This is a genomic window from Kitasatospora sp. NPDC059812 (genome assembly GCF_042732075.1).
Taxonomy (GTDB): Bacteria; Actinomycetota; Actinomycetes; order Streptomycetales; family Streptomycetaceae; genus Kitasatospora.
On sequence record NZ_JBHWIO010000011.1, the window covers coordinates 93,531 to 150,613 of the forward strand.

General features: G+C 72.3%; 52 protein-coding genes. 16 read left to right on the top strand and 36 right to left on the bottom strand.

What is annotated here, in order from left to right; translation table 11 throughout:
• Positions 1-219: 219 nt before the first annotated feature.
• Positions 220-1,212 (bottom strand): tetratricopeptide repeat protein, encoded by a 993-nt coding sequence (locus tag ACFV6D_RS08575; protein WP_380379178.1) that lies wholly within the window; start codon positions 1,210-1,212, stop codon positions 220-222.
• A 494-nt stretch (positions 1,213-1,706) separates the two neighbouring features.
• On the opposite strand from ACFV6D_RS08575, the gene ACFV6D_RS08580 reads away from it, so the two are divergent.
• Positions 1,707-2,267 (top strand): TetR/AcrR family transcriptional regulator, encoded by a 561-nt coding sequence (locus ACFV6D_RS08580; protein WP_380336823.1) that lies wholly within the window; start codon positions 1,707-1,709, stop codon positions 2,265-2,267.
• 89 nt (positions 2,268-2,356) lie between these two features.
• On the opposite strand, the gene ACFV6D_RS08585 is transcribed toward ACFV6D_RS08580, so the two are convergent.
• The 3 genes from ACFV6D_RS08585 to ACFV6D_RS08595 form a co-directional block, all read right to left on the bottom strand.
• Positions 2,357-4,042 carry a methylmalonyl-CoA mutase gene (locus ACFV6D_RS08585; protein ID WP_063347770.1) on the bottom strand — a complete coding sequence of 562 codons (1,686 nt, stop codon included), beginning with the start codon at positions 4,040-4,042 and terminating at the stop codon, positions 2,357-2,359.
• A 183-nt stretch (positions 4,043-4,225) separates the two neighbouring features.
• Positions 4,226-4,567, bottom strand: coding sequence for a DUF3817 domain-containing protein (locus ACFV6D_RS08590; protein ID WP_063347771.1), 342 nt, complete (start codon positions 4,565-4,567; stop codon positions 4,226-4,228).
• A 77-nt stretch (positions 4,568-4,644) separates the two neighbouring features.
• Positions 4,645-5,184: a MarR family winged helix-turn-helix transcriptional regulator gene (locus tag ACFV6D_RS08595; RefSeq protein ID WP_063347772.1), complete on the bottom strand. Its 540-nt coding sequence runs from the start codon at positions 5,182-5,184 to the stop codon at positions 4,645-4,647.
• 493 nt (positions 5,185-5,677) lie between these two features.
• Here ACFV6D_RS08595 and ACFV6D_RS08600 point away from each other — a divergent pair, with 493 nt between their 5' ends.
• Both ACFV6D_RS08600 and ACFV6D_RS08605 read left to right on the top strand, forming a co-directional pair.
• Positions 5,678-7,315, top strand: a complete 1,638-nt coding sequence (locus ACFV6D_RS08600; protein ID WP_380558954.1) for a M4 family metallopeptidase — start codon at positions 5,678-5,680, stop codon at positions 7,313-7,315.
• A gap of 416 nt (positions 7,316-7,731) precedes the next feature.
• Positions 7,732-9,360, top strand: coding sequence for a M4 family metallopeptidase (locus ACFV6D_RS08605; protein WP_063347774.1), 1,629 nt, complete (start codon positions 7,732-7,734; stop codon positions 9,358-9,360).
• Positions 9,361-9,464: 104 nt separating this feature from the next.
• Here ACFV6D_RS08605 and ACFV6D_RS08610 read toward each other — a convergent pair whose 3' ends face one another.
• Entirely contained in the window at positions 9,465-9,776 is a 312-nt protein-coding gene (locus ACFV6D_RS08610; protein ID WP_371517107.1) for a DUF3817 domain-containing protein, read from the bottom strand.
• Positions 9,777-10,087: 311 nt separating this feature from the next.
• Between ACFV6D_RS08610 and ACFV6D_RS08615 the strand changes: the two genes are divergently transcribed.
• The 5 genes from ACFV6D_RS08615 (at position 10,088) to ACFV6D_RS08635 (ending at position 13,840) form a co-directional block, all read left to right on the top strand.
• Complete coding sequence (locus ACFV6D_RS08615; RefSeq protein ID WP_380336718.1) at positions 10,088-10,885, top strand: DUF2127 domain-containing protein; 798 nt, start codon at positions 10,088-10,090, stop codon at positions 10,883-10,885.
• An 80-nt stretch (positions 10,886-10,965) separates the two neighbouring features.
• Entirely contained in the window at positions 10,966-11,604 is a 639-nt protein-coding gene (locus tag ACFV6D_RS08620) for an AIM24 family protein (RefSeq protein WP_380483205.1), read from the top strand.
• Entirely contained in the window at positions 11,604-12,254 is a 651-nt protein-coding gene (locus ACFV6D_RS08625; RefSeq protein WP_063347778.1) for an AIM24 family protein, read from the top strand. Before ACFV6D_RS08620 ends, ACFV6D_RS08625 begins: the two co-directional genes overlap by 1 nt.
• 221 nt (positions 12,255-12,475) lie before the next feature.
• Entirely contained in the window at positions 12,476-13,285 is an 810-nt protein-coding gene (locus ACFV6D_RS08630; RefSeq protein WP_063351133.1) for an AIM24 family protein, read from the top strand.
• 39 nt (positions 13,286-13,324) lie between these two features.
• Positions 13,325-13,840, top strand: a complete 516-nt coding sequence (locus ACFV6D_RS08635; protein WP_079135623.1) for a MarR family winged helix-turn-helix transcriptional regulator — start codon at positions 13,325-13,327, stop codon at positions 13,838-13,840.
• A 61-nt stretch (positions 13,841-13,901) separates the two neighbouring features.
• Here ACFV6D_RS08635 and meaB read toward each other — a convergent pair whose 3' ends face one another.
• Both meaB and ACFV6D_RS08645 read right to left on the bottom strand, forming a co-directional pair.
• On the bottom strand, positions 13,902-14,858 hold the full coding sequence (gene meaB, locus ACFV6D_RS08640) for a methylmalonyl Co-A mutase-associated GTPase MeaB (RefSeq protein WP_063347780.1): 957 nt from the start codon (positions 14,856-14,858) through the stop codon (positions 13,902-13,904).
• Positions 14,859-14,937: 79 nt separating this feature from the next.
• Entirely contained in the window at positions 14,938-16,146 is a 1,209-nt protein-coding gene (locus ACFV6D_RS08645; RefSeq protein ID WP_363371928.1) for an acetyl-CoA C-acetyltransferase, read from the bottom strand.
• A gap of 301 nt (positions 16,147-16,447) precedes the next feature.
• Between ACFV6D_RS08645 and mce the strand changes: the two genes are divergently transcribed.
• From mce to ACFV6D_RS08660, 3 genes are all read left to right on the top strand, one after another.
• Complete coding sequence (gene mce, locus ACFV6D_RS08650; protein ID WP_063347782.1) at positions 16,448-16,891, top strand: methylmalonyl-CoA epimerase; 444 nt, start codon at positions 16,448-16,450, stop codon at positions 16,889-16,891.
• Positions 16,892-17,389: 498 nt separating this feature from the next.
• Complete coding sequence (locus tag ACFV6D_RS08655; protein ID WP_380558956.1) at positions 17,390-22,228, top strand: hypothetical protein; 4,839 nt, start codon at positions 17,390-17,392, stop codon at positions 22,226-22,228.
• A gap of 107 nt (positions 22,229-22,335) precedes the next feature.
• A complete protein-coding gene (locus ACFV6D_RS08660; RefSeq protein ID WP_063347784.1) occupies positions 22,336-23,265 on the top strand; it encodes a hypothetical protein in 930 nt (309 codons plus the stop codon).
• A 141-nt stretch (positions 23,266-23,406) separates the two neighbouring features.
• Here ACFV6D_RS08660 and ACFV6D_RS08665 read toward each other — a convergent pair whose 3' ends face one another.
• Both ACFV6D_RS08665 and ACFV6D_RS08670 read right to left on the bottom strand, forming a co-directional pair.
• Complete coding sequence (locus tag ACFV6D_RS08665; RefSeq protein WP_063347785.1) at positions 23,407-23,718, bottom strand: hypothetical protein; 312 nt, start codon at positions 23,716-23,718, stop codon at positions 23,407-23,409.
• On the bottom strand, positions 23,715-24,512 hold the full coding sequence (locus ACFV6D_RS08670; protein WP_107452867.1) for an alpha/beta fold hydrolase: 798 nt from the start codon (positions 24,510-24,512) through the stop codon (positions 23,715-23,717). Before ACFV6D_RS08670 ends, ACFV6D_RS08665 begins: the two co-directional genes overlap by 4 nt.
• Positions 24,513-24,604: 92 nt before the next feature.
• Here ACFV6D_RS08670 and ACFV6D_RS08675 point away from each other — a divergent pair, with 92 nt between their 5' ends.
• Both ACFV6D_RS08675 and ACFV6D_RS08680 read left to right on the top strand, forming a co-directional pair.
• The gene (locus ACFV6D_RS08675; RefSeq protein ID WP_380336731.1) at positions 24,605-25,609 is read left to right on the top strand and encodes an ABC transporter ATP-binding protein; all 1,005 of its coding nucleotides are present in this window, start codon (positions 24,605-24,607) and stop codon (positions 25,607-25,609) included.
• Between the two features lies 1 nt (position 25,610).
• Positions 25,611-26,378 (top strand): ABC transporter permease subunit, encoded by a 768-nt coding sequence (locus ACFV6D_RS08680; protein WP_063347788.1) that lies wholly within the window; start codon positions 25,611-25,613, stop codon positions 26,376-26,378.
• A gap of 16 nt (positions 26,379-26,394) precedes the next feature.
• Here the strand turns inward: ACFV6D_RS08680 and ACFV6D_RS08685 are convergent, their stop codons facing one another.
• A complete protein-coding gene (locus tag ACFV6D_RS08685) occupies positions 26,395-26,718 on the bottom strand; it encodes a hypothetical protein (protein ID WP_063347789.1) in 324 nt (107 codons plus the stop codon).
• Between the two features lie 391 nt (positions 26,719-27,109).
• On the opposite strand from ACFV6D_RS08685, the gene ACFV6D_RS08690 reads away from it, so the two are divergent.
• On the top strand, positions 27,110-28,258 hold the full coding sequence (locus ACFV6D_RS08690) for an LLM class flavin-dependent oxidoreductase (protein WP_063351134.1): 1,149 nt from the start codon (positions 27,110-27,112) through the stop codon (positions 28,256-28,258).
• Positions 28,259-28,395: 137 nt separating this feature from the next.
• Here the strand turns inward: ACFV6D_RS08690 and ACFV6D_RS08695 are convergent, their stop codons facing one another.
• Positions 28,396-28,788, bottom strand: a complete 393-nt coding sequence (locus tag ACFV6D_RS08695) for an SCO5389 family protein (protein WP_063347790.1) — start codon at positions 28,786-28,788, stop codon at positions 28,396-28,398.
• A 480-nt stretch (positions 28,789-29,268) separates the two neighbouring features.
• Between ACFV6D_RS08695 and nucS the strand changes: the two genes are divergently transcribed.
• Positions 29,269-29,928, top strand: coding sequence for an endonuclease NucS (nucS, locus tag ACFV6D_RS08700; protein ID WP_063347791.1), 660 nt, complete (start codon positions 29,269-29,271; stop codon positions 29,926-29,928).
• Between the two features lie 4 nt (positions 29,929-29,932).
• On the opposite strand, the gene ACFV6D_RS08705 is transcribed toward nucS, so the two are convergent.
• From ACFV6D_RS08705 to ACFV6D_RS08725, 5 genes are all read right to left on the bottom strand, one after another.
• Entirely contained in the window at positions 29,933-32,317 is a 2,385-nt protein-coding gene (locus ACFV6D_RS08705) for an ATP-binding protein (RefSeq protein WP_380558958.1), read from the bottom strand.
• A 280-nt stretch (positions 32,318-32,597) separates the two neighbouring features.
• Positions 32,598-32,918, bottom strand: coding sequence for an STAS domain-containing protein (locus ACFV6D_RS08710; protein ID WP_063347793.1), 321 nt, complete (start codon positions 32,916-32,918; stop codon positions 32,598-32,600).
• Positions 32,919-33,305: 387 nt separating this feature from the next.
• Positions 33,306-34,175 carry a 3-hydroxyacyl-CoA dehydrogenase family protein gene (locus ACFV6D_RS08715; protein ID WP_063347794.1) on the bottom strand — a complete coding sequence of 290 codons (870 nt, stop codon included), beginning with the start codon at positions 34,173-34,175 and terminating at the stop codon, positions 33,306-33,308.
• A gap of 253 nt (positions 34,176-34,428) precedes the next feature.
• The gene (locus tag ACFV6D_RS08720) at positions 34,429-35,079 is read right to left on the bottom strand and encodes a response regulator transcription factor (RefSeq protein WP_063347795.1); all 651 of its coding nucleotides are present in this window, start codon (positions 35,077-35,079) and stop codon (positions 34,429-34,431) included.
• Positions 35,076-36,278, bottom strand: coding sequence for a sensor histidine kinase (locus ACFV6D_RS08725; RefSeq protein ID WP_380558960.1), 1,203 nt, complete (start codon positions 36,276-36,278; stop codon positions 35,076-35,078). Before ACFV6D_RS08725 ends, ACFV6D_RS08720 begins: the two co-directional genes overlap by 4 nt.
• Before the next feature lie 156 nt (positions 36,279-36,434).
• Here ACFV6D_RS08725 and ACFV6D_RS08730 point away from each other — a divergent pair, with 156 nt between their 5' ends.
• Positions 36,435-37,037 carry a hypothetical protein gene (locus ACFV6D_RS08730; RefSeq protein WP_363371907.1) on the top strand — a complete coding sequence of 201 codons (603 nt, stop codon included), beginning with the start codon at positions 36,435-36,437 and terminating at the stop codon, positions 37,035-37,037.
• Positions 37,038-37,047: 10 nt separating this feature from the next.
• Here ACFV6D_RS08730 and ACFV6D_RS08735 read toward each other — a convergent pair whose 3' ends face one another.
• The 20 genes from ACFV6D_RS08735 to rho all read right to left on the bottom strand — a co-directional run bounded on the left by ACFV6D_RS08735 (position 37,048) and on the right by rho (position 56,986).
• Positions 37,048-37,620 (bottom strand): cob(I)yrinic acid a,c-diamide adenosyltransferase, encoded by a 573-nt coding sequence (locus ACFV6D_RS08735; protein WP_063347797.1) that lies wholly within the window; start codon positions 37,618-37,620, stop codon positions 37,048-37,050.
• 217 nt (positions 37,621-37,837) lie between these two features.
• Positions 37,838-38,338, bottom strand: a complete 501-nt coding sequence (locus tag ACFV6D_RS08740) for a DUF2550 domain-containing protein (RefSeq protein ID WP_063347798.1) — start codon at positions 38,336-38,338, stop codon at positions 37,838-37,840.
• Positions 38,339-38,487: 149 nt separating this feature from the next.
• Positions 38,488-38,871 (bottom strand): F0F1 ATP synthase subunit epsilon, encoded by a 384-nt coding sequence (locus ACFV6D_RS08745; RefSeq protein ID WP_063347799.1) that lies wholly within the window; start codon positions 38,869-38,871, stop codon positions 38,488-38,490.
• A 182-nt stretch (positions 38,872-39,053) separates the two neighbouring features.
• The gene (gene atpD / locus ACFV6D_RS08750) at positions 39,054-40,499 is read right to left on the bottom strand and encodes a F0F1 ATP synthase subunit beta (RefSeq protein WP_363371902.1); all 1,446 of its coding nucleotides are present in this window, start codon (positions 40,497-40,499) and stop codon (positions 39,054-39,056) included.
• Between the two features lie 2 nt (positions 40,500-40,501).
• Positions 40,502-41,416, bottom strand: a complete 915-nt coding sequence (locus ACFV6D_RS08755; RefSeq protein WP_063347801.1) for a F0F1 ATP synthase subunit gamma — start codon at positions 41,414-41,416, stop codon at positions 40,502-40,504.
• Positions 41,417-41,448: 32 nt separating this feature from the next.
• Positions 41,449-43,023: a F0F1 ATP synthase subunit alpha gene (gene atpA / locus ACFV6D_RS08760; RefSeq protein ID WP_063347802.1), complete on the bottom strand. Its 1,575-nt coding sequence runs from the start codon at positions 43,021-43,023 to the stop codon at positions 41,449-41,451.
• Positions 43,024-43,182: 159 nt separating this feature from the next.
• Positions 43,183-43,998: a F0F1 ATP synthase subunit delta gene (locus tag ACFV6D_RS08765; RefSeq protein ID WP_063347803.1), complete on the bottom strand. Its 816-nt coding sequence runs from the start codon at positions 43,996-43,998 to the stop codon at positions 43,183-43,185.
• Complete coding sequence (locus tag ACFV6D_RS08770; RefSeq protein ID WP_063347804.1) at positions 43,995-44,555, bottom strand: F0F1 ATP synthase subunit B; 561 nt, start codon at positions 44,553-44,555, stop codon at positions 43,995-43,997. The genes ACFV6D_RS08765 and ACFV6D_RS08770 overlap by 4 nt, the downstream gene beginning before the upstream one ends.
• A gap of 34 nt (positions 44,556-44,589) precedes the next feature.
• Positions 44,590-44,832: an ATP synthase F0 subunit C gene (atpE, locus tag ACFV6D_RS08775; protein WP_030302757.1), complete on the bottom strand. Its 243-nt coding sequence runs from the start codon at positions 44,830-44,832 to the stop codon at positions 44,590-44,592.
• Positions 44,833-44,922: 90 nt separating this feature from the next.
• Positions 44,923-45,738: a F0F1 ATP synthase subunit A gene (gene atpB / locus ACFV6D_RS08780; protein WP_063347805.1), complete on the bottom strand. Its 816-nt coding sequence runs from the start codon at positions 45,736-45,738 to the stop codon at positions 44,923-44,925.
• A gap of 285 nt (positions 45,739-46,023) precedes the next feature.
• Positions 46,024-46,467, bottom strand: a complete 444-nt coding sequence (locus ACFV6D_RS08785) for a hypothetical protein (RefSeq protein ID WP_063347806.1) — start codon at positions 46,465-46,467, stop codon at positions 46,024-46,026.
• Positions 46,468-46,769: 302 nt separating this feature from the next.
• Positions 46,770-48,047, bottom strand: a complete 1,278-nt coding sequence (locus tag ACFV6D_RS08790) for an MraY family glycosyltransferase (protein ID WP_063347807.1) — start codon at positions 48,045-48,047, stop codon at positions 46,770-46,772.
• Between the two features lie 174 nt (positions 48,048-48,221).
• A complete protein-coding gene (gene glyA, locus ACFV6D_RS08795; RefSeq protein ID WP_380558962.1) occupies positions 48,222-49,502 on the bottom strand; it encodes a serine hydroxymethyltransferase in 1,281 nt (426 codons plus the stop codon).
• Positions 49,503-49,693: 191 nt separating this feature from the next.
• Entirely contained in the window at positions 49,694-50,335 is a 642-nt protein-coding gene (locus tag ACFV6D_RS08800; RefSeq protein ID WP_063351136.1) for a protein-tyrosine-phosphatase, read from the bottom strand.
• Between the two features lie 32 nt (positions 50,336-50,367).
• On the bottom strand, positions 50,368-51,015 hold the full coding sequence (locus ACFV6D_RS08805) for an L-threonylcarbamoyladenylate synthase (RefSeq protein WP_063347809.1): 648 nt from the start codon (positions 51,013-51,015) through the stop codon (positions 50,368-50,370).
• 94 nt (positions 51,016-51,109) lie between these two features.
• Positions 51,110-51,976, bottom strand: a complete 867-nt coding sequence (prmC, locus tag ACFV6D_RS08810) for a peptide chain release factor N(5)-glutamine methyltransferase (RefSeq protein WP_063347810.1) — start codon at positions 51,974-51,976, stop codon at positions 51,110-51,112.
• Between the two features lie 63 nt (positions 51,977-52,039).
• On the bottom strand, positions 52,040-53,116 hold the full coding sequence (gene prfA / locus ACFV6D_RS08815; RefSeq protein WP_380336750.1) for a peptide chain release factor 1: 1,077 nt from the start codon (positions 53,114-53,116) through the stop codon (positions 52,040-52,042).
• Positions 53,117-53,273: 157 nt separating this feature from the next.
• Positions 53,274-53,495, bottom strand: a complete 222-nt coding sequence (rpmE, locus tag ACFV6D_RS08820) for a 50S ribosomal protein L31 (protein ID WP_063347812.1) — start codon at positions 53,493-53,495, stop codon at positions 53,274-53,276.
• A gap of 137 nt (positions 53,496-53,632) precedes the next feature.
• The gene (locus ACFV6D_RS08825; RefSeq protein WP_380372633.1) at positions 53,633-54,733 is read right to left on the bottom strand and encodes an LCP family protein; all 1,101 of its coding nucleotides are present in this window, start codon (positions 54,731-54,733) and stop codon (positions 53,633-53,635) included.
• A gap of 138 nt (positions 54,734-54,871) precedes the next feature.
• Positions 54,872-56,986, bottom strand: coding sequence for a transcription termination factor Rho (gene rho / locus ACFV6D_RS08830; RefSeq protein ID WP_063347814.1), 2,115 nt, complete (start codon positions 56,984-56,986; stop codon positions 54,872-54,874).
• Positions 56,987-57,083 lie beyond the last annotated feature (97 nt).

Here is a 57,083-nt window from a genome sequence, read left to right on the forward strand (position 1 = left end):
GCGTCCGCCTGTGATTAAATTGTTCATACCAAACCCCCCGAAAAAACCACATAACACCCCCCGTACAGTCACCAAGTGTGACTGTCCGCGGGTGTTGTCAAGATTTGGTAAACCTCTGTCCGGTTGACCGGATTGTCGCCAAATCACCCGGCGACACCGCAGGTCATCCGCCGTGCCAGGATCCGCCCGGGACCGGCCGGGCCCGGACCGGAGGGGGCGTCAGAACAGCACGCGCGCCAGCGCGGTGCGGGCCGCGGTGACCCGCGGGTCCTCCGTGCCGATCACCTCGAACAGCTCCAGCAGGCGCAGCCGGGCGGCGTCCCGGTCCTCACCGGCGGTCCGGCCGACGGTGTCCACCAGCCGGCCGAAGGCGTCCTCGACGTGACCGCCCACCAGGTCCAGGTCGGCCGCCCGCAGCTGGGCCTCGACGTCCTTCGGGTCGGCCGCGGCCGCGGCGCGGACGGCCTGCGGGTCCACGCTCTCGATCCGCTGCAGCAGTTCGGCCTGGGCGAGGCCCAACCTGGCCTCGGTGTTGCCCGGCTGGTCGGCCAGCACGTTGCGGTAGGCCTGGACGGCGCCGCCCAGGTCGCCGCTGTCCAGCGCGTCGTGCGCGGCGGCCAGGGCCGGGTCCTCCGGCCGCTGCGGGGCGGCGTCCGGCGCCTCGCCCGGAGCCCCGGCGCCGCCGACCACGCCGAAGCGCTGCTCGGCGACCAGGATCAGCTGGTCCAGCACCTTGCGGACGTTGGCCGCGCTCTCGGCGCCCTGGAACAGCGGCACCAACTGGCCGGCCACCACGGCCATCACGGCCGGGATGCCCTGGATGCCGAACTGCTGGGAGATCAGCGGGTTGGCGTCCACGTCGATCTTGGCGAGCACGAACCGGCCGGCGTACTCCTCGGCCAGGCCCTCCAGGATCGGGCTGAGCTGCTTGCAGGGGCCGCACCACTCGGCCCAGAAGTCGATGACGACCGGCACTTCGGTGGAGCGCTGGACGACCTCGGACTCGAAGGTGTCCTCGGTGACGTCGATGACGAGCGCGTAGGCGGACTGCTCGGGGGCGACTCCGGCCGCTTCGTCGGCGGCCGCCTGGCGGGCCCGCTCGACCCGGGCCTGCTCGGCCTTCTGGGCAGCCTCGCCGGCTGCCTTCACTGCGGCGAGGTCGACCGCACCGCGCAGGGCGGAGCTGTTGAGACGCGAATTCCGTGGCTGCATGGCACCATCCTCCCCCGTCCGCGCCGCCTGCGGGCAACCAACCTCGGGAAAGTCGCCCCGCGCGGGCCGCGCGGCGCGGATTCCCGGGCGCGGTGGCCCTCCCCCGGTAGCCTGAACCGTTCGGCGCGGATCCCCACCCGCGCCCGCGCCGCCCCGTCCCACGGGTGCGGCGCCTGGTTGTCACTGCTTTCGCTACGAGTCGTAGCGTAACTGGAGCCGGGGTCCCGGCCGCAAGCCCCACCGGCGGTTCCGCGACGTGACCTGCCCCACTTTCCGGGACGGCCCGGCTGCCCGAACGGGCGAACAGCCGCTACCGTTACCAGCCCCACCCATGTTACTCACCAGTAGAGCGCAAGGAGGCCCGGTTGCCGGCCCCCCAGCCCCCCGCGAACCCGGACGTCACGGGCCCGGAGACCGCGGACGGCCCCGCCCCCTCGGCGGGTGCCACGACCAGGGCCAAGGGGCGCCCGCGCAGTGCCGCCGCCGACCGCGCCATCCTCGACGCCACCCGCGAGGCCCTCGCCGAACTCGGCTGGGGCGGGCTGACCATGGGCCACGTCGCGACCCGCGCCAAGGTCGCCAAGACCACCCTCTACCGCCGCTGGCCGTCCAAGAACGAACTCGTGGTGGACGCCGTCGCCAGCCTCTTCGACGACCTGGTGATGCCCGACCTCGGCAGCCTGCGGGCCGACATCGAGGCGGTGGTCGCCCAGTTCGCCGACCTGCTGGCCCGCCCCGAGACCCAGGCCGCGCTGCTCGCGCTGTTCGCCGAGGGCACCCGCGACCCGCACCTGCGCCGCCGGATCCGGGAGGCCATCGTCGACCCGCAGAAGCGCCTGGTCCGGCAGGGCCGGGCGGCCGCCCAGACGCGCGGCGAACTCGCCCCGGACGCCGACCCGCGGACGGCCCGCGAGGAGATCGACATCATCTTCGACACCATCGCCGGGACGGTCGAGCACCGCGTCCTGGTCAGCGGCGAGCCGATCACCGCCGACTGGACCCGCCGCTTCACCAACCTGCTGCTCGGCCCCTTCCCCAGCCTGCTGGGCGACTAGGGCGTGTTTCAAAATTCCCGCCCGGCCGAGGGCACGGCAAAGCCGCCCCGCACGAAGAAGCTCCGTACGGGGCGGCCCACCGGCGCGTCCTAGAAGGACGCGTTCTCCCGGTACGTCCCCCACTCCTCGCGCAGCGCGTTGCAGATCTCGCCCAGGGTCGCCTCGGCGCGCACCGCGTCCAGCATCGGCGGGATCATCGACTCGCCCGAGCGCGCGGCCGCCAGCATGGCGTCCAGCCCGGCCCGCACCGCCGCCTCGTCCCGGGCCTCCTTGCGCTCGCGCAGCACCCGCACCTGCTCGCGTTCGACCTCGTGGCTGACCCGCAGGATCTCCAGTTCGGGGGTGACGCTGCGCGGGTGGCAGTTGACGCCGACCACGCGCTTGTCCCCCTTCTCCACCGACTGCTGGTACTGGAAGGCCGCCTCGGCGATCTCGCCGGTGAACCAGCCCTCCTCGATCCCGCGCAGGATGCCGGAGGTGATCGGGCCGATCCCGTGGTCCTCGCGGCCCTTGTCGAGGATCCGCTGGAAGATCGCCTCGGCCTGCTGCTCGATCCGGTCGGTGAGCGCCTCGACGTACCAGGAACCGCCCAGCGGGTCGGCCACGTTGGCGACGCCGGTCTCCTCCATCAGCACCTGCTGGGTGCGCAGGGCGATCTCGGCGGCCTGCTCGGAGGGCAGCGCCAGGGTCTCGTCCAGGGCGTTGGTGTGCAGCGAGTTGGTGCCGCCGAGCACCGCGGACAGCGCCTCCACGGCGGTGCGGACCACGTTGTTGTACGGCTGCTGCGCGGTCAGCGAGACGCCGGCGGTCTGGGTGTGGAAGCGCAGCCACTGCGCCTTGTCGGTCTTGGCGCCGAAGCGGTCGCGCATCCAGCGGGCCCAGATCCGGCGCGCGGCGCGGAACTTGGCGATCTCCTCGAAGAAGTCCAGGTGCGCGTCGAAGAAGAAGGACAGGCCGGGCGCGAAGACGTCCACGTCCAGGCCCCGGGACAGGCCCAGTTCGACGTAGGCGAAGCCGTCGGCGAGGGTGTACGCGAGCTCCTGCGCGGCCGTCGCCCCGGCCTCGCGGATGTGGTAGCCGGAGACGGACAGCGGCTTGTACGCGGGGATGCCCTGGGCGCAGTACGCCATCAGGTCGCCGATCAGCCGCAGGTGCGGCTCGGGGGCGAAGAGCCACTCCTTCTGGGCGATGTACTCCTTGAAGATGTCCGTCTGCAGGGTGCCGTTGAGCACCGCCGGGTCGACGCCCTGGCGCTCGGCGGCGACCAGGTACATGCAGAAGATCGGGACGGCCGGGCCGCTGATCGTCATCGAGGTGGTGACCTCGCCGAGCGGGATGCCGTTGAACAGCACCTCCATGTCGGCGGCCGAGTCGATGGCGACGCCGCAGTGGCCCACCTCGCCGAGCGACTTGGCGTCGTCGGAGTCGTAGCCCATCAGGGTGGGCATGTCGAAGGCGACCGAGAGGCCGCCGCCGCCCGCCTCCAGGATCATCCGGTAGCGCTCGTTGGTCTGCTGCGCGTTGCCGAAGCCGGCGAACTGGCGGATGGTCCAGGTGCGGCCCCGGTAACCGGTCGGGTGCAGCCCGCGGGTGAAGGGGTACTCGCCCGGCCAGCCGATCCGCTCGAAGCCCTCGACGGCCTGCCCGGGGGCGGGCCCGTACATCGGCTCGACCTCGTCGCCGGACAGGGTGGTGAAGTCCGCGTCCCGCTTGCGGGCGCTGTCGTACCGCTGCTGCCAGCGCTGCCGCCCGCGCTCGATCTCCTCGGCGTCCATGACCCCGAACTCCGCTCCGTACGGCCGCCACGGCACCGGGGCGGCACAGCTATTAGGACGTCCTACTAATTTACTCGGACGTCCTAGTAGCTGTCGATGGATGCCGGGGTCGAAACGCCGGGGGCCGCAAACGCGCAGTGCCCCTTCCCCCGCGGGGGAAGGGGCACTCGCCGGGGCGTCGGATCAGACGCCGGCGGGCTGGCGGGCGTCGCCGCCGGCCGGGAGCCGCTCGGCGGCCTCACGGACCACCTTGCGCTCGAAGACGAAGGAGGCGAACGGGATGCAGCCGGCGGCCAGGGTCAGGATCATCCGGCCGAGCGGCCACTTCAGCTTCTGCCCGAGCAGGAAGGTCACCACGAAGTACCCGATGTACAGGTAGCCGTGCAGCATCGCGACGTACGTGGTCAGGTCCTCGGCCGCGTCGAAGCCGTACTTCGCGACCATGAAGCCGCAGAACACCAGCAGGGCCACACCGGTCGCAATGGCCAGGGCCCGGTACCAGCCCAGCAGGGGGGTCGCCTTCATACTCTTCATCGCCTCGTTCGGCAGGGATCGACCGGTACGCCCGGATCCGCGCACCGCTCACACGAGGGTAGCCGTCCTCACGGCCGCTCCGGCGCAGCCCCCTCGCCCCGGTCGTCGGTGAAGTCGCCGGCGGCGATCCGCAACGGCCTGAGCAGTTCGAACACCTGCCGACACTGCTCGGTGTCGTACTCCTCCAGCCCGAACTCCATCGCCATGAGTTCCCGGGTAGCCTCCTCGACCGTCTCGCGGCCGCGGCCGGTGATCGCGGCGAGCACGCCGCGGCCGTCCAGCGGGTTGGGGCGGCGGGCGACCAGGCCGGCCCGCTCCAGCCGGTCGACGGTGTTGGTGACGCTGGTCGGGTGGACCATGAGCCGCTCGCCGATCTTGGACAGCGAGAGCTCGCCGGTCCGGCTGAAGGTCAGCAGCACCAGCGCCTCGTACCGGGCGAAGGTCAGCCCGTACGGCTTGAGCACCGCGTCGACCCGGGAGAGCAGGATCTGGTGGGCTCGCATGATCGAGGTGATCGCCGCCATCGAGGGGACCCCGCCCCAGCGGCGGGTCCAGAGCTCGTCGGCGCGGGCGATCGGGTCGAAGTCGAGGGCTAGGGGCTTGGGCACCTCCTTACCGTACCGGCGGACGGGACGGGTGCTACCAGCCGTCCTGATGGTGGACAAGCGCGACGCGTGGCGGGAACCCGCCAAAAGGGCGGCCAGGTCCATACCAGGACATTGCGCCGGTGTGAATGCGCGGCAACGGGAGCGGGGCGCAGCGGAGTTGACGGCCGATCGGTCCGCAGCCGCACTATCAGGCCTCGGTTCGGATGGTAACCCGCTGAAAGGCAGGATGATTCGCACCTTTTGTCCGCCCGTTCACAATCCTTCCGGCTGGCGGGACTTGGCCAATTCATGAGCAAGACCTGTCATTTGATTTGCTCGATTGTCATGCTTTCCGCCAACCCCGTCCGGTAGCCACCACCCCCACCCACCGGTGGCTCGCCGCTCGACCGCACGGGGTCCGCACGTCAGCGCCCGTCCCGCCCCTCAGGTGCCGACCCCGGCCCCCGGGACGAGGCGCGACCGCCCACACGCGGTTACCCGGAAGGACTCGTCCGTGAAGCGAAAGCTCGCAGCAGTCGCCGTACTCTCCGCCACCGCCCTGCTCACCGGCGTCGTCCAGGTGAGCACCGCCGCCCAGGCCAGCCCGATCCCCGCGGCGCAGGCGCAGGCCGCCGAGCAGCACGCGGCGGCGCTCGCCCTGGCGGGCGGCCAGTCCGGCCCGCTGGCGAAGGCCCTCGCCCTCGGCGGCCAGGAGCAACTGGTGGCGAAGGACGCCGTGGTGGACCAGGACGGCACCCGGCACCTGCGCTTCGAGCGCACCTACGCCGGACTGCCCGTGCTCGGCGGCGACCTGGTCGTCCACCAGAACGCCCGCGGCGCGGTGCAGTCGGTCGACAAGGCGGTCTCCGCGCAGCTGAGCCTGTCGAGCCTGGCCCCGCAGATCCCGGCCGACAAGGCCGCCGCGCAGGCCACCGGCGCCGTCCAGGCCACCGTCGGCGTCGCCGCGGACAAGGACGAGTCCCCGCTGGCGGCCGTGCACCAGACCGGCAAGGCCGAGCTGGTGGTCTGGGCGAGCGACGGCAACCCGCGCCTGGCGTACCGGACCACCGTCGAGGGCGTGCGCGCCGACGGCACCCCCAGCAGCCAGCTGCTGGTCACCGACGCCGCCACCGGCCAGGTGCTGTCCACCCACGAGCAGGTGCAGACCGCCTCCGGCACCGGCAAGGGCGTCTTCGTCGGCAGCGTCCCGCTGACCACCACCCAGAGCGGCACCTCGTACCAGCTGAAGGACGCCACCCGCGGCGGCCAGTCGACCGTCAACCTGAAGAACAAGACCTCCGGCACCGGCACGCTGGTCGCCAACTCGACCAACGCCTTCGGCAACGGCCTGGCCTCCAGCAGCGAGTCCGCCGCCGTGGACGCCCAGTACGGCGCGGCCGCCACCTGGGACTTCTACAAGAACACCTTCGGCCGCAACGGCATCAAGAACAACGGCGTCGGCGCGACCAGCCGGGTGCACTACGGCTCCAACTACGTGAACGCGTTCTGGAGCGACGCCTGCTTCTGCATGTCCTACGGCGACGGCAGCGGCAACACCCACCCGCTCACCGAGATCGACGTGGCCGGCCACGAGATGAGCCACGGCGTCACCTCCGCCACGGCGAACCTCAACTACTCCGGCGAGTCCGGCGGCCTCAACGAGGCCACCTCCGACATCTTCGGCACGATGGTCGAGTTCTACGCCAACCTGCCCTCCAACCCGCCGAACTACTGGATCGGCGAGCTGATCAACCTGAACGGCGACGGCAGCCCGCTGCGCTACATGGACAAGCCCAGCAAGGACGGCGCCTCGGCGGACTCCTGGTACTCGGGCGTCGGCAACCTCGACGTCCACTACTCCTCGGGCATCGCCAACCACTTCTTCTACCTGCTGTCCGAGGGCAGCGGTGCGAAGAGCATCAACGGCTTCAGCTACAACAGCCCGACCTCCAACGGCTCGGCCGTCACCGGCATCGGCCGGGACAAGGCCGCGCAGATCTGGTACCGCGCGCTGACCGTCTACTTCACCTCCACCACCAACTACGCGAGTGCCCGCACCGGCACCCTGAAGGCCGCCTCCGACCTGTACGGCGCCACCAGCGCCGAGTACAAGGCGGTTGCGGCCGCGTGGAGCGGCGTCAACGTCAACTGACGTACGGCGCACGGTGACAGGACGTCCGGGGCCTCCGCGGAAGGCGGTCCCGGACGTCCGCACACCCCCTTGCGCGCCTACCCTCCCCCGCATGCCCGCTCCGCTCCCCGGGTGGCGAAGTCCCGCCAGCCGGACGAACCGCCCGTAGCGGGCACTGGGCGGCAGCCGAACCATCCGCACCAGCACTGGCGGATCCCGGCCAATTCCTGTCCGTGGTCTGTCATTTCCTGCCATCGATTGTCATGCTTCTGCCCAAGCCCCGTCCGACATCCGTCACCCCCACCCATCGACGGATCGTCAGGTACCGCACGGGAGCAGCACGTCCGCGCCCTACCGCCCCAACGGCGCCAACCCCGGCGCCCCGGTACGCGGCGCAACCGCGCGCACACGCGGTTTCGTGGAAGGAACCCCCGCACGTGAAGCGAAAGCTGACAGCCGGCGCCGTACTCTCCTCCACCGCCCTGCTCGCCGGCGTGATCCAGATCGCCATCGTCCCCGCCGCCCAGGCCGCAGCCCCGTCGCCGGAGCAGCAGCGCGCGGCGCTGCTCGCGGTGGCCGCCGGGCAGAGCAGCCCGGTCGCCCAGGCCCTGGCCCTCGGCGGCCAGGAGCGGCTGGTGGTCAAGGACGTCGTCGCGGACGCCAACGGCGAACGCCACCTGCGCTACGAGCGGACCTACGCCGGCCTGCCGGTGCTCGGCGGCGACCTGGTCGTCCACCAGCGCGCCGACGGCTCGGTGGACTCGGTCGACCGGGCCTTCGACGGCAGCCTGTCGCTGCCGAGCCTGGCCCCGGGCCTCGCCGCCGGGCAGGCGGCCGAGCGGGCCACCGCCGCGGTGCGGGCGACCGTCGGAACGGCCGCCGACGAGGACGAGGCGGCACTCAGCCGGGTCGACGGCGCGGGCGCGGCCGAGCTGGTGGTGTGGGCGGCCGACGGCGCGCCGCGGCTGGCCCACCGCACGGTGGTCCGCGGCGAGCGGGCCGACGGCACCCCGAGCAGCCAGCAGGTCGTCACCGACGCCGCCACCGGCGAGGTGCTGTCCACCCGCGAGCAGGTGCAGACCGCGACCGGCACCGGCAAGGGCGTCAACGTCGGCACCGTCACGCTGACCACCACCCAGAGCGGCTCGACCTACTCGCTGAAGGACGCCACGCGCGGCGGCCAGTCCACCACCGACCTCAAGGGCGCCACCTCGGGCAACGGCACGCTGTTCGCCAAGACCAGCAACTCCTGGGGCAACGGCCTGGCCTCCAACCGCGAGTCCGCCGCCGTGGACGCCCAGTACGGCGCCGCGGCCACCTGGGACTACTACAAGAACACCTTCGGCCGCAACGGCATCAAGAACAACGGCGTCGGCGCCGCCAGCCGCGTCCACTACGGCTCCAACTACGTCAACGCGTTCTGGGACGACTCCTGCTTCTGCATGACGTACGGGGACGGCTCCGGCAACACCAACCCGCTGACCGCGATCGACGTCTCCGGCCACGAGATGACCCACGGCGTCACCTCCGCCACGGCGAACCTCAACTACTCCGGCGAGTCCGGCGGCCTCAACGAGGCCACCTCCGACATCTTCGGCACCATGGTCGAGTGGTCGGCCAACCTGCCCGCGGACCCGCCGGACTACCTGATCGGCGAGAAGCTCAACATCTTTGGCAACGGCAAGCCGCTGCGCTACATGGACAAGCCCTCCAAGGACGGCAACTCCGCGGACTCCTGGTACTCGGGCGTCGGCAACCTCGACGTCCACTACTCCTCGGGCATCGCCAACCACTTCTTCTACCTGCTGTCCGAGGGCAGCGGCGCCAAGGTGGTCAACGGGGTCAGCTACAACAGCCCGACCTCCAACGGCTCGACGGTCACCGGCATCGGCCGGACCAAGGCGGCCGCGATCTGGTACCGCGCGCTGACCGTCTACATGACCTCCACCACCAACTACAAGGCCGCCCGCACGGCGACCCTGAAGGCCGCGACCGACCTGTACGGCGCCACCAGCACCGAGTACAAGACCGTGGCGGCCGCGTGGAGCGGCGTCAACGTCAACTAGCCACCCCTAGCCACCCCCGGTAAGAAACGGCGACAGGCTGCCGCGGCCCTTTGGGAGAGGAGGCCGCGGCAGCCTGTCGACCGTCGCGCAGTGGGGGTTCGTCCCTACGCGGTGGCCGGCTTCAGCTCGCCGCGCTCCTCCTTGGCGAGCATCCGCTCGGCGAAGAAGCCGCCGGTGGGCAGCACCGAGAGGACGAACAGCAGCACGCCGCGCTTGGCGTCCCACTTCTGCGCCTGCCAGGCCTGGATCCAGAAGACGACGTACAGGATGAACAGGATCCCGTGGACCATGCCCATCACCGGGACGCCGTCGAAGGACGTGGTCCGCTTCAGCACGGAGCAGATCAGCAGCAGGATGAACGAGACCCCTTCGGGGCCGGAGACCAGGCGCAGGCGGTGGACGGCGCTGCTGTTCACGATGGGTACCTCAATACGGGGGTCGGCGGCGGACCTGCTTGTGAAGCGACTCACAAGCCTTCCGGCCATTATCACCGAGCACCTGTCCGAAGCCCCGGCCGGGGTGGGCACCGTGCCCGACGTCACAACCGCCGTGTCCGGCCCCGGCGCCACGGCCGTCGCGCCCGACCCCACGGCCGTCGTGTCCGTGTCACAGCTGTGCGCCAGAACCCGGCGGGTCGCGCCGGCCCGTCACCCGCTGCCCCTATCCTGCTGCCCGCGCCCGACGCACCGGGCGCCGTAGACATCGGACGACCGGGGGTAGCGACCACATGTTCAAGCGGGACTGGGACCGAAGGACCTGCGCCAAGCGCGGCCACACCACCTACGCACCGACCGAGCCCGAGCTGGCCGCCCGGCTGCACGCCGCGACCGCCCTCGGCGACGCCTGGCGCTGCCTGCGCTGCGGCGACTTCGCGCTCGGCGCCCCGCACGGCTCCGGCCCGGCGCAGGACGCCCCGCTGGTGCCGCGCGGCAAGGCGCTGCGGGACCTCTTCATCCTGCGCTTCCTCGCCGTCGAGCGGGTGCTGCGCGGCCTGCTGATCATCATCGTGGCCTGGGCCGTCTGGAAGTTCTCCAACAGCCAGGACGCCGTGCACCGGGTGTTCGACGAGAACCTGTCGGTCTTCCGGCCGGTCACCGACCACTTCCACTGGGACCTCGAACACTCCCCGATCGTCGACACCATCCGCAAGACCTTCGACTACAGGAAGAGCACCCTGCTGATCGTCGCGGGCGCGCTGGTGGCCTACGCGCTGATCGAGATCGTCGAGGCGGTCGGCCTCTGGCTGGGCAGGCGCTGGGCCGAGTACCTCACCGTCGTGGCCACCGCCGCCTTCCTGCCGCTGGAGGGCTACGAGCTGAGCGAACACGTCAGCGCCGTGAAGATCGGCACGCTGGTGCTGAACATCGCCGCGGTGCTCTGGATCATGCTGTCCAAGCGGCTGTTCGGGCTACGCGGCGGTGTGGTGGCCTTCGAGGCGGAGCGCCACTCGGCCTCGCTGCTGGAGGTCGAGGAGGCGGCCGGCGCCGTCCCGCACGCCGCTCGGGGGGCGCACGCGCGGGCGTGACCGGCGCGTTTGTCGCAGACCGGTACCAGTTCCGCCCCCGCCCCTCCCCCTGCACCGGCCGCGCCCGCTAGATTGCGGCCGTGGCACAGTTCAGACTCCAGGGATCCCGGGTACTCGCCGTCGAGTTGGCCGGCGAGGCCGTCAAGGCCAGACACGGCTCGATGGTCGCCTACACCGGCCAGATGAGCTTCAAGAAGCTGACCGGCGGCGGGGACGGCCTGCGCGGCATGGTCGCCCGCCGGCTCACCGGCGAGCAGATGACCGTCATGGAGGTGAAGGGCCAGGGCACCTGCTACTTCGCCGACAAGGCCACCGAGATCAACCTGGTCCGGCTGAACGGCGAGACGCTGTTCGTCGAGGCGGACAACCTGCTCTGCACGGAGGGCTCGCTGCGCACCGGCACCACCTTCACCGGACTCAACGGCATGTCCTCCGGCAACGGCCTCTTCACCACCAAGGTGGAGGGCCGCGGCTGGGCCGCCGTCACCTCGAACGGGCCCGCGATCATCCTGCGGGTCGGCCAGGGCCAGCCGCTGCGGGTGGACCCGGGCGCCTACGTGGCGCACACCGGCAGCCTGCACCGCAGCCTGAAGTCGGGCGCGGGCTGGACCACGGTGATCGGCGAGGGCGGCGGCGAGGCCGTCCAGGTGGAGTTCACCGGAGAGGGCCTGGTGTACGTGCAGCCGTCGGAGAAGGTCACCATCGGGGGCGACGTCTGATGGGCTTCACGAAGATCAACGGCAAGATGGTCGAGGCCGTGGTGCTGCCCGGGCAGCGGCTGTTCAGCCAGCGCGGCGCGATGCTCGCGTACACCGGGGACGTCCGCTTCACGCCGAACATCACCGGCGGGCAGGGCGGCGTGATGTCGATGATCGGCCGCCGGGTGGCCAACGAGGACACCCCGCTGATGACCGTCGAGGGCCAGGGCCGGGTGATGTTCGGCCACGGCGGCCACCACGTGCACGTGATCGACCTGGCCGGCGACACCCTGTACGTCGAGGCGGACCGGCTGCTGGCCTTCGAGGGCACGCTGCGCCAGTCCACCATGTTCATGGGCTCGCAGGGCGGGGTGATGGGCATGGTCCGCGGCCAGGTCACCGGCCAGGGCCTGTTCACCACCCAGCTGGACGGCAAGGGCTCGGTCGCGGTGATGGCGCACGGCGGCGTCTTCGAGCTGCCGATCGTCCCGGGCCAGCCGGTGCACGTCGACCCGCAGGCGTACGTGGCGCACCGCGGCCAGGTGCAGAACAAGCTGTCCACGGCGCTGGGCTGGCGCGACATGATCGGCCGCGGCTCCGGCGAGGCCTTCCAGCTGGAGCTGTCCGGACAGGGCGCGGTGTACGTCCAGGCGAGCGAGGAGAAGCTCTGATGTCCTACCCGCCGCAGCCGCCGTACGGGCAGTCGCCGTACGACCAGCCGACCCAGCCCGGCTTCGCCGCCCCTCCCCCGCCGGGCTACGCGCCGCCGCCCGGCCAGGGCCACCCGCCCGCGCAGGGCTACCCCCAGCAGGGCGGCTACCCGCCGCCGCCTCCCCCGCAGCAGCCCCAACAGGCCTACGCCCAGGAGCAGTTCGGCGGCCCACAGGCCCCGCTGCCGAACGCGCACGGCGGCTCCGGCCCGGTGGTGCACGACGCGTACAGCCTGCCGGTGAACGACAACGTCAACCCGTACGCCTACTCGGTCGACCTGAACGGCTCGTACTTCCTGCAGAAGGGCAAGATGGTCGCCTACTACGGCGACATCACCTTCAAGGGCGTCGGCGCCGGCATGCTGGACCGGGTGATCGGCCAGCACTTCAACTCGCCGATGCACGCGGCGGACTGGGTCGTCGCCCAGGGCCGCGGCAAGCTGCTGCTGGCCGACCGGGCCTTCGACCTCAACTCCTACGACCTGGACGACGGCAACCTGACCGTCCGCTCGGGCAACCTGCTGGCCTTCGACCCGTCGCTGCGGCTCAAGCAGTCGATCATCCCGGGCTTCCTGACCCTGATCGGCACCGGGAAGTTCGTCGCCGCCTCCAACGGGCCGGTGCACTTCGTCGAGCCGCCGATCCGGGTGGACCCGCAGGCGCTGGTCGGCTGGGCGGACTGCCCGGCGCCGTGCCACCACTACGACCACGACTACATGCACGGGCTGATCGGCGGCATCCGGCGGCTGACCGGGCTGGGCGGGGCCTCCGGCGAGGAGCACCAGTTCGAGTTCATCGGCGCCGGCCAGGTGCTGCTGCAGTCCAGCGAGAAGCTGATGGCCGAGCGGTCGGTGGGCCAGGTGGACGCCGAGGCGGGCGTGCCGGTGGGCGGGGTGCCGTCCCAGCCGGCGGCGTCGGGCCACGGCGGGGGCAACCTCAACGTGCCAGGCCTCGGCAATCTGGGCGATCTGGGGCGACGTTTCGGCCTGTAAACTTGTACAATATTGAACTAAATAGGGTATGCTGAGCCCATGGATACGCACACGATCAACACTGCGGACACCCCTCCGTCGCAGCCCGAGGAGGAGACTCCCTGGCTGACCGCCAGGGAGCAGCGGATGTGGCGCGCCCATCTGGAGGTCGCCAAGCTGCTGGAGTACCAGCTCAGCCGCGAACTCCAGCCGCACAACCTGGCGATCAACGACTACGAGATCCTGGTCGTGCTCTCCGAGGCCCCCGACCGCCGGATGCGGATGACCGACCTCGCCACCGCCACCCTCCAGTCCAAGAGCCGGCTCTCGCACCAGATCACCCGGATGGAGAACGCCGGCCTGGTGCTGCGCCAGGAGTGTCCCGGCGACCGCCGCGGCCTCTACGCCCACCTCACCGAGCACGGCTGGGACACCATGCAGCGGGTCGCCCCCGACCACGTGCGCAGCGTCCGGGCCCACTTCATCGACCGCTTCACCCAGGAGCAGCTCGACGCCATGTACGAGGCACTCGCCCCGGTCGCCGAACACCTGCGCGGCCTCCGCGGCCGCGCCTGACGCACCGCCGCCCCCCAGCACACCAGGGCCGGCCCCACCGGGGGCCGGCCCTGCGCCGTCCTCAGGCCCGGGTGAGGCCGGCCACGAGTTCGTCGGCCGCGCCGTACGGGTCCAGTTCGCCCGCCACCACCCGCTCGGCCAGGCCGGCCAGGTGGCGGTCCCCGCGCAGGTCGCCGATCCGGGTGCGCAGTTCGGCCAGCGCGATCGCCTCGATCTCGTCGGAGGCCCGGCGGCGGCGGCGCGCCGCCAGTTCGCCGTGCTCCTCCAGCCAGGCGCGGTGCTTCTCCAGCGCCTCGACCAGCTCGTCGACGCCCTCGCCGCGGGCGGCGACGGTCTTGACGATCGGCGGGCGCCAGTCCCCCGCCCCGCGGGCCTCGCCGAGGCCGAGCATGTGGTTGAGCTCGCGCGCGGTGGCGTCGGCGCCGTCCCGGTCGGCCTTGTTGACCACGAAGACGTCGCCGATCTCCAGGATCCCGGCCTTGGCGGCCTGGATGCCGTCGCCCATGCCGGGGGCGAGCAGCACCACGGTGGTGTCGGCCTGGGCGGCGATCTCCACCTCGGACTGGCCCACCCCGACGGTCTCGACCAGGATCACGTCGCAGCCGGCCGCGTCCAGCACCCGCAGGGCCTGCGGGGCCGTCCAGGACAGCCCGCCGAGGTGGCCGCGGGTGGCCATCGAGCGGATGAACACCTCGGGGTCGGTGGCGTGGTCCTGCATCCGGACCCGGTCGCCGAGCAGCGCGCCGCCGGAGAACGGCGAGGACGGGTCGACGGCCAGCACCCCGACCCGCTTGCCGAGCCGCCGGTAGGCGGAGACCAGCGCCGAGGTGGAGGTGGACTTGCCGACCCCGGGCGAGCCGGTCAGGCCCACCGTGTAGGCCTGCCCGGTGTACGGCGCGAGCGCGGCCATCGCCTCGCGCAGTTGCGGGGCGGCGTTCTCGACCAGCGTGATCAGCCGGGCGACCGCCCGCGGCCGGCCCGCCCGGGCCTGTTCGACCAGCGTGGCGACATCGATCATCGGGAGCTCCTAGCGCGGATGCCTTCGGGGCTGCGGCGCCGCGCGTGGCGGTCCGCAGCCCCGAAGGCATGTCAGCTGATCAGGCCTTCGGGCTGGCGTCCTTGGGGACGCGCACGATCAGGGCATCGCCCTGGCCGCCGCCGCCGCACAGCGCGGCCGCGCCGACCCCGCCGCCGCGCCGCTGGAGCTCCAGCGCCAGGTGCAGCACCACGCGGGCGCCGGACATCCCGATCGGGTGGCCGAGCGCGATCGCGCCGCCGTTGACGTTGACGATGTCCGAGGAGACGCCCAGGTCCTTGGTCGACTGGTGGGCGACGGCCGCGAACGCCTCGTTGATCTCGATCAGGTCGAGGTCGGAGACCTCCAGGCCCTCCTTGGCCAGCGCGTGCCTGATCGCGTTGGACGGCTGCGACTGCAGCGAGTTGTCCGGGCCCGCCACGTTGCCGTGCGCGCCGATCTCGGCGATCCAGCTCAGGCCCAGCTCCTCGGCCTTGGCCTTGCTCATCACGACCACCGCGGCGGCGCCGTCGGAGATCTGCGAGGAGGTGCCGGCCGTGATCGTGCCGTCCTTGGCGAACGCCGGACGCAGCTTGGCCAGGCCCTCGACGGTGGTGTCCGCGCGGATGCCCTCGTCCTGGCCGAACAGCACCGGCTCGCCCTTGCGCTGCGGGATCGGGACCGGGGTGATCTCGGCGTCGAAGACGCCGTCGGCCTGCGCCTTGGCGGCCCGCTGGTGGGAGGCCGCGGCGATCTCGTCCTGCACCTCGCGGGCGATGCCCAGCCGGGTGTTGTGCTTCTCGGTGGACTCGCCCATCGGGATGTTCTCGTAGGCGTCGGTGAGGCCGTCGTGGGCCATCGAGTCGAGCATCCCGATCGCGCCGTACTTGTAGCCCTCGCGGGACTTCGGCAGCAGGTGCGGGGCGTTGGTCATCGACTCCTGGCCGCCGGCCACCACGACGTCGAACTCGCCGGCCCGGATCAGCTGGTCGGCCAGCGCGATGGCGTCCAGGCCGGAGAGGCAGACCTTGTTGATGGTGAGCGCCGGGACGCTCATCGGGATGCCGGCCCGGACGGCGGCCTGGCGGGCCGGGATCTGGCCGGCGCCGGCCTGCAGCACCTGGCCCATGATCACGTACTGGACCTGCTCACCCGTGATGCCGGCCCGCTCCAGCGCGGCCTTGATCGCGAAGCCGCCGAGGTCGGCACCGGAGAAGCCCTTGAGGGAACCGAGCAGGCGACCCATCGGGGTCCGCGCACCGGCAACGATCACAGAGGTGGTGTTGGTCATGGGACGAGCCCCTTCGCACGTCGTGGCCAGGTGAGGATGCGCTCAATGTACTGACCCGTTACCCGCCCGTCACCGGAGCGACGGTGTGATCGAGCGCACTGGCACCTTCCAGTCAACACCGTGTCAACGCGGCCCGGGTGAACCCCGGCGCCCGCCCCGGGTGAGCCCCCGGCGTGCGGCCCGGGGCAACCCCCGGCGTGTGAGCAGACTCGCACGTCCGGCGCTGGCGCCGGTCAGCAGCGATGCGCTGCACTGGTGCCACCTGGTTCCCGAGGTACCCAACCCGCCCCCGGAGGTCGCCGTGCTGACCCGTATCGACCACATCGGCATCGCCTGCCGCGACCTCGACAAGACGGTCGAGTTCTACCGCGCCACCTACGGCTTCGAGGTGTTCCACACCGAGGTCAACGAGGAGCAGGGCGTCCGCGAGGCCATGCTCAAGATCAACGACACCGGCGACGGCGGCGCCTCCTACCTCCAGCTGCTGGAGCCCACCCGGCCCGACTCGACCGTCGCCAAGTGGCTGGAGAAGAACGGCGAGGGCGTGCACCACATCGCCTTCGGCACCGCCGACGTGGACGGCGACGCCGAGGCCGTCCGGGCCAAGGGCGTGCGGGTCCTCTACGACCAGCCCCGGATCGGCTCGATGGGTTCGCGGATCACCTTCCTGCACCCCAAGGACTGCGGCGGCGTCCTGACCGAGCTGGTCACCTCCGCCGAACCGGGCCCCCACGACGCCCACTGACCCCCGCCAGGTGCCGCCCACGACCGGGCGGCACCCCCGAATCACCGGTCATGACCCGTCAGTAACCTCGTCCGACAGCCGGAAAACCACCACGCGGCCATTCCCCCGCAGTGCGCTCCCACTACAATGCCCAGGTGCGCGAAGGCTCCGGGGGACGGAGGCGACGGGCACGGCCGATGACAGGCCCGTCCACCCAGCGGTGGCCGGCCCGTCGCAGGGGAGTCCACAACGCGGGCACGGCTGAACAGTCGCAACACTGATCTGTCACCATTCTCCACAAGGCAAGAGTTCGCCCAGGAGTCCACCCGGACGGGGGAACGCGGCATCACCGCGCTTCCACGCCCAGGGCTCCGACGACCGCGGCGGGCGGCCCCGGCTTGACCGGCGGGCCGTCCACCGGCTGCGGATGCAAGGAGCCAGTCGGACCAGTACCCGGACAACGGGTGCCCTGGACCGGCCGGGTCGAGGACGCGACCAGGAGATGGATGGGACCGCGGAGTGCGGGGCAACGACCGCTACGAGGTTGACGATCACCTCTCCCAGTTCGAGGCCGAGATGGGTCGGACTCGAAAGGAGCGGGACAAGGCAGCCGAGCATGCCGAGGACCTCGCCTACCAGGTGGAGGTGCTCCGGGCCAAGCTGCACGAATCCCGCCGCATGCTCGCCCAACCGCGCGCCTTCGACGCCGTCTCCGGCCAGGCCGAGCAGATGCTCCGCACTGCCGAGATGCAGGCCCAGCAGCTGCGCGCCGACGCCGAGCGCCAGCTGCGCGACTCCCAGGCCGCCACCCAGCGGATCATGGCCGAGGCCGCCGAGCGCACCGCCCGACTGGAGGCCGAGCTCACCGCCCGCCGCCGCCAGCTGGAGGACGAGCTCACCGAGCTGCGCCGCACCGCCGAGCAGCACGTCAACGGCTGGGCCGAGCAGACCAGGACCGGCTCCGAGCAGGAGGCCCAGCGCCTGCTCCAGGACGCCCGCGTCGAGGCCGAGCGCATGGTCGCCGCCGCCCGCGCGGAGGCCGTCGCGCTCTCCGACCAGGCCCGCGCCCAGACCGCCGCCGACGTCGACGCCGCCCGCGGCGAGGCCCAGGCCGCCGCCGAGGCCGCCATCCAGCGGGCCCAGAGCGACGCCGAGCGCCTGCTTCGCGCCGCCTCCGAGCACGCCCAGCAGGCCGGCGCCCAGGCCGCCGCCGACGTGGACGCCGCCCGCGGCGAGGCCCAGCAGCAGCTGGCCGCCGCGCACGCCGCCGCCGAGCAGCAGCTCGCCATCGCGAAGGGCGAGATCGGCCGGCTCAAGGAGCAGGCCTCCGCCGAGCAGATCCGGGCCGAGCAGCAGCTCGCCCACGCCCAGGCCGAGATAGAGCGGCTGCGTGCCGAGGCGATCGCCGAGGCCGAACGCACCCGCCGCGAGTCCGCCGAGCTGCGGGCCCAGGCCGAACAGGCCGCCGAACAGCTCCAGGCCGACGCCGAGGCCGCCGCCGAACGCAAGGCCGCCGACGGCGAGGCCGCCAACGAGCAGCGCTCGCAGACCGCCCGTGCCGAGGTCGCCCGGATGGTCGCCCACGCCACCAAGGAGGCCGAGGCGATCCGCGCCGAGGCCACCACCAGGCAGGCCGAGGCGGAGGCCGCCAAGGCCGCCGCCGCCGAGGAGAGCGAACGGCTGCGGGCCACCGCCGAATCGGTGGCCGGCGAGCTGCGCGCCGAGGCCGAGGCCGCGATCGCCGAACTGCGCGCCCAGGCCGACCGGGACGTCGCCGAACTGCGCGCCCACGCCGAGGCCGAGGCCCAGCGGCTGCGCCACGCGGCCGAGGAGGAGGGCCGGGCGACCGGCGCCAAGGACGCCACCGTCCAGCTCGCCAAGGCCGCCAAGACCGCCGAGGAGATGCTCGGCCAGGCCAACCAGGACGCCGAGACCGCCCGCACCGAGGCCGCCACCGAGGCCGAGCGGATCCGCACCGAGGCCGCCGCCGAGGCGCAGCGCCTGCGCGAGCAGGCCCAGGCCGCCGTCGAGCAGGCCCAGAACGCCGCCCTCGACGACGCCGCCGCGATCCGCGAGCGGATCGAGCAGATGCAGGACGAGGCGGCCCGGCTGCGGGCCGAGGCCGAGGAGCTGCGCGCCCAGGCCGCCGCCGAGGCCGACCGGGTGCGCGGCGAGGCCCGCCGCCAGGCCGTCGTGCAGATCGAGGAGTCGGCGAAGAACGCCGAGGAACTGCTCACCAGGGCCAAGGCCGACGCCGACGAGCTGCGCGCGGGCGCCGCCGGGGAGATCGAGCGGCTGCGCGCGCAGGCCCAGGAACAGGCCGCCGAGACCCAGGGCCGGGCCGAGCAGACCCTCGCCCGGGCCCGTAGCGAGGCCGAGAAGACCACCACCGCCGCCGAGCAGCAGGGCCAGGACGCCCTCGCCGCCGCCAAGGCCGCGGCCGCCGAGAACCGCGCCGCCGCCGAGCGCGAGACCGCCGAACTCCGCCGGGACGCGACCGAGTTCGACCAGCGGGTCCGGACCGAGGCGAACGCCGCCGCGACCGCCCTCGGCACCGATGCGCAGGCCGAGGCGAACGCCGTCCGGGACGCCGCGGTGGCCGACGCCGAGCGCGTCCGCACCGAGGCCGACGCCGAGGCCGCCCGTACCCGCGGCGAGGCCGAGGCCGCCGCGAACGCGCTGCGCGAGGAGAGCCGGCGTGAGCACGAGGAGGCCGCCGCCGGGCTGCACCGCGAACGCGAGGAGACCGCCGAGCAGCTGGCCGCCGCCCAGGCCGCCCACGAGCAGGCCGAGCAGACCGCGACCGAGCTGCGGGCCCTCGCCGAACGCGAGAGCACCGAACAGCGCGAACTCGCCGAGCGGGAGAGCGCCGAACTGCGCGAACTCGCCGACCGCGAGACCACCGAACAGCGCACCGCCGCCGAGGCGTACGCCGCCGACGTCCGGGCCAAGGCCGAACAGGCCGCCACCGAACTCACCGAACGCACCACCGCCGAGACCGCCGAACAGCGCGAGACGACCGAACAGCACGTCACCGAACTGCGCGCCCTCGCCGAACGCGAGACCGCCGAACAGCGCGAGCTGGCCGAGCGGGAGAGCGCCGAACAGCGCGAACTCGCCGACCGCGAGACCACCGAACTGCGCACCGCCGCCGAGGCGTACGCCGCCGACGTCCGGGCCAAGGCCGAACAGGCCGCCACCGAACTCACCGAACGCACCACCGCCGAGACGACCGAACAGCGCGAGACGACCGAACAGCACGTCGCCGAACTGCGCGCCCTCGCCGAACGCGAGACCGCCGAACAGCGCAAGGCGACCGAGCAGCACGTCACCGCCCAGCGCGCCGAAGCCGAGGAACTGCTGGAGGGCGCCCGGAGCGCCGCCGAGCAGCGCCGGGCCGAGGCCGCCCGGGACGCCAAGGCCGTACGGGAGAAGGCCGCCGCCGAGCTGGCGTTCGCCGCCGAGCAGGCCGAGACGGTCCGCGCCGAGGCCGGCCGCGAGCTGTCCGAGGCCCGCGCCACCGCCGACGGCATCCGGGCCGAGGCCACCGCCGTCCTGGAGCAGGCCCGGGTCGACGGCGAGGAGCTGGTCGCCGCCGCCGGCGTCGAGGGCGCCGCCCTGGTCGAGGCCGCCGAGGAGGAGGCCGCCGAGGTCCGCCAGTCGGTGGCCGGCATGCACGAGGCCGCCGCCGAGCAGATCGCCGAGCGGAAGGCCGCCGCCGAGCGGGAGGCCACCGAGGTCCGCGACCGGGCCGAGCAGGCCGCCGCCGAACTGCGCGAGCTGGCCGAGCGCGAGACCGCCGAGCAGCGGGCCCTCGCCGACGCCGAGACCACCGCCCTGCGCGAACTCGCCGACGCCGAGACCACCGAGCAGCGGGCCCTCGCCGACCACGAGACCACCGAACTGCGCGCCCGCACCGACGCCGAGACCACCGCCCTGCGCGAGCTGACCGACCGCGAGCTGGCCGCCGAACGCGAGGCCCACGAGGCCGAGTTGGGCCATCAGCGCGCCGAGGCCCAGGCCTACGACGAGCACCTGCGGGCGGAGGCCGACGCCGTGCTGCACGCGGCCCGGGAGGGCGCCGGGCAGCTGCGCGCGGACGCCGAGGCCCAGGCCGTCCGGACGATGGCCGCCGCCGACGAGCGCTCGGCCGGCCTGATCGCCGACGCCGAGGAGCTGGCCGCCGCCCTGCGCGCCGAGGCCGAGGAGTACGCGCTCGCCACCCGCACCCTCGCCGACGAGTACGACGCAGCCGCCCACAGCCGCGCCGACGCGTACGACGCGGAGACCCGGGAGGCCGCCGAGCAGTTCGACAAGGCCACCCGCGAGCAGGCCAACTCCGTCCTGGAGAAGGCCTTCGCGGATGCCGAGTCGCTCGGCGAGGACGCCCAGACCACCGCACTGGCCACCACCGCCGCCGCCGAGGAGCAGGCGGACGCGATGGTCGCCGCCGCCCGCAAGGAGGCCGACCGGCTGGTCGCCGCCGGCGAGGCGGCCGGCCAGGCCGAGGTGGAGAAGGGCCGCTCCGACGCCGACACGCTGCTCGCCGAGGCCCGCCGGGACTCCACCGCGATCCGCGAGCGCGCCGAGGAGTTGCGCGAGCGCACCGACGCCGAGGTGGAGGCGCTGCACGAACGCGCCCGCAAGGAGAACGCGGCGGCCATGAAGTCGGCCGGCGAGCGGGTCGACGCCCTGGTGACGGCCGCTCAGGAGCAGCTGACCGAGGCCGAGGAGCAGGCGGTGGCCACCGTCGCCGAGGCCGAGGACCGGGCGGCGGCCCTGGTCGCGGCCGCCGAGGACCGCGCGGGCGAGCTCACCTCGGAGGCGTCCGCGGAGGCCAGCAAGGTCCGGATCTCGGCCGTCCGCAAGGCCGAGGGGCTGCTGAAGGAGGCGGAGACCAAGCTCTCCGACTCCACCAGCCGCGCCGAGGCGCTGATCGTCAAGGCCGAGGCCAGGCTCCAGTCGGCCGAGGCCGAGTCCGAGGAGCGGCTGGAGAACGCCGCCACCGAGGCGGAGAAGCGGCTGCAGGACGCCGACCGCAGCGCCGACGAGCAGGTCGAGCTGGCGAAGGCGGAGGCCGAACGGCTGCTCGCCGAGGCGCAGGCCGAGGCGAAGCGGGTCACCGACGAGGGCCGGCGCGAGCTGGACGAGCTGGTGCGGCGGCGCAAGGACATCAACACCGAGATCTCCAGGGTGCAGGACGTGCTGTCCGCACTGGAGGCGTTCGAGGCACCGGCACCGGTCGCCCAGACCAACGGGGGAAGCAGCACCAAGAAGGACGGGGGTGCCAAGGCGGGTGCCGGAATTGGTTCCCCCCGGTCGGGTGGCAATCGCTCCAAGAACGCACCACCCGATTGAGCGGACATTGTCCGCGGGACGACGGCATCTCGCCGTCGACACTCCGGTACCGTGTCAGGATTCCCTCAACCACCTCAGCGGTTTGACGACAGGAAGCCCAGAACCCCATGAGCGACAGTCACTCCCCTCACGGCTTCGACCTGGTGCGCCGTGGGTACGAGCGCGCCCAGGTCGACGAGCGGATCACCAAGCTGGTGGCCGACCGTGACAGTGCCCTGACCCGGATCAGCGCGCTCGAGAAGCGCATCGAGGAACTCCACCTGGAGACCCAGACCGCGCAGGCGGCGGTCACCGAGGCGGAGCCCTCGTACGCCGGTCTCGGCGCCCGGGTCGAGAAGATCCTGCGACTGGCCGAGGAGGAGGCCAAGGACCTGCGCGACGAGGCGCACCGCGCCTCCGAGCAGCACCGCGAGCTCGCCGAGGCCGCTGCCCAGCAGGTCCGCACCGAGGCCGAGAACTACGCCAAGGACCGCAAGGCCAAGGCGGAGGACGAGGGTCTGCGGATCGTCGACAAGGCCAAGAGCGACAGCGCCCAGCTGCGCGCCGAGGCCAACAAGGACGCCCAGAACAAGCGCGAGGAGGCGGACGCCCTCTTCGAGGAGACCCGCACCAAGGCCGCCCAGGCCGCGCTGGAGTTCGAGACCAACCTGGCCAAGCGCCGCGAGCAGTCCGAGCGTGACCTGGCCGCCCGTCAGGCCAAGGCCGAGAAGCGCCTGGCCGAGATCGAGCACCGGGCCGAGCAGCTGCGCCTGGAGGCCGAGAAGCTGCGCACCGACGCCGAGCGCCGCGCCCGCCAGACCGTCGAGACGGCGCAGCGCCAGTCCGAGGACATCGTGGCGGACGCCAACGCCAAGGCCGACCGGATCCGCAGCGAGTCCGAGCGCGAGCTGGCGGCGCTCACCAACCGCCGCGACAGCATCAACGCCCAGCTGACCAACGTCCGCGAGATGCTGGCGACGCTGACCGGCGCGGCCGTGGCCGCCGCCTCGCTGCCGGGCGACGACACCATGGGCGTGCCCGCCCAGCAGTCGCGCTGACGCCGCCGCCGGGCGCCTGCGCCCGGCGGTACGTGCGCAACGGACGGCACGTGCGGAACAGCAGACAGGCCCTCACCCACCCGGGTGAGGGCCTGCCGTCGTTCCACCGTCATCATCTCGGGTGACCTGGGTGAGCGGGCGTCACCTGGGGTAGGCCCCGTCGGGCCGCTGGTACCCGCTGCTGAGCTGGTTGCCCTCGTCGTCGGAGACGGTGCCGAACCACGAGGTGCACCAGACCGACACCGAGTCCGGCCAGTACTGCACCTCGAACGGGTGGCCGGAGCCGTGGTCGCCGTACGAGGTGACGATGAAGGTCTCGCCGGGGCGCAGCCAGTAGTCCTCGCCGAGCGGTTCCAGGGTCAGTTCGACCAGGCCCTCGCCGCGGTTGGTCACGGGCATCCGGCCGGTCACCTCCAGCGCCGAGAAGTCCCAGCCGGTCGCTTCCTCCCTCATCCGGCCGCCGCCCGGGCCAGCAGGTCGCGGACGGCGGTGTTGAACGCCTCCGGCGCCTCCAGGGCGCTCAGATGGCCCGCCCCGGGGATGACGGTCAGTTCGGCGTCCGGCCGGGCCCGGAGCATCAGTTCGGCCTCCTCCGGCGCCACCAGGCCGTCCTGCGCGCCCGCGACGACGGCGGTGGGCACCCGCAGCCCGGCCAGCACGTCCAGCGCGTCCGGCCGGGCCGCCATGGCCCGCTGGGCCCAGGCGACGGCGGCCGGCGACGCGGCGGCGACCAGCGACCGCACCCGCTCCACCAGGTGCCGCGAGTCCGGCCCGAGCTGCCCGGCGGCGACCTCCTCGTCGAGCAGCAGTTGGACGCTGCCCCGGGCGGTGACGGCGGCCGCGATCCGCTCCCGGTTGGCCCGGACGGCGTCGGTGTCGGCGGTGGCGCGGGTGCCGGCCAGCAGCAGTCCGGCCAGCCGGTCCGGGTGGCGGCGGGCGAAGGCCAGCGCCACGTAGCCGCCCATGGAGAGCCCGCCGACCACCGCGCGTTCGATCCCGGCCGCGTCCAGCAGCAGGGCGAGGTCGTCGGCGACCAGGTCCAGCGAGGGTTCGTCGGTCCCCAGCTCGGTGCCGCCGAAGCCGCGCTGGTCCGGGGCGAGCACCCGGGCCTCGTCGCCGGTCAGACCGGGCAGCGCGTCCAGTTGGGCGGACCACATCGAGGCGTTCAACGGAAAGGCGTGCAGCAGTACGAGGGGTGTTCCGGTGCCGCTCTCGCGGACGGACACTGCGGAGGGGGGCTGGGTCATGGGCCCACCGTATTCCGGCACGCCCGGCGGGCCCACTCAGCGGGCCGCGATATCCGCTTTGTCCTAGCCTGACAAAGAGTAAGGGAGCGCGAATGATCGAGTTGCACGACCTGACAAAACGTTACGGCAGGACCCTCGCGGTGGACCGGCTCAGCTTCCAGGTCCCGCAGGGCGTGGTGACCGGCTTCCTCGGCCCCAACGGCGCAGGCAAGTCCACCACCATGCGCATGATCCTCGACCTCGATCGCCCCACCAGCGGCCGGGTCACCATCGACGGCAAGCGCTACGGGCAACTCAGCGAACCGCTCAAGTACATCGGCGCGCTGCTGGAGGCCAAGGCCGTCCATCCCGGCCGCACCGCCCGCGACCACCTGCTCTGGCTCGCCCAGAGCAACCGCATCCCGACCCGCCGGGTGGACGAGGTGCTCAACCTGGTGGGCCTCACCCCGGTCGCCCGCAAGCGGGCCCGCGGCTTCTCGCTCGGCATGGGCCAGCGCCTGGGCATCGCCTCCGCCCTGCTCGGCGACCCGGAGATCGTCATGTTCGACGAGCCGGTCAACGGGCTGGACCCGGAGGGCATCCTCTGGATCCGCAACCTGATGAAGCGGCTCGCCACCGAGGGCCGGACCGTCTTCGTCTCCTCCCACCTGATGAGCGAGATGGCCGTCACCGCCGACCACCTGGTGGTCATCGGCAAGGGCCGGCTGCTCGCCGACCTGCCGATGCCGGAGTTCATCCGACGCAACTCCCGCTCCGCCGTCCGGCTGCGCACCCCGCACCCCGAGCGCCTGCTCGACGCCCTGTCCGGCGTCGGGCTCCGGCCCGAGCCCGGGCCCGGCGGCTCCTACGAGGTGGTCGACGGCGACCTCGCCCGGCTCGGCGACCTGGCCGCGGCCCACGGCGTCGTCCTGCACGAACTCAGCCCGCAGCAGGCCTCGTTGGAGGAGGCGTTCATGCAGATGACGGCCGACTCGGTGGAGTACCACGCGGGCGACGGCCCGGGCCGGGACGCGGCCGGCGCACCCGGCGTCTGGGGCGCCGGCTGGAAGGCGGACGGCGCCCCGCAGACCGCGGCGGCCCGGCAGGAGGAGAACTGAGATGACGTCCTTCCCGGCGATCCTGCGCTCCGAGTGGACGAAGATCCGCAGCGTCCGCTCGACGGTCTGGACGCTCGCGCTGACCTTCGTCGTCACCGTCGGCATCGGCGCGCTGCTGTCCCTGCTCACCAACAACAACTTCGGCGAGTTCCGGCGGGGCGACCAGTCCGTCTTCGACGCCACCGGCACGGCCTTCTCCGGCATCATGCTCGGCGAGCTCGCCATCATCGTCTTCGGCGTGCTGGCCATCGGCAACGAGTACAGCACCGGCATGATCCGGGTCACCCTGGCCGCCGTCCCGCAGCGCGGCACCCTGCTCACCGGCAAGGCGGTGGTGCTCGGCGCGATGGCCCTGGCGGTCTCGGTGGTGACGGCCTTCGTCACCTTCTTCACCGGCCAGGCGCTGCTCGGCTCGCACTCCACCAGCCTCGACCAACCGCACGTGCTGCGCGCGGTGTTCGGCGCCGCGCTGTACCTGACGATGCTGTGCCTGTTCTCGGCCGGCGTCACCACGATGCTGCACAGCCAGACGCTGGCGCTGGGCGTACTGGTCCCGTTCTTCTTCCTGCTCTCGCCGATCCTCTCCGCGGTGCCGAAGGTCAAGACCCTGGCCCACTACTTCCCGGACTACGCGGGCTCGCGGATGCTGCTGGTGTACGAGCAGTACGGCCAGCCGTACGGGCCGTGGGCGGGCTTCGTGATCTGCCTGGCCTGGACGCTCGCCGCCCTGCTCGGCGGCGCGCTGGTGCTCAAGAACCGGGATGCCTAGGGGGCGCGCAGCCGGCTCAGTACCGCGGAGCGCCGCGGCCCCGCAGGACGTTGGAGGCCCGGCGCTCCCGCGCGCCCCAGCAGGCGCGGTGCCAGTGCCGCCGGTCGTCCACGCCCGCGCCGTGCATCGGCCAGGCCACCACGTGGCCCATCCCCGGCGGGATCTCCTGGTCGCAGCCCGGGCACCGGTAGTGCCGCCCGGCCGTCCCGGCGACCGTCTGGACCACCCAGTCGTCGCCTTGGTGGCTCTCGGTGCGGCGCAGCGATCCACCGAGCGGGGAGGCCTGCTCGGCGCTCCCGCTCGGGTCGGCGCTCTTGATCCGGTTGCGGCGCGGCGACACGTCGGACTACCTCTCTTCCGGGGTTTCGGGGCCGTTCCAGCCTACGGCCGGCCACCCCTCCGGCAGGCCACTATCACGGCATCGTCCGACGCTCCCGCGTTTTTGCCGAGATCCACCCGATCTCCGACGAAATCCGGGTTTCCGCGTGCCGTTGGCACATGACATCGGATACCCACAAGGGGAACAGGCGGGGCCCGCAGACCCTGCGCGCACCCGAGGAGGCCCCACCATGACCAAGACCAGCGCCCGCGCCGAGACCCGTCGGCCCGTAGGAGTCCGGCCGCCCGCCCCCGGCCCGGTGCTGACCTCGCCCGCCCCGGTCACGGCCGCGGCGGGCGAGCCGCTGCCCGTGCCGCAGCGGGCGGGCGCGCTCCCGCCGGACACCGCGCCGGTGCGGGTCGGCGCGTTCCTGCTGTCCGCGCAGTTCCCCGGGCAGAGCCACCGCGAGGCGCTGGACCGCACCGTCCGGGCCGCCGTCGAGGCCGAACGCGCGGGCCTGGACAGCGTCTGGCTGGCCGAGCACCACTTCGTCCCGTACGGGGTCTGCCCCAACGCCGCCACGCTGGCCGCGCTGCTGCTCGGCCGCACCCGCCGGATCGGCGTCGGCACGGCGGTCAGCGTGCTCTCCACCGCCCACCCGGTGGCGCTCGGCGAGCAGGCCGCGCTGCTGCACCTCACCTCGGACGGGCGCTTCACGCTCGGGGTGGGCCGCGGCGGCCCCTGGATCGACCTGGACGTGTTCGGCGGCGGCGTGGACGCCTTCGAGAACGGCTTCCCGGAGCGGCTGGACCTGCTGCTGCGCTGGCTGCGCGGCTCCCGGGTCGGCGCGGACGGCCCGCAGTTCGCCTTCCCCGAGGTGGCGGTGGTGCCGCGCGCCACCGAACCGGTGCGCCGGCCGGGACTGGGCAGCTGGCTCGGTCTCGGCGAGCAGTCCGGCCCGGTGCGCTTCCCGCGCCAGCGCCAGGACGTCGAGGGCGTCGGTGAGGAACTCGACCCGTCCGGGCGGCCGGTGGCCGGCCCGCCGATGGTGGTCGCGTGCACCTCGCCGAGCGGGGTGCGGCTGGCCGCCGAACGCGGCCTGCCGATGCTGCTCGGCATGCACTCCGGCGACGACGACAAGCTGCGCATGCTGGAGCTGTACCGCACCGCCTGGCTGGCCGCCGGGCGCGGCGAGGAGCAGCTGCGCCGGGTGAACCGCCGGCACGTCGCGGCCGGGGTGGCCCAGGTCGACGACCGCACCTCGGCGGCCCGCGCCACCCTGCTGAACGCCATGCCGGGCTGGTTCGAGTACGGGCTCGGCGCCCACCGCACCGTGGACGGCCGGGAGCGCAAGATGCGCGACCCGCGCGAGTACACCGAACTCCTCTGCGACCTGCACGCGGTGGGCACGCCGCGGCAGTGCGCCGACCGGCTGCTGGCCACCGCCGAGCGGACCGGCATCCGCCGCTTCGCGCTGCTCGCGGAGGGCAGCGGCGAGCGCGAGGCGACCCTGCACAACATCGCCCGGCTCGGCTCCGAGGTGCTGCCGCAGCTGGGGTGAGACCGGGGGTGGAGCGGCCGGGCCCGGTCCGGGCCGCCGCCCCTCCCCCCGCACCGGGGGACGGGGGCGGCCCGACGACCTTCAGGACCGCTAGGGCCGATCAGGACCCAGGGCCCGGGATCGGCGGTGCTGCCGGGTCAGCAGTCCCGCAGTTCCTCGGACTGGTTGAGCAGCTGCTCCCGGACCGAGGTGAAGCGTGCGTGCCGCGCCTCGTTGGCGTCCGACGGCAGGAAGACCGCCACCCGGTGACAGTTCTGGAAGGCCAGCCGCACCCCGAAGTGCCGCTGCAGGGCCCCCCGGATGGCGTCGCTGGCGAGGGCCCGCAGGAGCTGGCCGCGGGCCTGCTCGCTGGGCGGCGGTACCTGGTTGTCGGCGAAGTCGGTACCGTCGACCTTCGCCTGGGCGACCAGCGAGCTGATCAGGTCCCAGGCGTACGGCAGCGAGACGCGGACGCAGTCGACGAATTCCCGCTCGTCGACCTCGCCCCGCTCGGCCTTTTCCAGCAGGGCCGGTGAGACGTCGAGCGACATGGATTCTCCTCTCGCGGTCCACCCGCGCGGCGCCCGGGTGGTCGTGCGTAGTCCAAGCTCACAGTGAGGGTGGGCGGATCGCGCGTGGTGTCCGGAACGCCGTGGAACGGGCGTTTTTGACACCCTGCGAAGGCGGCGGCACCACGGGACGTGACGTCCCGGACACCGACCGCGCTCGGAACAGCGTGGCAGTCAACGGCGGGACGGGCCGGTCATTCCTGTGGATTGCTTTGGAAATACGCGGTGGTGCACCACATTGGCCGGATCCCGTCGGATCGTTCATCTGAAGTCTCCGTCCCCGTTGACAGCGATCCCGCACGCGTGCCGTCACGTACGGTAGCGACCCCAGGGGGTGGGCGCCAGACCGCGACGGGCGGTGCGCGGAATTGCCGAACCTCCATGTTCGCGGGGTTCCCGGTTTCTTCACCCGGTCGTCGTGGAATCGCATCAACTGGCCCCGGTGGGCTAGCGTGGTCGACCGTGCGTCTCGTAATTGCCCGCTGCTCAGTCGACTATGCCGGTCGGCTCTCCGCCCATCTGCCCTCCGCCACCAGGCTCATCCTGGTCAAGGCCGACGGCAGCGTCAGCATCCACGCCGACGACCGCGCCTACAAGCCGCTCAACTGGATGTCCCCGCCGTGCGCGCTCAAGGAGGCGGACGGGGTCTGGACGGTGGTGAACAAGGCCGGCGAGAAGCTCATCATCACGCTGGAGGAGGTGCTGCACGACTCCTCCCACGAACTCGGGGTGGACCCGGGCCTGATCAAGGACGGCGTCGAGGCGCACCTCCAGGAGCTGCTCGCGGACCGGATGGAGGTGCTCGGCGCCGGCTGGTCCCTGATCCGCCGCGAGTACCCCACCGCGATCGGCCCGGTCGACATCCTCTGCCGCGACTCGGACGGCACCACGGTGGCCGTCGAGATCAAGCGCCGCGGTGAGATCGACGGCGTCGAGCAGCTCACCCGCTACCTCGAACTCCTCAACCGGGACCCGCTGTTGGCCCCGGTCAAGGGCATCTTCGCCGCCCAGGAGATCAAGCCCCAGGCCCGCGTGCTGGCCACCGACCGGGGCATCGGCTGCGTGGTGCTGGACTACGACGAGCTGCGCGGCATCGACGACGACAAGCTCAAGCTGTTCTGACCGGTCAGGTCGCGGGCGGCGAGGACGCCGTCGACGACGGACTGGGCGTCCCGGTCGCGGGGCCCGTCGTGGCGGGCGGCGGTGTGCTCGCGGTCGCCGAGGGCGACGTGGTCGACGGCTTCGGCGGGGGCGGCGTGCTGGCGCCTCCGCCGGGCTGAGTGCCCCCGGAGTTACCACCGCCACCGCTGCCACCGCCGGCACCACCACTGCCGCCGCTGCCGCCACTGCCACCGCCCGGCGGCGGGCCGGACTGCTGGGCCGGCGGCTGCGACTGTCCCGGTGCGGGCGACTGCGACTGCTGCGGCTGCTCGGTGGCCCCCGCGGTCTCGCTCGGCCCACGGCTCGGCTTCTTCGACGCACTCGGCGAGCGCGACGCGCCACCGCTCTGCGACGGCTCCGGGCTGGTCCCGTCCGCCGCCGGACCGCCGCCCGCGTCCGTCCCCGGCGTCCCCGTACCGGTGGCACCGGTACCGGCGGTCGGGCCACCGACGTGCGGCGACGGGAGCGGCCCGCCCTGCCCGCCGTCGGGGTCGTCGAGCCGGGTGTGCGGGTCGTTGCCCGGGTGCTGCTCCGGACCGGTGGCGCTCATCGCCACCGCCGTCCCGAGCGCCCCGAGCGCGAGGACGGCCGCCGACGCGGCGATCACCCGGCGCCTGGTCCCGGAGCGCAGGCTGGACGGCACCTTGGCTATCGCGCGGATGACGGGCCGCCGCACGGGCGCCGGCCCGGGGGTCGCGGCGGGCGGCAGCTGCCGCCCGTCGGCGCGCAGCAGGTCCAGCATCCGGCCGGCTGCCGCGACGCCGCGCTGCTCGCCGGCGGCGGACCGCAGGGTGAGCGCCGTCTCCAGCTCGGCCATCGCCCGGGACGGCTCCTGGACGCAGAACGCATGCACGCCCGCCTCGTGGTGGAACCAGGCCTGGTCGGTGCCGGAGCCCGTCCTGCGGGCCGCCTCCAGCCCCAGGTGCAGGACCCGCTCCCAGGCGCCCCAGCGCAGCGCCAGCGCCAGCGCGGGCGCGGCCGCCCGGGCCAGGCGCACGACGGCGTCGTGCCGGCCGGCCTCCCGGTCCGCGACCAGCACGCCGACCACCACCTCCGCCTCGGCCGCGACCTGCGCCAGCGACACCGAGCTGTGCCCGACCCACCAGGCGAAGTGCTGGGCGGCGCCGTCCAGGCAGCCGCGGGCCGGCCAGTGCGGGGCGAGCAGGTCCAGCACCCCGGCGGTCAGCCGGTGGTGCCCGCCGATGGACACCGCCAGCCCGGCGTCGGCGAGTTCGGCGAGGGCGCTCTCGCCCTGGCCGACGTCGATCAGCGCGGGCAGGTGCGGCGCGGTGGGGCACTCGCCGCCGAGCGCGACGGCGAGCCTCAGGACGGCCTGGGCGGGCTCACTCAGACCCTCCGCGAGCCGGACGGCGGGTGAGGCGGTCTCGGCGACGGACGGCAGCGGGACGGTGCGGCGCAGCGCGTTCTCGCGGACGGCCGGGTCGGGGTCGTGGACGGGCTCCTCGACCGCGCCGAAGACCCCCATCCGGTCCTCCTCGGCGGCGACCAGCGCGTCCACCGCGACATCCCGCTGGCGCAGCAGCGCGGCGGCCTGGACGAAGCGCAGCGGCAGTCCCTCGGACTCGAACCAGAGGTCGACCGCCCAGGCCTTCTCCTCGACGTCCAGCGGCCGACCGGCCTGGCGGGCGGCGAGGGCGAGGCAGGCGGAGCGGGAGAGCCCGGCGACCAGGTGGTCCTGCAGGCGGGAGCCGGGCGACAGCGCCGGGCTCCCGGGGGCGACGGAGATCAGGAAGGCGCAGCCGGGGGCGATGGCGAGCAGGCCCTCCAGCTCGGCGCCGGACTGCTCCGCGCCGTCGACGACCACGATCGCGCCGACCTCGGCGAGGTGCACGGCCAGCCGGCCCGGGTCGGGCCGGTAGCCGGGGGCGTGGTGGGTGGCCGCGAAGAGGTCCTGGAGCAGGTCGGCGGTGGTGCGGCGGTGCCCGCAGAGCTGGACGACGCCGCCGGGGGCGAGGTCGGCGGCGGCCTCGGCGACGGCCGACAGCAGCGCGCTGCGGCCCGAGCCGGCCTGGCCGACCAGGCGTATCGAGCGGCCCTCGGCGAGCAGGCCGAGGAGTTCGGCGACGTCGGCCTCGCGGTCGAGCAGCGGCAGGTCGGCGGGCCCGGCACCGAGGGCGAGCGGGCCGACCGCGCGGCCGACGCCGCCGACCGGGCCCCGGGCGGGCTCGCTGCGCTCGATCCGGCGCGGGCGGGGCCGCCACTCCTCGGGGCAGGGCCTGACCTCGGAGCCGTCCGGGGCGCCGACGCCGACCAGCAGGGCGCCGGAGACGAGTTCGCCGCCTCGGGTGCGGGCGGCCTCCTGCCGGAACTCCCCGGTTGGCTGTGCCACGTTCTGCTCCGCATCCTGCTCGGCCGCCGGCGCCCCGCGCCGGTCGGCTGACGTCTCGGTCGCGGCCGCGCGCGGGCTGGGGGCAGCTGGCTGAGGCGGCCGTCATCTGACGGGCAGACTCTTGCACATCCGGGCCCGCCCGCGCAGGGGCAGTCCGGTCGGGGGCCGGGCGACGGCCGATCCGGGCCGGGTCGGAGCCGGACGAAGACCGGGCAGGGGACGAACGCGGGCTGGGAACGAGCAAGGGCAGAGGCCGAACGAGGGCAGGACCGGACAGGCCCTAGAGGGCGATTCCCTGGGCCTCGGTGACGCCGTCGACGGCCAGGATGCGGTGCAGCTTGGTGGCCACCAGCAGCCGTTGGAGCTGGGCCGGGACGGAGCGCAGCACCAGCCGGCGGCCGATCCGGCCGGCCCTGCGGTGGGTGCCCATGATCACGCCGAGGCCGGTGGCGTCCCAGAACTCCAGCCGGGCGAGGTCGAGCACGAGGTCGCCGAGGCCGCCGTCCACGGCCTGGTGCAGCCGGGCACGCGCGTCGGCGGCGGTGCGCACGTCGAGGCGGCCTTCGATGGCCAGCGCCCTGTGGTCGCCGGTGATGCGCATGCTCTCCTCCTTCGCCTGACCGGTCCGGTACGGGGGTGGTCCGACCCGGCCGTGCCGGGGCGGGGGGTGGGGTGTCCATCCGGGCGGGCCGTGGCCCCTCGCCCGGGTCCGGTCGCAGCCTCGTCGTGCTGGGCCGGGTCTCCCTCTTCTGACGGCGAACCAGCAGCGCAGGTTGCTGGTTCCGGCCAGATCTGAAGCAACTTCACTCGTCCGAGGGAATATACGCAGTCAGTCTCCACACCTACGCTCGATTACCGCCCAAATCACCCGTCTGCGGCACCTGGCGTGAGGAAACTCACCCGCCCCCGACCGGGCGGGCCGTACGGTGTTCGGCCGCACGGCCCGCCCGGTCGCCGGGCGTCGTCGTTCACCCGTTCCGGCAGGGGCTCACTTGCCCTCGTACGGGTAGAAGCCGCGGCCGCTCTTGCGGCCGAGGTCGCCGGCGGTGACCATGCGCGCCATGATCTCCGGGGCGGCGAACTTCTCGTCCTGGGTCTCCTCGTAGATGTTGCGGGCGGCGTGCAGCAGGATGTCCACGCCGGTCAGGTCGGCGGTCTCCAGCGGGCCCATCGGGTGGCCGAAGCCGAGGCGGCAGGCGGTGTCGATGTCCTCGGCGGTGGCGACGCCCGACTCGTACAGCTTGGCGGCCTCGACGACCAGCGCGGTGATCAGGCGGGTGGTGACGAAGCCGGCCACGTCCCGGTTGACCACCACGACGTCCTTGCCGACGCCCTCGGCGAAGGCGCGGGCGGCGGCCAGGGTCTCGTCGCTGGTCTTGTAGCCGCGGACCAGCTCGACCAGCTTCATCAGCGGCACCGGCGAGAAGAAGTGCACGCCGACGACCGACTCGGGGCGCCGGGTGGCGGCGGCGATCCGGGTGATCGGGATGGCGGAGGTGTTGGAGGCCAGCACCGCGCCGTCCTTGGCGAGCTTGTCGAGCTCCCGGAAGACGGCCTCCTTGACCTCGAACTGCTCGAACACGGCCTCGACCACGATGTCGGCCTCGGCGACGGCGCCCAGGTCGGTGGTGGTGGTGATCCGGCCCAGTGCGGCCTCGGCGTCCTCGGCGCTCAGCCGGCCCTTGGCGACGAACTTCGCGTAGGAGGCGCGGATGCCCGCGAGACCGCGCTGCAGGGCCTCCTCGGTGACGTCCCGCAGCACCACCGGGTGGCCGGCCTGCGCGGACACCTGGGCGATGCCGGCGCCCATCAGGCCGGCACCGATCACGGCGATCTGCTTGCTGGACGCATTGCTCATGGCTGGGTCTCCCGATGCCGTCGCCGCCCTGGGGCGGGCCCTGAAGGCGGCTCAGGGCAGGGGTCACCGCCGGAGAGCCGCGTCGCTCGTTGCCGGGACTCTAATGCCCAATCCGGCCCCGTGGTGTCAATCGGGAGTGTGATCTGCGCCCGACCTGGTCGGGCGACCCAGACCCGCCGTGACCAGCTGATCAGACCAGCCGATCGGGCCATCTGACCGGACCGGATGGCCAGACCATCAGACGGTCGGACGGTCAGACACTCAGCCCGAGGTCCTGCGCCAGGATCGCCGCCTGCACCCGGTTGCGCAGCCCCAGCTTCGCCAGGATCCGGCTGACGTGCGTCTTGGTGGTCGCCTCCGCCATCTCCAGCCGGGCCGCGATCTCCCCGTTGGACAGCCCGGCCCCGATGCAGGCCAGCACCTCCCGCTCACGCGGGGTCAGTCCGGCCACCGCCTCCCTGGCTTCCGGCCCGACCGCCCGGTCCGGCCGGGCGAAGGCGCCGATCAGCCGCCTGGTCACCGAGGGCGCCAGCATGCCGTCCCCGCGTGCCACCGTCCGGACGCCCTCGACCAGGGTGTCCGCCTCCAGGTCCTTGAGCAGGAACCCGGCCGCGCCGGCCCGCAGCGCGCCGTAGACGTACTCGTCCAGGTCGAAGGTGGTCAGCACGAGCACCTGGCCGGCCCCGGCGGCGACCACCTGCCGGGTCGCCGAGACGCCGTCCAGCCGGGGCATCTGCACGTCCATCAGCACCACGTCGGGCCGCAGCTCCAGCGCCAGCCGGACGGCCTCCTCGCCGTCGGCGGCCTGCCCGACCACCTCGATGTCCGGTTCGGCCCGCAGGATCATCACCAGCGCCGCCCGTACCGCCGCCTGGTCCTCGGCCACCAGCACCCGGATCGTCATGCCCCTGCCCCGCTCTCCCGCCCGCGCGGCAGTACCGCGCGCACGCTCCAGTAGTCGTTCCGTGGCCCCGCCTCGAAGCTGCCGCCGAGCAGCCCGGCCCGCTCCGCCATGCCGACCAGCCCGGCCCGGGCGCCGGGCAGTTCGCGGCCCGGTCCGTGCCGGTACGGGCTGTCGACGGCGATCCGCAGTTCCTCGGGGCCGAACTCCATCCGCACGCTGACCAGTCCGGGCCCGGCGTGCTTGAGCGCGTTGGTCAGCGACTCCTGGACGATCCGGTACGCGGCCAGCCGGACCGGCACCGGGACCTCCCCGCGCTCGCCCTGCTCGGCGAGTTCGAAGTCCAGCCCGACGTCCTGACCGGCCGCCCGGGCCTTGGCCAGCAGGGCGTCCACGGCGGCCAGGTCGGGCGCCGCGTACGACTCGTCCGCCTCTCCCCCGCCGCTGTCGCGCAGCAGTCCGATCATGCGACGCATTTCGGCCAAACCCTGGACGCTGCTCTCCCGGATCACCGCCAGCACCTCCACCAGCGGGTCGTCCCCGGCCAGCCGACGGCGCCGGGCGACGGACTGCGCACCGGTCGCGTGGATCGCGATCGCCGACAGGTGGTTGGCCACCACGTCGTGCAACTCCCGTGCCATCCTCGCGCGTTCGGCGACGACGGCCTCACGCCGGTCCATCTCCGAGAGCAGCGCGGTCTGTTCGGCCCGCAGCCGCTCGCTCACCGCCCGGTCGCGGTGCTTGCGGACCACGTCCCCGGTCCAGACCGGCGCCAGGTAGATCAGCACGGTGAGCACCACCACCGCCGCCGCGTTCGAGGCGTCGCTGTAGATCAGCACCAGGGTGGACAGCACCAGCACCGAGCCCGTGCCGGTCAGGTGCAGGATCCGGGACATCCTCGGGGTGCCGTAGAGCACCGCCGCGTAGAGCAGGTCGGTGTACATCAGACTGGTCGCCAGCAGGGCGCCGGTGAAGATGCTGCACCCGAAGGCGAGCCCGCCCAGCGTCGTGGTGAGCACCGGCCTGGTCCGGCGGAACAGCTCCAGCACCGCCATCACCAGCAGCGACGGCACCACCGCCCAGCGCGGGATCCGCGAGGAGTTGTCGTAGACCTGGAGCGCGACCAGCAGCGCTCCGCCGAACAGACCGAGCAGGGCGATCCCCCGGTCCTCCTGGCGCGGGGTGAGGGTCGGTCTCAGCACACCCCCATCTCACCATCCCCGGGCGCCGGGCGGCTCCCGTCCCCGGAGGAGCAGCCGTACATCGAAAGGTGCAGGCCGGGACGGCACCCGGCGACGACGACGCGGCCACGCCCGCGCGCCAGGCTGGAGGCACCGCCGACCGCCCGGGAGCACAACGTGATCGTCACCCTCATCGTCGCGGCCGAGATCTCCTTCTGGATCCTGCTCGGCCTCGGTCTCGCCGCCCGCTACCTGCTGCGGTGGCGCCGCACCAGCACCGCCCTGCTGGTCGGCCTGCCGGTGGTGGACCTCACCCTGTACGCGCTCACCGTGCTCGACCTGCGCGGCGGCGCCGCCGCGAGCTGGACGCACGCCCTCGCGGCGAGCTACGCGGGCTTCTCCATCGGGTACGGGCCCTCCCTGGTCCGCTGGGCCGACCGGCACTTCATGTACCGCTTCGCCGGCGGCCCCAAGCCGCCGCGCTCACCGAAGTACGGCGCGGAGCGGTCCCGGTACGAGTGGCAGATCTGCCGCCGCACGGTGGTCTCGGCCGTGATCACGCTGAGCCTGATCACCCTGCTGGTGCCGCTGTCGGGAGGCTCCGCGCACTTCGGCACCTTCCTCCAGTGGTACCTCAAGCTGGGCATCGCCGCCGTGGTCAACGTGGTCATCGCCGTCAGTTACACGCTCTGGCCCAAGCAGCCGCCGGCCGGCGAGCAGGACGCGCACGCCCCGATCGCCGAGCAGCCCGTCGCCGGCGTCCCGGAGAAGCGGCTCTGAGTGACTCTCCCTAGCGGTTCTCGCCCGGCACCCAGAGCACGTCGCCGCGCTCCTTGTTGGCCGCCCGGGCCAGGATGAACAGCAGGTCGGAGAGCCGGTTGAGGTACTTCGCGGTCAGCGGGTTGACGCTGTCCCCGTGCTCCGCGATCGCCGCCCAGGTGGCCCGCTCGGCCCGCCGCACCACCGTGCAGGCCAGGTGCAGGTAGGCCGCGCCGGGCGTACCGCCGGGCAGGATGAAGCTGCGCAGCTTCTCCAACTGCTCCAGGTAGTGGTCGCAGTCCCCCTCCAGCCGGTCGATGTACGACGGCAGCACCCGCAGCGGCGGGTACTTCGGGTCCTCGACCACCGGCGTGGACAGGTCCGCGCCGACGTCGAACAGGTCGTTCTGGATCCGGACGAGCACCGTGACGATGTCCTCGGGCAGCGATCCGGCCGCGACGGCCACCCCGATCGCCGCGTTCGCCTCGTTGGTGTCGGCGTACGCCGCCAGGCGGGGATCGGTCTTGGTGGTCCGGCTCATGTCGCCGAGCGCGGTGGTGCCGTCGTCGCCGGTACGGGTGTAGATGCGCGTCAGATTCACCATGCGGCCAGCGTAGCCGGACGGGTTAGGCGGCGTTAACCCCGAGCGGGGATCAGCCCGGCGGCCGGGGGTGCCCCCACCCCGAGGGTCCGTCGCTACGCGACGTTCACCTCCCCCAGCCTCCGGCCGGGGGTACCCCCACCCCGAGGGTCCCGCCGCTACGCGACGTTCACCTCCCCCAGCCTCCGGCCGGGGGTACCCCCACCCCGAGGGTCCGTCGCTACGCGACGTTGACCCTCTGCCCGGGCGGGGCGGCCTCCAGCCAGGCGAGGAAGCCGGTGAGCGCGTCCTCGCTCATCGCCAGCTCCAGCGGCTCCCCGTTGTGCAGGCAGCGCAGCACCACCGAGCCGGAGAGCAGGGCGAGCTCCTCCTGGCCCTCCGGGTAGCGCCGGCCGAGCACCTCGATCTCCCGGCGCGGCAGCACCCTGCGCGGGCGCGGGGCGTACGAGAAGACCCGGAACCACTCGATCGAGTCACCGCTGTAGCGGCCGATACCAAAAACCCACCCCTTGCCGTCGGTCTGGGGGACCGGGGCCGAGGTGGGTTTGCCGTTCTCGTCGAGGTCGGGCTGCGTCGAGGCGTCGGCGGGCATTTTGAGTCGGTAACTGCAGTCGAACGTGCCGCCGACCCGCTGGATCAGGCGGCGTCGTACCGCGAACGCCACCAGGCCGATCACACCCAGCGCCACGACCGCCGCACACACCACAAGCGCGAGGACCATGCTCACCTACCTCCTCGCTACCCGCGTTCCCCGTATCGGTCGTATCAAGCGACCGCGTTGACCTACCAACTACGACGACAGTCCCGGGGTCACGCTCACGCGTCCCCGGGACCGTCGGTCGACCCCGCTGAACCGGGGTCTTGGCGCACTCAGACGTGGGCCTTGAGGCCGCGCGCCGCGAACAGGCGGACCTCGGCGCGCCGCTCGGCGTGCTCGTCCAGGCCCGACTTGGCCTGCTCCAGCGCGCGCTCGGCGCGGGCGACGTCGATCTCGTCCGCCAGCTCGGCGATCTCCGCGAGCAGAGACAGCTTGTTGTCGGCGAAGGAGATGAAGCCGCCGTGCACCGCGGCGATCACGGTGCCGCCGTCCGTCGTGCGGATGGTGACCGGACCGGTCTCCAGCACACTCAGCACCGGGGTGTGACCCGGCATGATGCCGGTGTCGCCGGAGGCCGTACGGGCGACGACGATGGTGGCCGCACCGGACCACACCTTGCGGTCGGCTGCGACCAGCTCGACGTGCAGCTCAGCCAACGTGGGCTCCTAGGCTCATGCAACCCCCGATTACTCGGGAGTTTCGGTAAGAATAACGGCCGCGCGCCCCCGGCATGAAACCGGCGGCACGGATTTGACCGGAATCACAGCCGATGCGACGTGAGGGGTGGTCCCGGGCTCGGGGCCACCCCTCACGGTCACTCAGCTGCTACCGGCCGCGATTACTTCTTCGCCAGCTCGGCGGCGTTCTTCTCGAGGTCCTCGATGCCACCGCACATGAAGAAGGCCTGCTCCGGGACGGAGTCGTACTTGCCGTCGGCGATCGAGTTGAAGGCCTCGATGGTCTCCGACAGCGGCACGGTCGAACCCTCGACACCGGTGAACTGCTTCGCCACGTAGGTGTTCTGCGAGAGGAAGCGCTCGATGCGACGGGCCCGGTGGACCGTGATCTTGTCCTCCTCCGACAGCTCGTCCATGCCGAGGATGGCGATGATGTCCTGGAGGTCCTTGTACTTCTGCAGGATCCCCTTGATACGGAGGGCCGTGTCGTAGTGGGTCTGCGCGATGTACCGCGGGTCGAGGATGCGGGACGTGGAGTCCAGCGGGTCGACGGCCGGGTAGATGCCCTTCTCCGAGATCGGGCGCGACAGAACGGTCGTCGCGTCCAGGTGGGCGAAGGTGGTGGCCGGGGCCGGGTCGGTCAGGTCGTCCGCGGGGACGTAGATCGCCTGCATCGAGGTGATCGAGTGACCGCGGGTCGAGGTGATGCGCTCCTGGAGGAGGCCCATCTCGTCGGCCAGGTTCGGCTGGTAGCCCACCGCGGAGGGCATGCGGCCGAGCAGGGTCGACACCTCGGAACCGGCCTGGGTGAACCGGAAGATGTTGTCGATGAAGAGGAGCACGTCCTGCTTCTCGACGTCACGGAAGTACTCCGCCATGGTCAGCGCGGAGAGCGCGACGCGCAGACGGGTGCCCGGCGGCTCGTCCATCTGGCCGAAGACCAGCGCGGTCTTGTCCAGAACGCCCGAGTCGACCATCTCGTCGATGAGGTCGTTGCCCTCACGGGTGCGCTCGCCGACGCCGGCGAACACCGACACACCACCGAAGTTCTCGGCGACGCGGTAGATCATCTCCTGGATCAGAACGGTCTTGCCGACACCGGCACCACCGAACAGACCGATCTTGCCACCCTGGACGTACGGGGTGAGGAGGTCGATGACCTTGATGCCGGTCTCGAACATCTCGGTCTTGGACTCGAGGTCCTTGAACGCCGGCGCCTTGCGGTGGATCGGCCAGCGGACCTCGACCTGCTGGTCGAACTCCTTCTGGTCCACGTTCAGCACGTCGCCGAGGGCGTTGAAGACCTTGCCCTTGGTGATCTGGCCGACGGGCACCGAGATGGCGGCACCGGTGTCGGTGACCTGGGTGCCACGGACCAGACCGTCGGTCGGCTGCATCGAGATGCCGCGGACCATGCCGTCGCCCAGGTGCTGGGCGACCTCGAGGGTCAGGGTCTTCTTGCCCGAGCCGTCGGGGTTCTCCACCTCGACGTGCAGGGCGTTGAACATGTTCGGAATGGCGTCGACGGGGAACTCCACGTCGACGACCGGGCCGATGACCCGCGCGACGCGGCCCGTCGCCGTGGTCGGCTCAACAGTGGTGGTCATTCTCATTCGCTCCCGCGGCTAGCGTCGGCGAGGGCGTTGGCACCGCCGACGATCTCGCTGATTTCCTGGGTGATCTCGGCCTGACGGGCCGAGTTGGCAAGCCGCGTGAGCGACTTGATGAGCTCGCCGGCGTTGTCCGTCGCGCTCTTCATCGCGCGGCGGCGGGCGGCGTGCTCGGAGGCGGCCGACTGCAGCAGCGCGTTGTAGATCCGGCTCTCGACGTACCGCGGCAGCAGCGCGTCGAGGACGCCCTCCGCCGACGGCTCGAAGTCGTACAGCGGGAAGATCTCGGCCTTGGCCGACGTCTGGTCGCTGAGCTGGACCTCGTCCAGCTTCAGCGGCAGCAGTCGGGCGTCCACCGCGTCCTGCGTCAGCATCGACACGAACTCGGTCGAGACCACGTGGAGTTCGTCCACGCCGCCGGTCTCGGCCGTGAAGGCCTCGATCAGCTCGCCCGCGACCGTCTTCGCGTCACCGTAGGTCGGCTTGTCCGAGAAGCCCGTCCACGAGTTCCCGACCGCCAGGTCACGGAAGGTGTAGTACGACAGACCCTTCCGACCGACGATGTAGGTCACCACGTCCTTGCCCTCGCCGCGCAGGCGCTCGGTGAGCGCCAGCGCCGCCTTGATGGCGTTGGACGAGTAACCGCCCGCCAGGCCGCGGTCCGCCGTGATCAGCAGGACGGCGGCACGCGTGGCGTTCGGGTTCTCGGTGGTGAGCGGGTGCTTGGCGTTGGACCGGGTGGCCACCGCCGTCACCGCCCGGGTGAGCTCATCGGCGTACGGGGCGGAGGCGGCCACCGCGCGCTGCGCCTTGCCGATGCGCGCCGCGGAGATCATCTCCATCGCCTTGGTGATCTTCTTCGTCGCGGTGACAGAGCGGATCCGGCGCTTGTAGACCCGAAGCTGTGCTCCCATGGGTCGTTACGTCCTTTCCCTCGCTACCGGACTCAGGCCTGCTCGGAGAGCAGCTTGCCGTCGGCGGTCTGGTACCCCTGCTTGAAGGCGTCGATGGCCGTGGTCAGCGCGTCGACGGTGCCCTCGGCGAGCAGACCGGTCTCGACGATGCCCGCGAGCAGGTCCTTGTGCTGGAGGCGCACGTGGTCCAGGAACTCGCGCTCGAAGCGGCGGATCTCGGCGACCGGGACGTCGTCCAGCTTGCCGGTGGTGCCGGCCCAGATGGAGACGACCTGCTCCTCGACCGGGAACGGCTGGTACTGGCCCTGCTTCAGCAGCTCGACCATGCGCGCACCGCGCGCCAGCTGGGCCTTGGAGGCCGCGTCCAGGTCGGAACCGAAGCCGGCGAAGGCCTCCAGCTCGCGGTACTGGGCGAGGTCCAGACGCAGACGGCCGGCGACCGAGCGCATGGCCTTGATCTGGGCGGAGCCACCGACGCGGGAGACCGAGATGCCGACGTTCACGGCCGGGCGGATGCCGGCGTTGAACAGGTCGGACTCCAGGAAGCACTGGCCGTCGGTGATGGAGATGACGTTGGTCGGGATGTACGCCGAGACGTCGTTGGCCTTGGTCTCGATGATCGGCAGACCGGTCATCGAGCCGCCGCCCAGGGCGTCGTTCAGCTTGGCGCAGCGCTCCAGCAGGCGGGAGTGCAGGTAGAAGACGTCGCCCGGGTAGGCCTCGCGGCCCGGCGGACGGCGCAACAGCAGCGACACGGAGCGGTAGGCCTCGGCCTGCTTCGACAGGTCGTCGAAGATGATCAGGACGTGCTTGCCGTCGTACATCCACTCCTGGCCGATGGCCGAACCGGTGTACGGGGCGAGGTACTTGAAGCCGGCCGGGTCGGAGGCGGGAGCAGCCACGATGGTGGTGTACTCCAGCGCGCCGGCCTCCTCCAGGGCGCCGCGGACGGACGCGATGGTGGAGCCCTTCTGGCCCACGGCGACGTAGATGCAGCGGACCTGCTTCTCCGGGTCGCCCGAGCGCCAGTTGTCGCGCTGGTTGATGATCGTGTCGACGGCCACCGCGGTCTTGCCGGTCTGGCGGTCACCGATGATCAGCTGACGCTGGCCACGGCCGATCGGGGTCATCGAGTCGATGGCCTTGATGCCGGTCTGCAGCGGCTGCTTGACCGACTTGCGGGCCATGACGCCGGGGGCCTGCAGCTCCAGGGCACGACGGCCGGTGGAGGCGATGTCACCCAGACCGTCGATCGGGTTGCCCAGCGGGTCCACGACGCGGCCGAGGTAGCCGTCGCCGACCGGAACCGAGAGGACCTCGCCGGTGCGGCGCACGGTCTGGCCCTCTTCGATGCCACCGAACTCGCCGAGGATGACGACACCGATCTCGCGGGTGTCGAGGTTCAGCGCGAGGCCGAGCGTGCCGTCCTCGAACCTCAGCAGCTCGTTCGCCATGACCGAGGGCAGGCCCTCGACATGCGCGATGCCGTCCGCCGCGTCAGTGACCGTGCCGACCTCTTCCACAGAAGCGGCGTCCGGCTGGTACGACTGGACAAAGTCGGCCAGCGCGTCCCGGATCTCCTCCGGACGGATCGTAAGCTCCGCCATCAGGCTTCCCTGCTCTCCTAGTTTGCGATCCTCGGCCCGCCATTGAGGGCCGCAAGTATTCGACTCTCGGCCGGGTCTGCCGAACCGGCCGTCCGATGTGCCGGCTCCTTGGGGAGCCGGTTTCCCGACCGAGGGTCGGATGTGCTGCTGCTTCGGTGCTCAGCCTTCGAGCGACTGGCGAGCGCCTTCGAGGCGGCTCGACACGGTGCCGTCGATGATCTCGTCGCCGACCTGCACCCGGACACCGCCGACGACCTCGGGGTCGACGTCGATGTTCAGGTGGACCTGGCGGCCGTACATCCGGGCCAGAGCACCGGACAGGCGCTCCTTCTGGGTGTCCGACAGCGGCACCGCGGTGGTGACCAGGGCCACCACGCGGCCGCGGCGCGCGGCGGCGAGCTTCGAGTAGGACTCCAGGCCCTGCTCCAGGCTACGGCCACGCGGCGCGTTGACGATGGCCGTGACCAGCCGGACGGTGCCCGCGTGGGCGCGGCCGCCGAGCAGCTTGTTGATCAGCGCGGCCTTCGGGGCGATGCCGGCCTTCGGCTCGGTCAGCGCGGCGCGCAGCTCGTGCGAGCCGCTCACCACCCGGCTGAACCGGAACAGCTCGTCCTCGACGTCGTCCAGAGCGCCTGCCCTGTCCGCCGCGATGACCTCGGCGTACGCGGCCAGCTCCTCGGTCCCGTCCACCAGGTCGCGCGAGCCCGACCAGCGGGAGCGGACCAGACCGGAGACGAGGTCGACGGTCTCGCCGGAGACCTGACCGGTCAGCAGCGAGGAGACCAGCTGGGCCTTGTCCTGACCCGACCGGGACGGGTCGGTCAGGACACGGCGCAGCGACACCTCACGGTCCAGCACGGCCGTGACGGCGGTGAGCTCCTCGGCGAGCTTGGCCGCGTCCACCGAGGTGGAGTCGGTCAGGCTCTCCAGGTTCTGCCGGCCGGCGGCGAGGGCCTCGCGGCTGGCGCCGATCACTTGGCCGCACCCTGAGCAACGGCGGCCTTGGCCTCCAGCTCGTCCAGGAAACGGTCGATCACGCCGCTCTGCCGAGCGCTGTCCTCAAGGGACTCACCCACGATGCGGGAAGCCAGCTGGGAGGCCAGCGAACCCACGTCCTGGCGCAGGACGGCGGTCGCCTGCTTCTTGTCGGCCTCGATCTGCGCGTGGCCGGCGGCGACGATGGCCTCGCGCTGACGCTGGCCCTCCTCGCGCATCTCGGTGAGCTGGGCAGCGCCCTGCTCGCGAGCCTGCTCGACGATGCGGGCAGCCTCGTGACGCGCCTCGGCGAGCTCGGCGCGGTACTGCTCAAGCAGGGCCTGGGCCTCGGCCTGGGCGGCCTCGGCGCGCTCCATGCCGCCTTCGATGGCGTCCCGACGCTCCGACAGCACCTTCTCGATGCTGGGGAGGAGCTTCTTGCCGAGCAGGCCGAAGACGATGAAGAAGCAGAGCAGGCCGATGATGATCTCGGGCCACGCGGGCAGGAGAGGATTCATGATCTCCTCCGTCTCCGCAAGCTGAGCCACGACGCTCATATCTGGACCTTCCTCGAAGGGTCTACGCCGGGGATTACTTGGGGCCCTGGCCGAAGACGAACGGCATGACGATGCCGATGAGGGCGAGCGCCTCGGTCAGCGCGAAGCCGATGAACATGTTGGAGCGGATCAGGCCGGCAGCCTCGGGCTGGCGGGCCATCGCCTGCACACCGTTACCGAAGATGAGACCGACACCGATGCCGGGGCCGATCGCGGCGAGGCCGTAACCGATCGAAGCGACGGAACCGTAGACGCCGACCTCAGCGAGCATGCTCATTGCAGTGTGTCCTTTGCGGGGATGGTGTACCGGTGGTGATTGGCCACCGGGCGTTCCGGGAGTGGTTCAGGAGGGCCGGGGCCCCCTGGCTCAGTGCGCCTCTTCGAGGGCACCGGCGATGTAGCTGCTGGCGAGCATCACGAAGATGTAGGCCTGCAGGAACTGGACCAGCAGCTCGAAGGCGGTCAGGCCGACGGCGACGACGAACGAGGCCGAGCCGTAGAGCGCACCCAGGGTCGGGCTGAGCAGGTACCAGGAGGCAACGGAGAACATCACGACCAGCAGGTGGCCCGCGAACATGTTCGCGAAGGCTCGGACCGCGAGCGTGAAGGGGCGCACGAAGATGTTCGAGAAGAACTCGATCGGCACCAGGATGAACATGACCCAGCCGGGGATGCCCGAGGGCCAGCAGAGGTTCTTGAGACCGCCGACGAAGCCGTGCTTCTTGAAGGTCAGCGTCATGTAGGTGATCCACACGACCGCCGCGAGGCCGGCCGGGAACGCGATCGCCGCCGTCACGGGGAACTGTGCGAACGGGATGATCGACATGATGTTCATCAACCAGATGAAGAAGAACATCGAGACGAGCATCGGGACGTACTTCTCGCCCTTCTTGCCGATCGTCTCCAGCACGATGGAGCGCTTGACGAAGTCGTAGCCGATCTCGCCGACCAGCTGCAGCTTGCCGGGGACCAGGCGCGGCTTGGCGAAGGCGGCCCAGAAGAAGACGACGACCAGGAGCGCAACGATGACCGACAGCAGCATCGGCTTGTTGAACTCGATGCTGCCGATCGAGAAGATCGGCTTGAACTGGAACTCGTTCAGACCCGGGGCCGGGAAGCCGCAGCCAGCGTCCCCGAAGTGGCAACTGCCTGAGGCGAGGAACGTGAGCTGATCAGCACTCACCACGGACTCCTTCGTCGTGACGCATGGTTACGGCAACCTCGGTGTGTCGGCGTGGCCTGCGGCCACGGAGCGGCACTGAAACTTGATGGGTTTCTCGCGGATCCCGCGCGCCGGTGCGCCGCACCACAGCGGGATCATCGAAGACTGCGCGGATTCGGGGGGCGATCCGTCCGCTGTTCGGACAGACCTGGCCGCTTCCCGTACTCCGTTGTTGCGACGGACGATAGCAGTCCGTCAGTGCGGCATAAACACCGCCCCCCTCGTTGGGGGGACAGTCGGGCCTCGTCACTGTTGACGCCCCGAGTCGGAAGGCTTGTCACCCTTCTTTTCCGAGGCGTCGGGGTCGACGTAGAAGGTCTTGGCCTTCAGCGCGCCACGCACCTGGAACCCCGTCCAGATCAGCGCGCAGCCGAGCAGCGTGAAGGCGAAGGCCTGCCGGTTGAAGAGCCCGGTGTCCTTGAAGACGGCCAGGACGATGCCGACCAGCAGGATCTGCGTGGTGTACACCAGGAGCGCCGCGGCCATCATGATCTGCGGGTTCGACCTGGTCAGGCGGTCGAGCGCGACCTGGCCGGAACTGAAGAAGGCCATCACCAGCAGCGCGCCGAAGAGGGCGCCGAGCAGCCCCTTCCCGCCGGCGACGGCGAACGAGATCGCCATGGCGATGATCCCGGCGGCCGCAGTGGGAATCGCGGCGCCTCGGAGGATCCGGGCGTCGGTGGACGGCATGTCGGCAGCTCCGGCGGCATGTCGATGAGACGGGGGGACGGGGCACAGAAGGTGGTGGGTGACACCGGACCGAGAGGCCGCCGCCCGGGCCGCCCGCTGGAGCGGCGGGCCCGTCGAGGGAGACCGACCAGGGACGGAAGTCCTCCACCTGTCAGGTCTTTCGGCGTGTTCTCGGTACTCGTGAACGGTATCACAAACTATTTGATGAGAGCTTTACCATGAATGTGTGGCACCTGTCACACCGACGGCGCAACGGTACAGCCGAACGGGTGAGGCCATCCGACGGAACATCAACTGCCTTGCTAGCGGCGGCCGGTGGTCCGGCCGTGGTCGTCGAGCGCGGAGGCTCCCCGGTCGGCTTCACCGAGAAGTTGCTTGTCCTTTGCCGACAGTTCGGCCATGGGGGCGGGCGGACGGCGCCGGTAGCGCGGCGGGACGAAGGCCTGCACCGCCTTCGGCGCGCGCGGCCGGAACTGCGGCGTCAGCAGCACCACCAGGCCGACCAGGCAGAGCCCGGCGAGCGTCAGCACCACGGTGCGGCCGGTGTTGGTGACCGAGAAGGCCACCGTGCCGAAGGCGATCAGCGCGGCCCAGAAGTACATGATCAGGACCGCACGGCTGTGCGAGTGCCCGACCTGGAGCAGCCGGTGGTGCAGGTGGCGCTTGTCCGCGGCGAACGGCGACTGGCCGGCCCAGGTGCGGCGCACCACCGCGAGCAGCAGGTCCGCCAGCGGCAGCGCGATGACCGTCAGCGGCAGCAGCAGCGGGATGTAGATCGGCACCAGGGCGTGCACGGTCGCGGTCTGCGAACCGGTCTCGCTGCTGATCAGGTCCGGGTCGACGCGGCCGGTGATGGAGATCGCGGCCACGGCCAGCATCAGGCCCAGCATCATCGAGCCGGAGTCGCCCATGAAGATCCGCGCGGGGTGCATGTTGTGCGCCAGGAAGCCCAGGCACATGCCGATCAGCAGCACGCTGAACAACACCGCGGGCGCCGCGTCGGTGATCGTGTAGCCGTACCAGAGCCGGTAGCTGTACAGGAAGAACGCCATCGCGGCGATGCAGACCATGCCGCCCGCCAGGCCGTCCAGGCCGTCGATGAAGTTCACCGCGTTGACCATGACGACGACCAGGGTGACCGAGATGACCATGCCCTGGGTGGGGCTCACCGCGACCGCGCCGACACCGGGCACCGGGAGGGTGATCACCGTGACGCCCTGCCAGACCATCACACCGGCGGCGATCATCTGGCCGCCGAGCTTCACCAGCGCGTCCACGCCCCACTTGTCGTCGAGCACCCCGAGCAGCCACATGATCCCGGCGCCGGACAGCAGCGCGCGGATGTCGGTGCCCTGCGAGAACACCTTGCTCAGGTTGTCCAGCTGCGAGGCGACCAGGATGCCCGCGCACAGCCCGCCGAACATGGCGATCCCGCCGAGCCGCGGCGTCGGCTCGCGGTGCACGTCGCGGGCGCGGACCGGCGGCATGGCGCCGGCCGCGATGGCGAACTTCCGGACCGGGCCGGTCAACAGGTAGGTGACGGCGGCGGTGCAGAACAGCACCAGCAGATACTCACGCACCACCGGCCTCCTGCGTCACTGTCCAACGGGGAGGTACCGAAGGTACTCCCCTGCGTTCCCGGGGTTCGAGGTGCGTCGCCACGCCCCACACCTTATTGAGTCGGACGCTCAAGGCACGCATCGCGGTTCGCTCTCCCGGGTAGGAGATCCGAATATCCGTCGACGACGCTCTCGTCACCGCCGGTCGGCGAAGGACAGGGCCAGCTCCCGGACCCGGTTCGCCACCCGCGCGCCCGTGCCTCCGGCGAGCGCCTGAGCGATCAGCCCGGCGAGCTCGGCGAGTTCCGCCTCGCCCATCCCCTGGCTGGTCACCGTGCCGGTGCCCAGCCGGATCCCGGAGGCCTCGGCCGCCGGAGCCGGGTCGAAGGGCAGCGCGCACTTGCCGAGCAGCAGTCCGGCCACGGCGCAGCGCCGCTCGGCCTCCGCACCGGTGACGCCCAGCGGGCTCACGTCCGCCGTCACCAGGTGGGTGTCGGTGCCGCCGGTCAGCGGGCGCATCCCGGCCGCCGCGAGCCCTGTCGCCAGCACCCGCGCCCCGTCCACCGTCCGCTGCGCGTACGCCCGGTAGCCGGGCGTCGCCGCCTCGGCCAGCGCCACCGCCTTGCCGGCCACCTCGTTCATCGCCGCCCCGCCCTGGCTGAACGGGAACACCGCCCGGTCGATCCGCTCGGCCAGCTCCGCGGTGGACAGCAGCAGGCCCCCGCGCGGGCCGCGCAGCAGCTTGTGGGTGGCCGCCACGGTGACGTCCGCGTACGGCACCGGGGAGGGCGCCACGCCGGCCGCGACCAGGCCGGCGGTCTGGGCGACCGAGGCGATCAGGTAGGCGTCCACCTCGTCGGCGATCTCCCGGAAGGCGGCCCAGTCCGGGTGCCGGGGGTGCGAGATCGAGCCCGCCACGATCGCCTTCGGGCGGTGCTCGCGGGCCAGGTCGCGCACCTGGTCGAGGTCGATCAGGCCGTCGGCCTCGCGCACCCCGTACCCGGTGAAGGCGAACCAGCGGCCGGAGAAGTTCGCCCGCGAGCCGCAGCTGAGGTGGCCGCCGTGCTCCAGCGACATCGCCAGCACCCCGTCGCCGGGCCGCAGCAGCGCCGCGTACGCCGCCAGCATCGCCGAAGTCGCCGACCGGGGCTGGACGTTGGCGTGCGGGGCGGCGAACAGCTCACGGGCCCGGTCGATCGCCAGCAGCTCGGCGGCGTCCGCGAGGGCGCAGCCGGTGTGGTGCCGGCGGCCCGGGTAGCCCTCGGCGTACTTGTCGATCAGCGGCCCGCTCAGCGCCGCCAGGACGGCCGGGGAGGTCAGGTTCTCCCCCGCCAGCAGCTGGACCGTCTCGGCCCGCCGCTCGGCCTCGGCCGCCAGCAGGTCGGCCACCTGCGGATCGGCCCGGTGCAGTGCCTCGGAGGCCCACGGGCGCCCTCTGGTCGCGGTCGGGCCGGTCGGGGCGTCGGTGACGGTCATGGCGGGGCTCCGGGGCGGCGTGGGGGCGCCTCCCGGCGTGGGGGCCGGGAAGGGTGGGTTCCTCCAGCGTAGGACCGGCCGGGCCGGGCGGCTCGTCGGCGCGGGGCCATTCGGCGCTCGGCCGCCGCGGGCCGTCCCCTGGTCTCCGGGGGGCCGCCGGGGGGCCTCCGGGCCGCTCGCGGCGCGGGCGGTCAGCGCAGCGCGGGCACGCCGGTGAGCGCGGTGACCACCGGGTCGACCGCGTGGAATATCTCCTCGCCGCAGTTGCGGAACATGCCGATCGGGGCCCCGTACGGGTCGTCCAGTTCGTCGGACTCCGGGGTGGCGGCGAGCAGCCAGCCGCGCAGCGCGGCGGCCGCCCGGACCAGGGCGCGGGCGCGCTCGGTGACGTCGGCGCCGCGGCGCGGGTCGGGCAGGGTGCCCGGGTCGATCGTCCGCACCAGGCGGGTGAACTCCTTCAGGGTGAAGGTGCGCAGCCCCGCCTCGTGGCCCATCGAGATGACCTGGGCGCGGTGGTCCAGGGTCGCGGTGAGCACCAGGTCGGCCTCGACCACGTGCTCGTCCAGCAGCTCGCGGCCGGTGAAGCCGCCGCTGTCGGCGCCGTACTCGTCCAGGACGGTCACGGCGTGGTCCTCCATCGGCGCGCCCACGTGGCCCCAGGTGCCGGCGCTCTCCACCAGGATCCGGCCGGCCACCCGGGGGCTGAGCCGGGTGTCCAGCTCACGCCGGGTGAGCCGCTCGGCGATCGGCGAGCGGCAGATGTTGCCGGTACAGACGAACAGGATCCGGAAGTGGTCCAGCGGCCTGGGGCCCACACTCAGGTACGGCGCTATGCCGGGCCCGGCATGGAGCGAGGCGATGGGCGTCAACTGCCGGCCTCCAGGTCGGGGACGACCTCCCTCAGCTGCTCGACGCTGATCGCGCCCGCCCGCAGCAGGACCGGGACCTTGCCCGTGACGTCGACGATGGACGAGGCGGTCGCGTGGTCCGCCTGTCCGCCGTCCAGGTAGACCGAGATGGCGTCGCCGAGCTGCGCCTGCGCCTCGTCGCAGGTGGCCGGGGACGGGCCGCCGGTCTTGTTGGCGCTGGAGACGGCCAGCGGGCCGGTGGCGTTCAGCAGCTCGATGGCGACCGGGTGCAGCGGCATCCGGACGGCGACGGTGCCGCGGGTCTCGCCGAGGTCCCAGCGCAGCGAGGGCTGGTGCTTGGCGACCAGGGTGAGCCCGCCCGGCCAGAACGCGTCGACCAGCTCCCAGGCCTGCTCGGAGAAGTCGGTGACCAGGCCGTGCAGGGTGGTCGGCGAGCCGACCAGCACGGGCGAGGGCATGTTGCGGCCGCGGCCCTTGGCGGCCAGCAGGTCGCCGACGGCCTCCGGCGAGAAGGCGTCCGCGCCGACCCCGTACAGGGTGTCGGTGGGCAGCACGACGAGTTCGCCCCGGCGAATGGCCGAGGCGGCCTCGCGCAGGCCGGTGGCGCGGTCCCCGGCGTCGGCACAGTCGTAACGGCGGCTCATCGGTGCGGTCCCCTTCCGGAATGGCTCATCACAGCGTTCACAGCACGGTCTTCACGGCGCGGCCGGGCGAGCGGCGCTGCCGCGGCCCGGCTGCTCACAACGACGCCCTGCGGGCTGTCGTGAAGCGCGGTCGGTTGTTCAGGTCGCGGTGGTCGGCGGTGTCCGTCCAGCCGCGTTCCTCGTTGAAGATCCACGGGACCTGCCCGCCCTGCTGGTCGGCGTGCTCGATCACCACCGCGCCGCCGGGGCGCAGCAGCCGGGCGGCCACCCGCTCGATGCCGCGGATGGTGTCCAGGCCGTCCTCGCCGGAGAACAGCGACATCTGCGGGTCGTGGTCGCGGGCCTCCGGGGCGACGTACTCCCACTCGGTGAGCGGGATGTACGGCGGGTTGGAGATCACCAGGTCGAAGCGGCCGTCCCAGGAGCGGTCGTCGGCGAAGGCCCGGGTGGCGTCACCGGCGTGCAGGGTGACCCGGGCGCGGTCGGGGCTGGCCTCGATGTTGCGCCGGGTGTACTGCAGCGCGCCCTCGTCGAGTTCGAAGGCGTGCACGGTCGAGCGCGGCAGCTCCTGGGCCAGGGCGAGCGCGATGGCGCCGGAGCCGGAGCACAGGTCGACGACCAGCGGCTCGGCCACGTCCATGTCGCGGACGGCGTCTATGGCCCACTCGACGACCGTCTCGGTCTCCGGCCGGGGCACGAACACCCCGGGGCCGACCTCCAGTTCGAGGTAGCGGAAGAACGCCCGCCCGGTGATGTGCTGGAGCGGTTCGCGCGCCTCGCGGCGGGAGACGGCCTCCCAGTAGCGGGCGTCGAAGTCGGCGTCCTTCACCGAGTGCAGCTGGCTGCGCTTGACGTTGTGGACGTAGGCGGCGAGTTCCTCCGCGTCGAAGCGCGGCGACGGCACGCCGGCCGCGGCCAACCGCTGGGTGGCCTGGGCCACCTCGGCGAGCAGCAGGTTCATCCGTACGACCTCTTGTTTCTGCGCTCCGGCTCGCGCCGTCGCTCGGGCTGGGGCGCGCCGGTCTCAGTTCTGTTGGGCCGAGGCGAGCTTGGCCGCCGCGTCCGCGTCGACGCAGGACTGGATCACCGCGTTCAGTTCGCCGTCCAGGACCTGGTCCAGGTTGTACGACTTGAACCCCGTGCGGTGGTCCGAGATGCGGTTCTCCGGGTAGTTGTACGTCCGGATCCGCTCGGAGCGGTCCACCGTACGGACCTGGCTGCGACGCGCGTCCGAGGCCTCGCGCTCGGCCTCCTCCTGCGCGGCGGCCAACAGGCGCGACCGCAGGATGCGCATCGCCTGCTCCTTGTTCTGCAGCTGGCTCTTCTCGTTCTGGCAGGACGCCACGATACCGGTCGGCAGGTGGGTGATCCGGACCGCGGAGTCGGTGGTGTTGACCGACTGGCCGCCGGGGCCGGACGAACGGTAGACGTCGATCCGCAGGTCGTTGGCGACGATCTCGACCTCGACCTCCTCCGCCTCGGGGGTGACCAGCACGCCCGCCGCGGAGGTGTGGATGCGGCCCTGGGACTCGGTGGCGGGGACGCGCTGCACGCGGTGCACGCCGCCCTCGTACTTCAGCCGGGCCCAGACGCCCTGCCCGGGCTCGGCGTTGCCCTTGGTCTTCACGGCCACCGAGACGTCCTTGTAGCCGCCGAGGTCGGACTCGTTGGCGTCGATGATCTCGGTCTTCCAGCCGATCCGCTCGGCGAAGCGCAGGTACATCCGGAGCAGGTCGCCGGCGAACAGCGCGGACTCCTCGCCGCCCTCACCCGCCTTGATCTCCAGGATGACGTCCTTGTCGTCGCTCGGGTCGCGCGGCACGAGCAGCATCCGCAGCTCCTCGGTCAGCCCCTCGCGGCGCTGCTCGCCCTCCTTCACCTCGGCGAGGAACTCCGGTTCCTCGGCGGCGAGTTCGCGCGCGGCCTCGATGTCCTCGCCGGCCTGTCGCCACTGCCGGTAGACCCGGGTGATCGGGGTCAGCTCGGCGTACCGCTTGGCCAGCTTGCGAGCGTTGGCCTGGTCGGCGTGGACGGACGGGTCGGCCAGCCTCTTCTCGAGGTCGGCGTGCTCGACGAGGAGCTCTTCGACTGCCTCGAACATGGAGTGGGCCTTCTTCCCGTGAGAACCGTTGGGAGCCGGTGGGAACCGGCCGGTGGTGCGAACCGCTGGAGGGGGTGCTGGGGGGATGCGAACGGCGCCGGCCCCCAGCGCCCCCGGAACGAGTACGGGGGCACCGGGAACCGGCGCCGTGGGAGCGCTAGGCCTTCGCGCTGTGCTGCTTGCCGAAGCGGGCCTCGAAGCGGGCCACGCGGCCACCGGTGTCGAGGATCTTCTGCTTGCCGGTGTAGAACGGGTGGCACTGCGAGCAGACCTCGGCGCGGATCTCGCCACTGGCCTCGGTCGAGCGGGTCGTGAACTCGGCACCGCAGGTGCAGGTCACACGGGTGACCACGTACTGGGGGTGAACGTTGGGCTTCAAGGGGTTCTCCTAGGTTCGGGAGGGCACCGGGTCGGCGGCGGGAGCGCCGCACGTGAACCGGGACCGACGGACCAGTCTGCCAGGACCGGCCGCATCTTCCCAAACCGGGTCGTGTTCCGGGATATTCCGGGCGCAGCTCAGCGCCGGGCGGGAGCCTTCGCCGGGGCCGTGGGGGCGGCCGTGGGGGCGGCCTGGGCGGGGTTCTCGGGCTGCGCCGAGACGATCGCCTGCGGGACCGGCTGGTCGGCCTTGAGGGCCGCCCAGAGCTGGTCCGCCTGCGGCTGCTGCTCGACCACCCGGTTGGGGTCGCCGGGCGCGGTCACCACCGGCAGGGTCACCATGCCGAGCTGGTCCGGCCCGATCCCCTTGAGCTCCTGGACGAGCCCCACCAGGGCGTTCACCGAGCCCAGCGCGGAGTCGGTGGTGATGCTGCGGGTCATGGTGTCGCCGATCGACCAGAGCTTGACCGGGTTGGAGTAGAGCCCGATCCCGCCGGCCTGCTGGAGCAGCGACTTCACCATCTGCTTCTGGAGTTCGATCCGGCCGAGGTCGCTGCCGTCGCCGACGCCGTGCCGGGTGCGGACGAAGGCCAGCGACTGCTGCCCGTCGAGGTGGTGCTCGCCCGGTGCCAGGTCGAGCCCGCTGTCCTTGTCGTGGATGGCCACCGTGGTACTCACGGTGGCCCCGCCTATCGCGTCCACGACGCGGGCGAAGCCGGCGAAGTCGATCTGCACGTAGTGGTCCATCCGCAGCCCGGTGAGCTGCTCGGTGGTCTTGACCGCGCAGGCCGCGCCGCCGGCCTCGAAGGCGCTGTTGTACATCGCGCGCTTGGCGCCGGCCACCGCCTTGCCGCCGGCGTCGGTGCAGTCGGGCCGGGTGACCAGGGTGTCGCGCGGGATCGAGACGACCTCGGCGTGCGAGTGGTCCTGGTTGACGTGCAGCACCATCGCGGTGTCCGAGCGGGCGGTGTCGCCGGTGTCGCCGCCGGCCAGGTCGCCGTTCTCGCCGTTGCGCGAGTCGGAGCCCAGCACCAGGACGTTGAACGAGCCGTCGGTGGCGGCCGGCGGGCGGGCGTCGCCGAGGCGGGCGTTGATGTCGACGCTCTTGATGTTGCCGTTGAGTTTGACGTACGCGTAGCCGGCCGCTCCGGCGCCGAGGACGACGAGCGCGGCGAACGCGCAGGCGGCCGCCCGCAGGATCTTGCGGCGGCGGGTCAGGACCCTCTTGTGCTCGGCCATACGGTCCAGAGTAAAACGGACAAGATGATCAAAAAGCCTCAAGATGTCCCAACTCTGGAACAAAGCCGGGTGGACGCACCGAACCCCGGACCGCTCGCGCGGTCCGGGGTTCGGTGGGCGACAACCGTCCGGCTACGGTCAGTCGTTGGAGCCGGGGGTGGTCTTGGCGATCTGCATCAGGAACTCGGCGTTGCTCTTGGTCTGCTTCATCTTGTCCAGGAGCAGCTCGATCGCCTGCTGCGAGTCGAGCGCGTGCAGCACCCGGCGCAGCTTCCAGACGATGGCCAACTCCTCGCTGCCGAGCAGGATCTCCTCCTTGCGGGTGCTGGAGGCGTCCACGTCGACGGCCGGGAAGATGCGCTTGTCCGAGAGCTTGCGGTCGAGCTTGAGCTCCATGTTGCCGGTGCCCTTGAACTCCTCGAAGATCACCTCGTCCATGCGCGAGCCGGTCTCGACCAGCGCGGTGGCCAGGATGGTCAGCGAGCCGCCGTTCTCGATGTTGCGCGCGGCGCCGAAGAACTTCTTCGGCGGGTACAGCGCGGTCGAGTCGACACCACCGGACAGGATGCGGCCGGAGGCCGGCGCCGCCAGGTTGTAGGCGCGGCCGAGGCGGGTGATCGAGTCCAGCAGGATGACCACGTCGTGGCCCAGCTCCACCAGGCGCTTGGCGCGCTCGATGGCCAGCTCGGCGACGGTGGTGTGGTCCTCGGCCGGGCGGTCGAAGGTCGAGGAGATGACCTCGCCCTTCACCGACCGCTGCATGTCGGTGACCTCTTCCGGACGCTCGTCGACCAGGACGACCATCAGGTGGCACTCGGGGTTGTTGTGGGTGATCGCGTTGGCGACCGCCTGCAGCACCATCGTCTTGCCGGTCTTCGGCGGCGCGACGATCAGACCGCGCTGGCCCTTGCCGATCGGCGACACCAGGTCGATGATCCGGGTGGTCAGGATGCCCGCCTCGGTCTCCAGGCGCAGCCGGTCCTGCGGGTAGAGCGGGGTGAGCTTGTTGAACTCGGGGCGGCCGCGACCGCTCTCCGGGTCCATGCCGTTGACGGAGTCCAGCCGCACCATGGCGTTGAACTTCTCGCGGCGCTCGCCGTCCTTGGGCTGGCGCACCGCGCCGGTGATGGCGTCGCCCTTGCGCAGGCCGTTCTTGCGGACCTGGGCGAGCGAGACGTAGACGTCGTTCTGGCCCGGCAGGTAGCCGGAGGTGCGCACGAACGCGTAGTTGTCGAGGATGTCGAGGATGCCCGCGACCGGGATCAGGACGTCGTCCTCGCCGACCTGCGGCTCGGCGGGGCCGGCCTCGAAGCCCTCGCGGCGGGCGCCACGGCCCCGGCGGTCGCGGTAGCGGCCACGGCGGCCGCGGCGGCCGTCGCCGAACTCGTCGTCGTCGTAGCCGCCCTGCTGGATCTGCGGCTGCTGGGTCTGCTGGCCGCCCTGGCGGGCCTGCTGGCCGTCGCCCTGAGCGGCCTGCTGCTGGCCGCCGCCCTGCTGGGGCTGGCGGTCGGTGCGCTCGCGGCGGTTGCGGCGGTCGCGGCGCGACTCGCGGGAGTCGCCGTCCTGGGCCTCGCCGCCGTCCTGGCGCTCGGCGCGCTCGGGGCGCTCCGCCCGCTCCGGGCGGTCGCTGCGGTCCCGGCGGTCCCGGCGGTCGCGACGGGTCTCGGTGCGGCCCTCCTCGCGGCCCTCGAAGGCGCGGGTCTCGGCCTGGCGGGTCTCGGCCTGCTTTGGCTCGGCCACGACGACGGCGGCGTCGGCCGTGACGTCGGCGGTCGGGGCGCCGGCGGCCGAGGTGGCGCGGCGGCGGGTGCGCTCGGCACGGGCGGGCGCGGCGGTCTCGGCGGCGGCCTGGACCGGGATCTCGATCTGGGCCTGCGACTCGGCGGCGGCCGGGGCCGCGGCGGCCGCAGCGGCGGCGGCCTTGGTGCGGCGGGCCGGCTTCTCGGCCGGCGCCTCGGCGGCGTCCGCCTTGGCGGCGGTGCGCTTGGTGGCGGCGGCCGGAGCACCACCGGCGGCGAGCAGCGGGTCTCCGCCGCTCTTCTCCTTGATGGTCTCGATCAGCTGGCTCTTGCGCATGCGTCCGGTACCGGTGATGCCCAGGTCCCCGGCGAGCTTCTGCAGCTCGGCCAGGACCATGCCGTCCAGGCCAGCGGCGGCGGTACGGCGGCGCCGCGCCGGGGTCGCGGGGGCGGCGGCTGCGTCCGACGCCTCGGCGTCCTGGCGCGCGCCCATCAGATCGGTGGAGTCGCTCACTAAGGGTCCTTCCCTGGAGCGGACGTCGGCCTGTCTGGCTCGGCGACCGGTTGTGCTGTCCTGACCGACGCTCGACTGCGTCGGTCCGAGGCGGTGA

Coding starts and splice junctions, on each gene's coding strand:
- ACFV6D_RS08575 (WP_380379178.1), bottom strand. CDS start 1,212: ATGCAGCCACGGAATTCGCGTCTCAACAGCTCCGCCCTGCGCGGTGCG.
- ACFV6D_RS08585 (WP_063347770.1), bottom strand. CDS start 4,042: ATGGACGCCGAGGAGATCGAGCGCGGGCGGCAGCGCTGGCAGCAGCGG.
- ACFV6D_RS08590 (WP_063347771.1), bottom strand. CDS start 4,567: ATGAAGGCGACCCCCCTGCTGGGCTGGTACCGGGCCCTGGCCATTGCG.
- ACFV6D_RS08615 (WP_380336718.1), top strand. CDS start 10,088: ATGTTCAAGCGGGACTGGGACCGAAGGACCTGCGCCAAGCGCGGCCAC.
- ACFV6D_RS08625 (WP_063347778.1), top strand. CDS start 11,604: ATGGGCTTCACGAAGATCAACGGCAAGATGGTCGAGGCCGTGGTGCTG.
- ACFV6D_RS08635 (WP_079135623.1), top strand. CDS start 13,325: ATGGATACGCACACGATCAACACTGCGGACACCCCTCCGTCGCAGCCC.
- meaB (WP_063347780.1), bottom strand. CDS start 14,858: ATGATCGATGTCGCCACGCTGGTCGAACAGGCCCGGGCGGGCCGGCCG.
- ACFV6D_RS08645 (WP_363371928.1), bottom strand. CDS start 16,146: ATGACCAACACCACCTCTGTGATCGTTGCCGGTGCGCGGACCCCGATG.
- ACFV6D_RS08660 (WP_063347784.1), top strand. CDS start 22,336: ATGAGCGACAGTCACTCCCCTCACGGCTTCGACCTGGTGCGCCGTGGG.
- ACFV6D_RS08665 (WP_063347785.1), bottom strand. CDS start 23,718: ATGAGGGAGGAAGCGACCGGCTGGGACTTCTCGGCGCTGGAGGTGACC.
- ACFV6D_RS08670 (WP_107452867.1), bottom strand. CDS start 24,512: ATGACCCAGCCCCCCTCCGCAGTGTCCGTCCGCGAGAGCGGCACCGGA.
- ACFV6D_RS08675 (WP_380336731.1), top strand. CDS start 24,605: ATGATCGAGTTGCACGACCTGACAAAACGTTACGGCAGGACCCTCGCG.
- ACFV6D_RS08680 (WP_063347788.1), top strand. CDS start 25,611: ATGACGTCCTTCCCGGCGATCCTGCGCTCCGAGTGGACGAAGATCCGC.
- ACFV6D_RS08695 (WP_063347790.1), bottom strand. CDS start 28,788: ATGTCGCTCGACGTCTCACCGGCCCTGCTGGAAAAGGCCGAGCGGGGC.
- ACFV6D_RS08710 (WP_063347793.1), bottom strand. CDS start 32,918: ATGCGCATCACCGGCGACCACAGGGCGCTGGCCATCGAAGGCCGCCTC.
- ACFV6D_RS08715 (WP_063347794.1), bottom strand. CDS start 34,175: ATGAGCAATGCGTCCAGCAAGCAGATCGCCGTGATCGGTGCCGGCCTG.
- ACFV6D_RS08720 (WP_063347795.1), bottom strand. CDS start 35,079: ATGACGATCCGGGTGCTGGTGGCCGAGGACCAGGCGGCGGTACGGGCG.
- ACFV6D_RS08735 (WP_063347797.1), bottom strand. CDS start 37,620: ATGGTGAATCTGACGCGCATCTACACCCGTACCGGCGACGACGGCACC.
- ACFV6D_RS08740 (WP_063347798.1), bottom strand. CDS start 38,338: ATGGTCCTCGCGCTTGTGGTGTGTGCGGCGGTCGTGGCGCTGGGTGTG.
- atpD (WP_363371902.1), bottom strand. CDS start 40,499: ATGACCACCACTGTTGAGCCGACCACGGCGACGGGCCGCGTCGCGCGG.
- ACFV6D_RS08755 (WP_063347801.1), bottom strand. CDS start 41,416: ATGGGAGCACAGCTTCGGGTCTACAAGCGCCGGATCCGCTCTGTCACC.
- atpA (WP_063347802.1), bottom strand. CDS start 43,023: ATGGCGGAGCTTACGATCCGTCCGGAGGAGATCCGGGACGCGCTGGCC.
- ACFV6D_RS08770 (WP_063347804.1), bottom strand. CDS start 44,555: ATGAGCGTCGTGGCTCAGCTTGCGGAGACGGAGGAGATCATGAATCCT.
- atpE (WP_030302757.1), bottom strand. CDS start 44,832: ATGAGCATGCTCGCTGAGGTCGGCGTCTACGGTTCCGTCGCTTCGATC.
- ACFV6D_RS08785 (WP_063347806.1), bottom strand. CDS start 46,467: ATGCCGTCCACCGACGCCCGGATCCTCCGAGGCGCCGCGATTCCCACT.
- glyA (WP_380558962.1), bottom strand. CDS start 49,502: ATGACCGTCACCGACGCCCCGACCGGCCCGACCGCGACCAGAGGGCGC.
- ACFV6D_RS08805 (WP_063347809.1), bottom strand. CDS start 51,015: ATGAGCCGCCGTTACGACTGTGCCGACGCCGGGGACCGCGCCACCGGC.
- prmC (WP_063347810.1), bottom strand. CDS start 51,976: ATGAACCTGCTGCTCGCCGAGGTGGCCCAGGCCACCCAGCGGTTGGCC.
- prfA (WP_380336750.1), bottom strand. CDS start 53,116: ATGTTCGAGGCAGTCGAAGAGCTCCTCGTCGAGCACGCCGACCTCGAG.
- ACFV6D_RS08825 (WP_380372633.1), bottom strand. CDS start 54,733: ATGGCCGAGCACAAGAGGGTCCTGACCCGCCGCCGCAAGATCCTGCGG.